We start from the raw sequence: 57,671 nt of genomic DNA on the forward strand, positions 1-57,671 counted from the left end.
CCCCACAGCAGGGCCCCCGCCGCCCAGGGGAGGAGCACCGCGCCGGAGCCCAGCACGGGCAGCAGGTCCACCAAAGCGGTGAAGAGGGCCCACAGCGGCGCGCCCTTCACCCGCAGCAGCAGAAACCCCACGGTGAGGAGGGAAGCGGTGAGGAGCATCAGGGTGCCCTGGGCCTTCAGCCAGCCCCCGAAGGCGGCGCGCAGGGCTTCACCGGCCCGGTCCAGCTTCTCCTGCCAGCGGGGCGGGAGCTGTCGGCGGAAGAAGGCCTTGACCTCCGGCCGCTGGGCGCTGAAGAGCCCACCGGCCAGCAGGGCGGTGCCGGCGGAAAAGGCCAGCCCCGGCAGGTCCGAGGCCCACCGGCCCGCCGCCCGGGCGAGCTCCGCCGCCGCGGCGGTGAGCAGCTCGCCCACCCCGTCGGCAAGCCCCTCCAGAGCCTGCCGCAGGGGCTCCTGGAGGGGGACCGGCGCGCCCACCAGCAGCCGGTCTGCCAGGTCCTTCCCCAGCCCGGTCCAGCCCTGGGCCCCAGCGAGGAGGAGGGGGAGGCGCTCCAGCAGGGCCGCGCCCTCCCCGGCCAGCCACCAGAGAAACAGCCCCGCCCCGGCGCACACAAACAGGGTGAATAGAGTGAATATCACCCCGGCCGCCGTCGGGCGGGCCAGACCCAGCCGGCACAGCCCCCGCACCGGGCGCTCCAGCGCCGCGGCCAGGGCCCAGGCTGCCAGAAGGGGGGCGCACCAGGGCAAAACCCACCGCAGGAACAGCCAAAAAACAGCCGCGGCCAGAACCGGCCGCAGCACCGGATACTGGTGTGTCAGACGGAGAAATGGGCGCAAAAGGGCCTCCTTTCCGCCGCTTCTGTAAAAAGCGACAAAATTAAGCGGATTTCTACCCGGTTTCTTGTGTGGACTTTGAATGTTTTCTCAGTTGCATTCAACGCTTTCTTGTGCTAAAATGTAAGCCACACCATTACAAATGCCTTTGGCACAAGGACATCATGGGAGGGGAGAACCACATGCCCAGAACACCGAATTATTTTATCGTGGATGCCTCCGCGCTGCCGGAGGTTTTCCTCAAGGTGGCGGAGGCCAAGCGGATGTTGGAGACCGGCGAGGCGGACACCGTGAACATGGCCACCCGGAAGGTGGGGATCAGCCGCAGCGCATTTTATAAATATAAGGATGCGGTGCGGCCCTTCAACGACATGCTCCACGGGCGCATCGTCACATTCCAGATCCTGCTGAAGGACGAGCCGGGCGTGCTCTCGGCGGTCCTCAATATCTTTGCCCAGAGCGGCGGGAATATTCTGACCATCAATCAGGGCATCCCGGTCAATGGCTGTGCGGCCGTGACCATCGGGGCCGAGACCTCCAGCCTCCAGCTCTCGCTGGAGGACCTGCTGGGCCGGGCGCTGGAGGTGCCCGGCGTGGTCCGGTGCGAGATCCTGGCGGGCTAGGGGCCCGCGGAAGAGAAGGAGGAAACGAGACATGATCAACGTGGCAATCATGGGTTTCGGCGTTGTGGGCTCCGGCGTGGCCGAGGTCCTCACCGGTAACGCCGGCCAGATCGACCGCAAGGCGGAGGAGAGCATCCGCCTGAAATATATCCTGGACGTGCGGGACTTCCCCGACAGCCTCTTCGCGGACAAGTTCGTCCACGACTTTGCTGTCATCGAGAACGACCCGGACGTGGATATCGTGGTGGAGACCATCGGCGGCGTCCGCGCGGCCAAGGACTTCACCGAGCGGGCCCTGAAGGCGGGCAAGAGCGTGGTCACCTCCAACAAGGAGCTGGTGGCCACCCACGGCTACGACCTGCTGCGCCTGGCCGAGGAGCACGGCGTGAGCTATCTCTTCGAGGCCAGCGTGGGCGGCGGTATCCCCATCATCCGCCCGCTGAACCAGTGCCTGGCGGCCAACGAGATCGAGGAGATTGTGGGCATCCTCAACGGCACCACCAACTATATCCTCACCCGCATGATCCGCTCCGGCCTGTCCTTTGAGGCGGCGCTGAAGGAGGCCCAGCAGAACGGCTATGCCGAGCAGGACCCCACCGCCGACATCGAGGGCCACGACGCCTGCCGGAAGATCTGCATTCTGTCCTCTCTGGCCTTCGGCCAGCACGTCTACCCCGACCAGGTGCCCACCGAGGGCATCACCAAGGTGACCCTGGCCGACGTGGCGTACGCCGAGTCCTGCGGCCACAAGATCAAGCTCCTGGGCCGGTGCATCCGCCGGGAGGACGGCAAGCTCTGCGTCTACGTGGCGCCCCACCTGGTGGACAGTGAAAACCCCCTGGCCGGCGTGGAGGACGTGTTCAACGCCATCACCGTCAAGGGCAACGCTGTGGGCGACGTGATGTTCTACGGCCGCGGCGCGGGCAAGCTGCCCACCGCCTCCGCCGTGGTGGCCGATGTGGTGGACGCCGCCAAGCACCGCCGGGGCCGCAAGTACCTCCACTGGGGTCCGGGCAGCGCCGAGCTGGTGGTGCCGCCCACCGAGCTGGAGAGCGCCTGGTACGTCCGGGTGCAGGCGGGCTCCGACGCGGTCCGCGCCGCCTTTGGCGAGGTGACCCTGCTGGCCCGCCCCGGCGCGCCGGAGGGGGAGAACGCCTTCCTCACCGCCCCCATGACCGAGGGCGCGGTGCGGGAGAAGCTCACCGCTCTGGGCGGAAGCGCCTCGCTGCTGCGGGTGCTGTGAGGACGGCGCCGGGCGCGGCGACATAGGATAACAGGACGGAGCGGTGGGGACCCCCCGCCGCTCCGCTACTCTTGAAGTTTTAGGGGGTACAACGCTCTATGGGACTTATCGTACAGAAATTCGGCGGATCATCGGTGGCCAACGCCGACAAGATCCGCAATGTGGCCCGCATCATCACCGAGACCTACCGCCGGGGCCATAATGTGGTGGCGGTGCTCTCCGCCCAGGGTGACACCACCGACGACCTGATCGCCAAGGCCGCCGAGATCAACCCCAGGGCCTCCAAGCGGGAGATGGATATGCTCCTCTCCACCGGCGAGCAGATCTCCTGCTCCCTGTGCGCCATGGCCATCGAGGCCATGGGCTATCCGGTGGTGTCCCTCACCGGATGGCAGGCGGGCATCCGCACCAATTCTACGTACTCCAACGCCCGGGTCAAGCGCATCCTGCCCGAGCGGGTGCTGGCCGAGCTGGATAAGCGCAGCATCGTGATCGTCACCGGCTTCCAGGGCATCAACAAGTATGACGACATCACCACCCTGGGCCGGGGCGGCTCCGATACCTCCGCCGTGGCGCTGGCCGCCGCGCTCCAGGCCGACCTGTGCCAGATCTACACTGACGTGGACGGCGTGTACACCGCCGATCCCCGCCACGTCACCGGGGCGCAGAAGCTGGACGAGATCACCTATGACGAGATGCTGGAGCTGGCCAGCCTGGGCGCCCAGGTCCTCCACAACCGCTCGGTGGAGATGGCCAAGCGGTACAGCGTCAATCTGGAAGTGCTCTCCAGCTTCTCCGGCCAGCCCGGCACCAAAGTCAAGGAGGTTACAAAGAACATGGAAAAGGTATACATCAGCGGCGTGGCCAAGGACAGCGACATCGCCCGTGTGGCCGTGATCGGCCTGCCCGACGAGCCGGGCATCGCCTTCAAGGTGTTCTCCGCCCTGGGCAAGGAAAAGATCAACGTGGACATCATCCTCCAGTCCATCGGCCGCCACGGCACCAAGGACATCAGCTTCACCGTGAAGCACGAGGACATGGACCGGGCCAAGGAGCTCCTGGAGGAGCGGAAGGAGGCCTTCCGCTTCGACCACATCGACGTGGTGGACACGGTGGCCAAGGTGTCCATTGTGGGTGCGGGCATGGTCAACAACTCGGGCGTTGCCTCCCGGATGTTCGAGGCTCTGTACGGCGCGGGCATCAACATCAACATGATCTCCACCTCCGAGATCAAGATCTCGGTTCTGGTGGCCAAGAAGGACGCCGACCGGGCGGTCCAGGCCATCCACGACCGCTTCTTCAACCAGTACGGCAACAACGGCAACTGATGCCTTGTGTTCTGCGGGACCTCTTGCAAAAGGGGTCCCGCATTTTTTGTCGCATAAGGCCTGTCCGGGGTGTCTAATGGGCAGAACAGGAAGAAGGAGGAATGTGACATGGACGGTTCGGTGGACGCCCCGCGGCTGCTGGAGGCGTATGGAGATACCCTGCTGCGGCTGTGCTATCTGTACCTGGGGGACCGGGATCAGGCGGAGGACGCGGTGCAGGAGACCTTTCTCCGGGCGCTGCGGGCCTGGCCCCGGTTCCGGGGGGAGAGCAGCGAGGAGACGTGGCTCACCCGCATCGCCATCAATGTCTGTAAGAACGAGCTGCGCAGCCCCTGGCGGCGCAGGAGAGCCCCGGCGGAGCATCTGGACACCCTGGCGGTGGAGGCCCCCGAGGCGGCGGACGACACCTTGGTGCGGGCGGTGGGGCATCTGCCGCCCAAATATCGGGAGGTGATCGTGCTCTATTACTACCGGGAGTGGAGCGCCGCCCAGATCGCCCAGCGCCTGGGCCTGCCGGTGTCCACGGTGACGGTACGTCTGAGCCGGGCGCGCAAGATGCTTTACGAGCGATTGGAGGGTTGGTACTATGGAAGAGCTTGATCTGAAACGGCAGTTGGAGCGGGAGCTGGAGCCGGTCCGCCTGAGCGCGGCGCGCCGGGCGGCCATTCTGGAGGCGGTGGAGCGCCAACCGGCCCGGCGCACGTGGAGGGGCCCGGCGCGGGTCCTGCTGGCGGCGGCGCTGGCCTGTGGGCTTCTGGGCACGGCGGCACTGGCGCTGTCGCCCACTCTGCGGGAGCGGGTGAACGCCCTGCTGGGGGAGTTTGCCCCGTACAGCCAGGAGGTGGAGGGGGTCTCCGCCGTGGATCAGGGCGTGGAGCTCCGGGCGGTGCGGAGCCTGTCGGACGGCAATCAGGTCTGGGTCTATCTGGAGGCCCGGGACCTGGAGGAGGCGCGTTTGGGCCCCTTTACCGAGCTGGAGGAGGACCTGGGCGTGCTGTACGGCAATCTGGACGGAGCGGGCTGGACCGACGGGGAGGGATTCACTAATACCTGCCTGGGGTACGACGAGGAGAGCGGAGTGGCTCTCTTCCGACTTCAGTTCACCGGCCTGGGCGCGCCCGCGCCCGATGATACCTTCACCCTGGCGGTGGACCGCATCAGCCCGGAGGTGCGCCGGGGCAGCGCGCCGCTGGCACAGCCCACGGGGGAGACGCTGGAGAGCCAGGTGCTGCCGTCCGGGGAGACGGTCCTGGTGCCGGAGCAGAACCTCCAGTCCTGTTCGGAGACCGATCTCTTTACCCTCTCGTCCTACGGCTTCGGCTCGGACGGCGTGCTGCACGTCCAGCTGCGGCTGGACGGGAAGGAGCTGGACCAGGAGCGGAGCACCTTCCACGTCCAGGTGTCCAGCCGCCGCTATCAGGCCACCGGCGCGGAGGAGGATTACCGGACCGAGGCCCGCTACAACCGCTCCGGGGAGAACGCCCGGGTGTATTTCTGGCAAAACGGCGTACTGTACTGCGACATCTCCACAGGAGTGACCCCGGCGGACCTGGCGGACGCCGTGGTGGAGAAGGTATATGGGACCCGCTTCCGGGGGGAGACCCTGGAGGGGGACTGGACGCTGGAGATCCCGCTGGAGGACGTGCCGGTGCGGACCGTCCAGATGGATGAGGGGTAGACCCTGACCCTCTCCGCCCTGGGCTGCACGGCAGAGAGCCAGGACCGGGCGAGCGCCGCAGCGTGGAACGGGGCGCTGACGGTCTATCTGCAAGACGGCACGGTGCAGCGGGTGGAAGCGCCTGACGGGCACGCCTATCCTCAGGGAGCGGCGGCCGTAGTCCGCTGGAGCTTTGACGAGCCCATCGACCCGAAAGCAGTGACGGCCGTGGCCTTTGGGGAATGGTACATTCCCATCGGAGCGGAAGAGCCGCTCGCATAAAGCGGGAAAACCGGGACAACCTAACCTCAAATCAACGAGGGAGGCAGCGCCATGGAACCGGACAAACAGAATCAGGAGCAGAACCAAAACGACGAGCGGCAGCAGACCATTGAGGACCTGGGGTCCACGGTCATCCGCACCAAGCGGGGGACCATCCACACCCTCACCATCGTGGGGCAGATCGAGGGGCACCAGGTCCTGGACGCCTCCACCAAGACCACCAAGTACGAGCATGTGCTCCCCCTGCTGGCGGCGGTGGAGGAGAGCGACGACGTGGACGGGCTCCTGGTGCTCCTCAACACGGTGGGGGGCGACATCGAGGCGGGGCTGGCCATCGCCGAGCTCATCTCCGGCATGAAAAAGCCCACGGTGTCCCTGGTGCTGGGAGGCGGGCACTCCATCGGGGTGCCCCTGGCGGTGTCGGCCCGGGAGTCCTTCATCGCCCCCTCGGCGGCCATGACCATCCACCCGGTGCGCCTCAACGGCACCATCATCGGGGTATCCCAGACCTTCCACTATTTTTCCCGCATCCAGGAGCGGATTTTGCAGTTCGTCACCCACAATAGTCATGTAAAGGCGAATACCTTTACAAAGCTCATGCTTCAGACCGGGGAGCTGGCCGCCGACGTGGGCAGCGTCATCTACGGCGAGGAGGCGGTGTCCATCGGCCTCATCGACCACATCGGCGGCCTCTCCGACGCCCTGGCGGCCCTCCACCGGGCCATCGACCGGACAAAAGCGGGGAATTGACCCCTGGACTGGAAAGTTTTGTTTACAAGCGGCTCGATTTATTGTATAATAAGCTGTAACTGCGCACTGGCGCGGTACGGGAATTCTGAAACTTGTTTAGGAGTGTTGTACAATGAGCCGTATGGTCGGAACCGTTTCCCGGGGCATCCGGGCTCCCATCATCCGCAGCGGCGATGATCTGGCGCAGATCGTGCCCGAGTCCGTGCTGGCTGCCGCGGCCGACGACGGGTTTGCCGTCCGCGACCGGGACGTCATCGCCATGACCGAGGCCATCGTGGCCCGGGCCCAGGGCAACTACGCCTCGGTGGACGACATCGCCGCCGACGTGAAGGCCAAGCTGGGCGGCGGCACCGTGGGTGTGGTGTTCCCCATCCTGAGCCGCAACCGCTTTTCCATCTGCCTGCGGGGCATCGCCAAGGGCGCCAAGAAGATCGTCCTGCAGCTGAGCTATCCCTCCGACGAGGTGGGCAACCACCTCATTGACCCCGACGTGATGGATGAGAAGGGCATCGACCCCTACCGGGACGTGCTGACCCTGGAGCAGTTCCGGGCCCTGTTCGGCTATCCCAAGCACCCCTTCACCGGCATGGACTACGTGGCCTATTATACCCAGCTCATCGAGGAGTGCGGCGCCGAGGCGGAGATCATCTTCGCCAACGACCCCCGCGCCGTGCTGGAGCACACCAAGGACGTGCTGGCCTGTGACATCCACACCCGCAAGCGCACCAAGCGTCTCCTGAAGGCCGCCGGCGGCGAGCGGGTCTTTGGCATGGACGAGATCCTCAACGCCCCCGTGAACGGCAGCGGCTACAATGAGCAGTACGGCCTCCTGGGCTCCAACAAGTCCACCGAGGACACCGTGAAGCTCTTCCCCCGGGACTGCCAGGGTCTGGTGGAGGCCATCCAGAAGACCATGCTGGAGAAGACCGGCAAGCACGTGGAGGTCATGGTCTACGGCGACGGCGCTTTCAAGGACCCCGTGGGCAAGATCTGGGAGCTGGCCGACCCGGTGGTCTCCCCGGCCTACACCCCCGGCCTGGAGGGCACCCCCAACGAACTGAAGCTGAAGTATCTGGCCGACAACGACTTCGCCCACCTGAGCGGCGAGGCGCTGCGCAGCGCCATCAAGGCGGAGATCGAGAAGAAGGATGGAGACCTGGTGGGGAAGATGGTGTCGGAGGGCACCACCCCCCGGCGGCTCACCGACCTCATCGGCTCTCTGTGCGACCTGACCTCCGGCTCGGGGGACAAGGGCACCCCCATCGTCTACATCCAGGGCTATTTCGACAACTACACCACTGAATAAAAGAAAAGCGCGTCGCAGCTGCGGCGCGCTTTTGCTATCCCTTTTGCTGGATGAACTGGAGGAATTGCTGGATACGGGGGTTCTGGGGGCGATCGATGATCTCCTCCGGGGTGCCGTCGCCGGCCACCTGCCCGCCATCCAGGAAGAGGATGCGGGAGGCCACCTGCCGGGCAAAGTGGATCTCGTGGGTGACGATGAGCATGGTGGACTTCCGCTCCTCCGCCAGGGCCCGGATGGTGTTCAGCACCTCCGCCACCAGTTCGGGGTCCAGGGCGGAAGTGGGCTCATCGAAGAGGAGCACGTCCGGCTCCATGGCCAGGGCCCGGGCGATACCCACCCGCTGCTGCTGGCCGCCGGAGAGCTTGGAGGGGTAGTAGTCCTTCCGGTCCAGCATCCCCACCTTGTCCAGCAGGGCCAGGGCCTGCTCCCGGGCCTGGGCCTTGTCCCGCTTCTGCACCAGGACCGGCGCGGCCATCACATTCTCCAGAGCGGTCTTGTTCTTGAACAGGTTGTAGCTCTGAAAGACCATGGCAGAGTGGGCCCGCAGGGCCTTGACCTGGGCCTTGGTGTGGTTGGCGGCGTCCACCCGGGCGTCGCCGATGGTGATGACCCCCTCGGTGGGGACGCACAGATAGTTGAGGCAGCGCAGCAGGGTGGACTTGCCGGTGCCGGAGGGGCCCAGGATGGCCACCACCTCGTGGTCGTCCACTGTGAAGCTCACATCCCGCAGCACGTCTGTGCCCCCGTCAAAGCGCTTGGTGAGATGTTCTACCGATACCATGGAAGGGACTCCTTTCGCCGTAGGATCAGACGGCTCAGCGGTTGACGGTCAGGTCGTCGCCGAACCAGGTGACGCAGTACTCGGCCACGGTGCCGTCGTCCAGCATGGACTGCAGGGCGGTGTTGATGTCCTCCAGCTTGGCGGCGGAGGCGTCGTCCTTACGCACAAAGTAGGCCACCTGGCTCTCGGTCAGCTTTTCGTCCAGAATGGACAGGTCGGTGTCGGTGGTGTTGTAGCTGTGGATGGCGATGATGTCGTTGGCGCAGGCGTCGATACGGCCCAGGACCACGTCCTGGATGACCTCGGTGAAGGCCTCATAGGTCTTGACGGTGCAGCCCAGCTCGTCCTTGCGGGCCTCCATCTCGTCCAGGGCGGCGGAGCCGGCGGCCACGCCCACGGTCTTGCCCTTCAGATCGGCCAGGGTGGTGATGCCGGAGTCGGGGAGGACGGCCACGCCCACGGGGTCGCCGGCGTAGGGGATGGAGGCGTCGTACTTCTCCAGGCGCTCGTCGTTGATGCCGAAGAAGCAGGCGGCCACGTCGGCCTTGCCGGAGTCCAGCATGCCCCAGATGGCGTCAAAGGTGGTGGACTCGATGCTCACGTCGTACTGGTCGGACAGGCGGTTGGCCAGCTCGTTCCACATGTCGGCCTCAAAGCCCTTGAGCTCGCCGGTCTCCTCATCGGTGTAGCTGTACGGATTGAAGGTGCCGCCGCCGGTGACCACCACCAGGGACTCCTTCTCACCGGTCTCGCCGGTGGACTGGGAGGTGACGGGGGCGGAGTCCTCGGGGGGATTGCTGGCGGTGGTGGAGCCACCGGAACAGGCGGTGAGCCCCAGAGCCAGGGCGGCGGTCAGGGAAAGGGCGGCGATGCGTTTGCAGTTCATTTCAGATTCTCCTTTATTCCATATAATGTATGATGTGCGGCACGGCGCCGCGGGGAAACGATCAGTAGGCCTGGGCACAGCGCTTTTCCAGCCAGCGCTGCACGATATTCATCAGATTGACGATGATCCAGTAGAGGAGCATGACCCCCACATAGACCTCGAAATTCCGGCCGGAATTTCCCGCCAGGATCTTGGCCTTGCCCATCAGGTCGGTGACGCCCACCACGAAGACCACCGAGCTCATCTTCAGGATGCTGACGAAGTCGTTGAACAGGGGCGGGATGGCGACCCGGGCGGCCTGGGGCAGGATGACGTGGAACATGGTCTGGAGGCTGGAGAAGCCCAGGGAGGAGGCGGCCTCCTTCTGGCCCTCGTCCACCGACATGAGGGCGCCGCGGATGTTCTCGGCCATGTAGGAGCCCTGGTGGAGGCTCATGATGATACAGGCGGCAGTGAGGGCGTCCATGTCCCGGATGAAAGTGCTCACCGTGGCCAGACCGAAGTAGAAGAGAAAGAGCTGAGGCATAAGAGGAGTGCTGCGGAAAATCGAGAGATAGACGCTGGTGATCTGCCGCAGTACCGGTACGCGGTAGTAGCGGATGATGGCGGTGGCCACGCCCAGCACCAGGGCAAACAGGGCGGAGATAAGGGACAGTTCAAGGGTCAGCCCGATGGTGCTGGCCAACTTGGGAAGGGCCTCCAGAAAATAGGAGACACTGAAGAGGCGCTGGATGGATTCCAGCCAGGTTTGCATGGAAAAACACTCCTTTTTTGCCAAAACACATCGATTCTGGTCTGATAAAGTCATATGAGACCTCTATCCAGTATAAAGGTAGATGTGGGAAAGTCAAATTGTGAATCTCGATAGGGACAGACGGCATTATTGATAATGTGATGGGAAACATGCAAAATCCCACCTGTTCGAGTAACATAGGCGGGATTTTGCAGGAGGCATGGCAAAAAACTTATCTTCCAGACCGGGACCGGAAGAGATACAGAACTGCCACAGCCGCCGCGGCCAGGCGCAGCCCCAGCACCGCCCCATCGGGCAGGAGGGTGCGGTAGGGAGTGCAGCAGCCCAGGCGCACCAGAATGGCGGGCAGCAGGGCGGCGGCGCTCCAACCCAGACGGCGGGGGAGGGGGAGCCGGAGACAACCGGCGCACAGCGCACCCAGCCCCAGGGCGGCGGGCTGGAGGAGGGCCAGGAGGAAGAGGACGGGCCCCGCCCAGTGGGAATGTCTGCCCTGCCGGGCGAAGGGGGAGAGGAGGCTGCCCGCGCCGCCCCAGACCAGCGCGGCGCCCAGCCCGCCCAGAAGGGCGGCGAATACGGCGGCGAGGGGCCCCAGGCACTCCCGGGCGGCCAGCCACAGCAGCGGCGGCAGGTGGGGCAGCAGGGGCATGGGGAAGACGCTCAGGGCCACCACACCGGGGAAGGCGGCCCGCCCCTTCAGCCAGCCCTCCAGCGTGAGGACGCTGCGCTGGGTGAAGAGCATCAGCAGCCCGGAGACCCGGCTGCGGAGGGGCGGCAGGAGGGCCCACGCCGCGGCCAGAAGGGCGGCCAGGCCCAGGCACACCGCATAGCGGCGCGCCAGGGCCCGGCGGAACAGAGGGGGGTTACTCAACGGGCTGCACCGCGCACCAGCGGTAGTAGGACTCGTCGTAGTTGAGGGAGTTATCAAACCCGCACATCTCCAGGACGAGCTGCATGTAGGCCGAGCGGATGCCGGCGGTGCAGTAGGTGACGATGGTGTCGTCGGGGGTGAGGCCGGCCTCGGTGAACATGGCGGTGATCTCGTCGTTAGACTTCAGATAGCCCGCGTCGTTGAAGAGGTCGGTAAAGCGGATGTGGATGGCCCCGGGCAGGTGGCCACCGGCGGCCTCGCCGTAGAGGACCTGGCCGTCGTACTCCTCATCGGCCCGGACGTCCACCACTTTGTAGTCGTCATAATTGGCGGCCAGGGCGTCGGTGTTGATGAGGTGGGTCTCATCGATGGAGGAGATGGTGACTTCCGCAGGGGTGTAGTCGGAGGCGCCCTTCTGGGTGGGGAGCCCCGCGGCGGCCAGCTGGTCATAGCCGCAGTCGGCGATCTTCACCTCCGGGAAACCGGCGGCGATGAGTTCCCAGGCGATGCGTCCGTCGTCGCCCCAGCCGTCCTTGCCGGCGGAGAAGAGGATGATCTCCTTCTCGGGCGTGATGCCGAACTGGCTCAGCGCCGCGCTGAGCTGGTCCACGGGGAGGATGGTGCCCCACATGGCGTCGCCGGACTGGCCGTCGGATACGCTGGCCAGGGCCTGCCAGATCACCGCGATGGCCCCCTCCAGGGTGCCCTTCTTGGCGGCGTCCTCGCCCCGGGTGTCTACCAGGACCACGTCGTCCGCGCCCATGCGGGACTGGATGTACTCGGCATCCACCACGTATTCGCCGCTGAAGGCGACCGCGCCTTCCAGGTTTTCGGTGGCGGCGGGCTCCTTGGAGCATCCGACCAGGACGCCCAGGCAGAGAGACAGGGTGAGGAGCAGCGCAAGGATTCGTTTCATGGTTCTCGCTTCCTTTCTTGTTTGGCGGCCGTTTTCGGGGCCGCCCTTCCTGGAAAAAGTATACGGTAGGGAAGGGGGCGGTGTCCAATCAAGAAAGCTGATAAAAACGGGCAGTTTTATCGGGAAATGTACGAAAGAGAAAACAAAAACACCCATGCCATCGGCATGGGTGTTTTTTCTCTGGTAAAATGAATTACACAGCGCGGGTGACCTTACCCGAACGGAGGCACCGGGTGCACACATACACGTGCTTGGGCGTACCGTTGACAATCGCCTTGACACGCTTCACATTGGGCTTCCAGGGACGATTGCTGCGGCGGTGAGAGTGGGAAACCTTGATCCCGAACACGACACCCTTGTCGCAAAACTCGCATTTGGCCATTCGCTTGAACCTCCTCGCTTGTTCAATATCACGCTTGTAAAAGCATCGGCTATTAGAATAGCAGAAACTTTCGAAAAATGCAAGCCTTATTTTCAAAAAAATCTGTTTTTTTCGCGGCGGTTGCCAAAGGCCTCCGGCGGGTGGTATACTAGGGGCAACTACCAACCACAGGGAGGGAGCGCCCATGTCCAACCATTACGGCGTCAAGCTGAGCAAGCTCATCGATGAGTTCGGCCTGGAAGTCCTGCGGGGGGCGAAGAACTACCAGGAGCGGGTCATCGCCACCGAGGACGTGAACCGTCCGGGCCTTCAGCTCACCGGCTTTTTTGACTATTTCGATCCCGAGCGGCTCCAGGTCATCGGCCTGGTGGAGATCACCTACCTCAGCGGCCTGAGCGAGGAGGAGCGCCGCCGCCGCTTCCAGATGCTGCTGGAGCAGGAGATCCCCGCCCTCATCATCGCCCGGGGGATGGAGCCTTTCCCCGAGTGCATGGAGCTAGCCGAGCAGTATGACCGCACCATTCTGCGCTGCAACATCCCCACCACGGAATTTATCAGCAACATCGTCACCTCGCTGCACAACCATCTGGCCCCCCGCATTACCCGGCACGGCGTGCTGGTGGAGGTCTACGGCGAGGGCGTGCTGCTGATGGGCGACTCCGGCGTGGGTAAGAGCGAGACCGCCATCGAGCTGGTCAAGCGCGGCCACCGGCTCATCGCCGACGACGCGGTGGAGATCCGCCGCCTGAACAACCGGGATCTGGTGGGCACCGCGCCCGAGCTCATCCGCCACTATATGGAGCTGCGTGGCATCGGCGTGGTGGACGTGCGGCGACTCTTCGGTATGAGCGCCGTCAAAGAGGAGTCCAACATTGACATGATCATCAACCTGGAGCCCTGGCGGGAGGACGCGGTGTACGACCGTTTGGGCGTGGAGGAGAACTTCATGAAGGTGCTGGAGGTGGACGTGCCGGTGACCACCGTGCCGGTGAAGCCCGGACGGAATCTGGCGGTCATCATCGAGGTGGCGGCCATGAACAACCGCCACAAGAAGATGGGCTACAACTCCGCGCTGGAGTTCACCAAGCAGATCGACAGCCACTTCGATCAGGCGCTGAACGGAAACGGATAACCAACGAGACGGGCCAGCGGGGCATTTGCTCCGCCGGCCTGTTTTCTGCATTTCGCACAAAAACTATTTTTCCATTTTGTAGGAAGTGTGTATTGTCCCAGCCCCTTCCGGTTGCTATAATAACAGCCATCGCGCCAAAAACGGCGTCGAAATCGGAGCGGGACAGCTTCCCGCAGAAGGAGATCGAGAAATGAAACAAAAGGTCACTCTGGCTCTGGCCACCGCGCTGCTGCTGGGCGTAACGGCGGGCTGCAACGCGGCGGAACCTCAGACTTCCGGGGCGGTCACCCCATCCCTTGCGGATGCCACACCCACCGCGGCGCAGACCGCGGGCAATTTCAGCGATGAGATGAAGATCGATTATGCCGTGGACCTCTCGCCCGAGGACGGAGCCGACTCTGTGGAGCGGGCAGGGGACCACGCCGACTCCCCCTACTTCAGCCATCCGGATTTCTACAATCTGGAGTCCACCGACACCCTCACCATGCTCACCCATTTTGAGACCATCCAGCAGACCAGCGAGTGGTCCTGCGGCGTTACCAGCGCCCTTATGGTCCTCAACTGGTACGACGCGCTGGGGGACTGGAACGAGGAGAGCCTGGCCGCCCTGCGCCACAGCCTGGACGGCACCGAGATGGAGGGCTACCCCGGAACTACGCTGAAGCAGGCCATGGATATTTTTAACGGCGTGGGCGGCTTTGACTATATTACCACCCTGGACTATGCCGACGTGTACAACGAGGTCACGCTGGACACCATCCGGGGCTGGCTGGCCGAGGGCAAGCCGGTCATGGTGGCCTGGAACGACTGGGGCGGCCACTGGCAGGTCATCATCGGCTACGACACCATGGGCACCGAGACCTATCAGGACGATGTCATCATTGTGGCCGACCCCTACGATACCACCGACCACAACCAGGACGGCTACGGCATCTATCCCGCCGAGCGGTTCTACTACAACTTCACCATGTATAACTCCTTTACCGAGGAGGAGGGCGGCAACGATATGCTCTTTATCGTGCCCACCCCCGCCGAGGGCTAAAGGACCCAAAGAGCGCCTCTCCGGCTCCGGAGGGGCGCTCCTTCGTTGTAGGAGGGTTGTCATTTTTCCCGCTTTGCGGTATACTGAATCGTTAAGTGATCGAATCGATAAGGAGAGAAGCCATGAAACAGCAGCGCAGCTATGCCAAATGCACCATTACCCCCAAGGGAGAGCGGGCCATCGTGGGGGGCCACCCCTGGGTGTACGAGGGGGAAGTGGTCTCCCTGGAGGGGGACGTGGAGAACGGGGGCCTGGTGGACGTGGTCAGCAGCAAGGGCCGCTATCTGGGCACCGGCCTTCTGAGCCAAAGCTCCAAGATCCGGGTGCGCCTTCTGTCCCGCAACGCCAACGACACCTTCGACCGCGCCTTCTGGGAGCGCCGGGTCCGCTACGCCTGGGCCTATCGGAAGAGCGTGATGGGGGAGGAGGACCTGAGCTGCTGCCGCGTCATTTTCGGGGAGGCCGACTCCTTCCCGGGCCTCACCGTGGACCGCTTCTCCGATGTGCTGGTCACTCAGACCCTGTCCCTGGGCATGGAGAAGCTGAAGCCTGTCATCTTCCCCCTCCTGCGGCAGGTGCTGGAGGAGGACGGCCAGACCATCCGGGGCATCTATGAGCGCAACGACGTGGCTCTGCGCGCCCACGAGGGTTTGGAGGAAAACAAGGGCTGGTATTCCCTGGAGGGCTGCCCGGACCCGGGCCGCCCCTTCGCGGAGATCGTGGAGAACGGCATCCGCTATGAGGTGGACGTGGAGAACGGCCAAAAGACCGGCTTCTTCCTGGACCAGAAGTACAACCGCCGGGCGGTGGCCCAGCTGGCCCGGGGCAAGCGGGTGCTGGACTGCTTCACCCACACCGGCTCCTTCGCCCTCAACGCGGCCAAGGGCGGCGCGGCCCACGTCACCGCCGTGGATGTGTCCGAGGCGGCGGTGGAGCTGGCCCGGGAGAACGCCCGCATCAACGGCTTGGACGGCGTCATGGAGTGCCAGGCGGCCAATGTGTTCGACCTGCTGCCCGCCCTGGAGGCCAAGGGCGGCCACCCCTACGACTTCATCATCCTGGACCCGCCGGCCTTTACCAAGAGCCGCCGCACCGTGGACAGCGCCGCCCGGGGCTATAAGGAGATCAACTACCGGGCCATGAAGCTGCTCCCCCGGGGTGGGTATCTGGCCACCTGCTCCTGCTCCCACTTCATGGAGACGGGCCGGTTCATGCAGATGCTCCGCTCGGCGGCCTTTGACGCCGGGGTGCAGCTGCGGCAGATCGAGGCCCGCCAGCAGGCCCCCGACCACCCCATCCTCTGGAACGTGCCGGAGACCGACTATCTGAAATTCTTCCTCTTCCAGGTGGTATAAGGAGAGATCACGATGGACTATTTTCACTTGAACGCCTCCCGGGACCAGATCGCGGGCCTGAGCAATCTGGGCCTTGCCCACCTGGGGGACGCCGTCTTTGAGGTCATGGTGCGCTCCTGGTTGTGCCTCCACGGCAAGGCCAGCGCCCGGGGCCTCCACAAGGCCACCGTGCGCTATGTGGCCGCCCCGGCCCAGGCCAAGGCGGTGGAGCGCATCCTGCCCCTCCTGAGCGAGGAGGAGGGGGACGTGTACCGCCGGGGCCGCAACACCAGCCCCCACTCGGTGCCCCAGAACGCCAGCCGCGCCGACTACCAGAGCGCCACGGGCCTGGAGGCCCTCTTCGGCTGGCTCTATCTCCAGGGCCGCACCGACCGGCTCAACGAGCTTTTTGAGAAAATCATGGAGGAATAAGCCATGCCGCTTGACGCCATCTGCCTCTCCGCCGTGGTGGAGGAGCTGCGCACCGCCGTGGAGGGCGGGCGCATCGACAAGATCTATCAGCCCGGCCGGGACGAGGTGATCTTCGCCGTCCGGGGCAACACGGGCAACGTGAAGCTGCTGCTCTCCGCCAGCCCCAGCCAGCCCCGGGCCCAGCTCACCACCCTCCCCCGGGAGAACCCGGACAAGCCCCCCATGTTCTGCATGCTCCTGCGCAAGCACCTGACCGGCGGGCGCATCCTGTCCATCACCCAGCCCCCCATGGAGCGGCTCATCGACTTCACCATCGAGACCATCGACGAGCTGGGGGACAAGACCAAGCGCCGCCTGGTGCTGGAGTGCATGGGCCGCCGGGCCAACCTCCTGCTGCTGGACGGGGAGGGGCGCATCCTGGACTGTCTCCGCCGGGTGGACGGGGACCTGGCCAGCGGCAAGCGTCAGCTCTTACCCGGGCTCTTCTACCGCCTGCCGGAGCCGCCCAGCAAGTGCAACCCGCTCACCGCCACCGAGGAGGAGCGGAGGGAGGCCCTGGCCCACAATCCCATGGACAAGCGGCCGGACCAGCTGCTGCTGGACGCCTTCACCGGCATCTCCCCCCTTATTGCCCGGGAGCTGGCCGAGCGGGCGGAGACGAGTGGGACCGAAATTAGCTGTGAAGTAGAAAACCTTGTCAGACTGGAAGAGGCGAAAACCTTCTCTCCCACGGTCCTGGTCCGGGATGACAAGGTGTTTGACTTTACCTTTATGCCCATCACCCAGTACGGGACGGAGGTCCGCTGCGAGACCCGGGAGAGCTTTTCTCAGCTCCTGGACGAGTTTTACGCCAGCCGGGACCAGGCCGAGCGCACCAAGCAGCGGGGCCAGGACCTCATCAAATCGGTGACCAACGCCCGGGACCGGGTGGCCCGGAAGCTGGGCAACCAGCGCCGGGAGCTGGAGGCCACCTACGGCCGGGAGCGGCTTCGGGAGCTGGGGGACATCCTCACCTCCAACCTCCACGCCATGGAGAAGGGCATGCGCGTGCTGCGGACAGCGGACTTCTACGACCCGGAGTACAAGGAGATCGAGATCCCCCTGGACCCCCTGAAAACGCCCCAGCAGAACGCGGCCAAATACTATAAAGATTATAACAAGGCCAAGACCGCCGAGGAGGTCCTCACCGTCCAGATCGAGAAGGGCGAGAAGGAGCTGGAGTACCTGAACAGCGTCCTGGAGGCCATTGCCCTGGCGGAAGGCGAGCGGGATCTATTGGAAATCCGGCAGGAGCTCACCGACACCGGCTACCTCCGCCGCCAAAAGACCGCCGCCAAGCGGGAGAAGCGCCTGGCGGGCAAGCCCATGGAGTTCCGTTCCACGGCAGGCTTGCGCATCTCGGTGGGAAAGAACAACACCCAGAACGACCAGCTCACCACCCGCCTGGCGGGGAAGGGGGACATCTGGCTGCACACCCAGAAGATCCACGGCTCTCACGTCATTCTCTGGACCGGCGGGGAGGCCCCCGACGCCCAGAGCCTCAGCGAGGCGGCGGCGCTGGCCGCCTGGTTCTCCCAGGGCCGGGAGGGGAAGAAGGTGCCGGTGGACTATACGCCGGTGAAGTTCGTGAAAAAGCCCGCCGGAGCCCGGCCGGGTATGGTGATCTACACCACCTACCAGACCGCCTATGTGGACCCCGACGGGGATCTGGCCCGCCGTCTGCGGGTAAAATAAGGAGGACGCCATGGAGACCTGTCACATTCTGGTGGTGGAGGACGACCCGGACATCAACCGTCTGCTCTGCACGGTGCTGGGGAACGCCGGCTATGACTGCCGCCCGGCCTACTCGGGGAGCGAGGCCCAGCTGTGGGCCCAGCAGTACCAGTACGACCTGGTGCTGCTGGACCTGATGCTCCCCGGCCTCACCGGCGAGGAGCTCATCCGGGAGCTGCGGCGCAAGCGCACCATGCCCATCCTGGTGCTCTCGGCCAAGGCGGGCCTGGCCGACCGGGTGAACGTGCTGCGGCTGGGGGCGGACGACTTCATCCCTAAGCCCTTCGACAACGACGAGGTCCTGGCCCGGGTGGAGGCCCAGCTGCGCCGGTACAAGGAGTTCGACCGGGGCGGGGTGGGAGAGCGGGTGCTCTCCCACGGGTCCCTCACCCTGGACCCGGAGAGCATGGCCGTCACGGTGGGCGGTACGCCGGTGAGCCTCACCGCCCGGGAGTTCCGCATCCTGGAGCTGCTGCTCTCCCACCCCAAGAAGGTCTTTACCCGGGAACAGCTCTACGAGCAGGTGTGGCAGGGAGAGTATATGGGGGACGACAACACGGTGAACGTCCACATCTCCAACCTCCGCGCCAAGCTGAACAAGGCGTGCAAGGGCGAGTATATCAAGACGGTCTGGGGCATCGGGTTCAAGCTGGCGGACTAGGTTTCACACTTTCTTAATCTTTGCTTTATGGGACGTTGGGGTTCGTCGGGTACAATGACCTCAGTTCCGAAAGAAAGGTGGATGCCAGTTATGGCGGACGCGATTTTGACGACCCGCGGCCTCACGAAGCGCTACGGCAGCGCGTTGGCGGCGGATCACATTGATCTCACATTGGAAGAGGGGCAGATCTACGGTCTGGTGGGCCGCAACGGCGCGGGCAAGACCACCATCATCCGCATGATCACCGCCCAGACCCTGCCCACGGAGGGGACCATCACCCTCTTCGGGGCCAGCACCCCCCGGGAGCTGGAGCGCATGCGGGAGCGGACCGGGGCCATGGTGGAGACCCCCAGCTTTTACCCCTACCTCACTGCCCGGGAGAATCTGGAGTACTACCGCATCCAGCGGGGCATCCCCGGAAAACACGCCGTGGACGAGGCGCTGGAACTGGCCGGTCTCACCGACACGGGGAAGAAGCGCTTCAAGCACTTCTCCCTGGGCATGAAGCAGCGCCTGGGCCTGGCTCTGGCGCTGATGAACCGGCCGGATTTCCTCCTGCTGGATGAGCCCATCAACGGCCTGGACCCGGAGGGCATCGTGGAGTTCCGCAACCTCCTGCTGCGTCTCAACCGGGAGCAGCACACCACCATCCTCATTTCCAGCCACATCCTCAGCGAGCTGGAAAATCTCGCCACCTGCTACGGCTTCCTGGACCACGGCGTCATGCTGGAGCAGATCAGCGCCCAGCGCCTGGAGGAGAAGTGCCGGGCCTGCCTGGAGCTCCACGTGGACGACGCGGCCCGGGCCTCTCTGGTGCTGGAGCGCCGCCTGGGCGAGGCCGACTATGAGGTGCTGAACCCCCAGACCATCCGGCTGTACAGCCGCCTGGACCAGCCCGAGTCGGTGACCCGGGCCCTGGTGGAGGAGGGCGTGGGCCTGTGCGGACTGGAGAGCCGCGGGGCCAACCTGGAGGACTACTTCCTCCGCCTGATCGGGGGTGTGCACCATGCGTAACTACCTGTCGGCTGAGTGTTTCAAGGTGTTCCACCGCAGCTATGTCTATCTCACCCTGCTGTTCTGTCTCCTGGGGGAGGGGCTCCTCCTGCTGGGCTACTGGCTTACCTGGTCCTGGGGCAACGGGACGGTGACCTTTGCCAACACCGCCTCCATGGTGACTCTTCTGCTGGCTGTGGGCATGTACGCCACCATCGTCACCGGAGACATGGTGTTCTCCGACCAGTATAAGAACAACACCCTGAAAAACGAGGTGTCCTACGGCGTGGACCGCCCGGTCATCTATCTGGGCAAGCTGACCACCGCCCTGCTGGTGGCGATTGTCGCCGCGGCCATCATGCTGGCCTTTTATCTGGGGGCCTGCTGGCTCCTGTTCCCCCACGGCGCGGCGGACGGCGGGACCTGGGCCCTGGTGGGGTACTGCCTGGCGGGGGCGCTGCCGCTGTGGATCGGCTCCCAGGCGGTGGCCATGGTGTGCTACTTCCTGGTGCGCAACTCCACCGCCGCGGCCTTTGCCGCTGTCGGTATCCTGGCGGTCGTGCCCAGCGTGCTCCAGGTGCTGGGCATCCTGATCCACCCGGTCTTTGGGGACATCCGGCAGTTTTTCCCCGCCGTCATGCTGGACGCCCTGTCCACGCAGGCCTTCAACTGGACCTATGTGGGGATGTGCTGGGCCAGCGGTCTGCTGTGGACCCTGCTGGCCACGGTGCTGGGTGTGGTCCTGTTCCGCAAGAAAGAGATCCGCTGAGAGAGAGGGGCGCTGTCCGTGCTCAACTACATCAAGGCCGAGCTGTGGAAGGCCGCCCGCCGCCGTGGGACGATGGTGTTCTACGCCGTGCTCCTTCTGCTGGCGGTGACCTTCTGCACCCAGATCAGCGGCGGCACCTTTGAGGCTTTGGCCTCCGGTGTCTGTATCGTGCTGGTGCTGGGCATGCTGATGGCGCCCATCCTGGCCCATCAGGTGGACGGCGGCGCCCCGGACACGCTGAAAAATGAGCTCTCCTTCGGCCTGAGCCGGAGCCAGGTCTACCTGGGAAAGCTGGCGGCGGTGATCGTCACGGGGCTGTTGGTGGCGGGAGCCATCCTGGTGGTGTGCGTGGGGGGCGGCTGGCTCCTCACCGACCACAGCTCGGAGGACGCCCGGGTGTGCCTGGAGATCCTGCTCTTTGCGCTCCTGGGGGCGGTGCCCCTTTGGTGCGGCATGGCGGCGCTGTGCCACATGGCGGCGCTGCTGATCCCGGGCACCGCGGTGTGGACGGCGGGCTACTATATCCTCTTTTTCTTCGGTCAGCCCATTCTGGTGCTGGTGGCCTACGCTTTTTTCCAGGGAAATACCAACAGCGTGATCATGAACCTGATCGAAGCCATCCTGATGCCCTATACGCTCCTGATGTCCGAGTACCTCAGCGGGTGGCTCACCTGGGAGTACCAGCTCTGGTGCTGGGGGATCGGCCTGGGCTGGCTGGTGTTCTCCACCGTCCTGGGGCTCCTGATTCTGGGGCGGAAGGATATCCATTAAAGAAAACGATCCCGCCACGGCGCGCCTCTCGGGGCGCGCCCTTGGCGTATTGGGAAGGAGGGAGGACCATGGCGGTCCTGTGCGTGATTCTGGCTCTGGTCTGCGGCGGCCTGGGGGTGTGGTCCTGGAGCCAGCAGCGCTCCCTGCGCCAGGCGGCGAAGCAGCTGGCCCAGCGGGGGGAGGACGGCAGCGCGGTCCGGGTGCGCCTGGCCGCCCCCAACGCCGGGGCGGAGGAGCTGCTGGCCCAGGTCAACCGCATCCTGGAGCTGCGCCAGTCCGACCGGGCGGCCAGCCAGGAGCGGGAGCGGGAGCTGAGGCGGCAGATCTCCAACATCTCCCACGACCTGCGCACCCCGCTCACCTCCATCCTGGGGTATCTGCAGCTCCTGGAGGACCCGGAGCTCCCCCCGGAGCAGCGCGCGGAGTATCTGGCGGTGGTGCGGGGGCGGGCCAAGGCCCTCCAGAGCCTCATCACCAGCTTCTATGACCTCTCCCGGCTGGAGGGGGACGAGTTCCCCCTGGAGCGGCAGAACGTGGACCTGCGCGCCCTGCTGGCCGAGCTCCTGGCCTCCTTTTATGGGGACTTCACCGATGCGGGCTTCGACGTGGCGGTGGACCTGCCCCAGCGGCTCAGCCCGGTGTGGGCCGACCCGGGCGGATGCCTGCGGGTCTTTACCAACCTTCTGCGCAACGCCCTGGACCACGGCGGCGGCACCCTGTCGGTGCGGGCCTGGGAGGAGGGGGACGCGGTGTTCACTGCCGTCTCCAACGCCGCGCCGGACCTCTCGCCCGAGGACGTGGAGCACGTGTTCGAGCGCTTCTTTACCTCCGACCGCATGCGCACCGGGCGCAACACCGGCCTGGGGCTGGCCATCGTCAAGGCCCTGGGCGAGCGGATGGACGCCCGGGTGGAGGCGGCTCTGGAGGACGGATGTTTCACCGTCACGCTCATGTGGCGGCGGGGACGGGAAAATGGAGAAAAACGCGCAGTCAATGCGTGTTAAAATCTTGACAAATCCCCGTGGAACTGCTATCTTTCATATAGTAAGACCTGTGCAGGGGAAAAAGCGTGCGAAAACGGTCACTTTTTCTGAACTGGACAGTCTGAAAACATGCGATTTCGGCCGCGCTTGGCAGCGGCCAAAACAAGCACCGGAGCGCAGGTGCGGCGCGGCCCTGGACCGCCTGTGGGGAGCAGGCGGGGCGGCGCTTTTTCCATGGCTGCGGTACGGAGGAAAGGAAAGGTCAAAAAGTATGGTTAAGATCGTGAGAAAGAAGGTACTCAACCCCAGCGTCACCCTGCTGGAGGTCGAGGCTCCGATGATCGCCAAGAAGGCGCAGGCGGGTCAGTTCATCATCCTGCGTCTGGATGAGGAGGGTGAGCGCATCCCCCTGACCATCGGCGATTTCGACCGCGAGAAGGGGACCATTACGATCATGTTCCAGAAGGTGGGCCTGACCACGGAGCTGCTGGGCGATCTGAACGAGGGCGACACCATCCGCGATTTCGTCGGCCCCCTGGGCGTGCCCACCAGCCAGGAGCTGGGTGAGGTGAAGAGCGTTCTGGTCATCGGCGGCGGCGTGGGCTGCGCCATCGCTTATCCTCAGGCCAAGCACCTCCACGCTGCCGGTGTGAAGGTGGACGTCATCGTGGGCTTCCGCTCCAAGGATATCGTCATTCTGGAGGACGAGTTCAAGCAGGCCTGTGACAACTTCTATCTGATGACCGACGACGGCAGCTACGGCGAGCAGGGCTTCGTCACCGTCAAGCTCCAGCAGCTGCTGGAGGCCGGCCACCAGTATGACGCGGTCATCGCCATCGGCCCCGTGCCCATGATGAAGTTTGTCTCCGCCACCACCAAGCCCTTCAATGTGCGCACCCTGGTGAGCCTGAACCCCATCATGATCGACGGCACCGGCATGTGCGGCTGCTGCCGCGTCACCGTGGGCGGCAAGATGAAGTTTGCCTGCGTGGACGGCCCCGACTTCGACGGCCATCAGGTGGACTTTGACGAGCTGATGAACCGTAACTCCGTGTACCGTGAGCGCGAGGCCAAGGAGAAGGAGCGCCACGAGTGCCGCATGGAGAAGCTCGCCAAGGACATGATCCACTAAGGGAGGTTGACCACAATGCCGAATATGAGCATGACCAAGAATCCGATGCCGGAGCAGGACCCCAACGTCCGTAATCATAACTTTAAGGAAGTGGCCATCGGCTACACCGCCGAGATGGCCATGGACGAGGCCAAGCGCTGCCTGGGCTGTAAGAACAAGCCCTGCGTGAAGGGCTGCCCCGTCAATATCCGCATCCCCGAGTTCATCGCCAAGGTGGCCGAGGGCGACTTCCAGGCCGCCTACGAGATCATCACCGACACCAACGCGCTGCCCTCCATCAGCGGCCGTGTCTGCCCCCAGGAGACCCAGTGCGAGTGCCACTGTGTCCGCGGCATCAAGGGTGAGCCCGTGGCCATCGGCCGTCTGGAGCGCTTCGTGGCCGACTGGTACCGTGAGAACGTCAACGCCATGCCCAAGAAGCCCGAGAGCAACGGCATCAAGGTCGCCGTCGTGGGCTCCGGCCCGGCCAGCCTGACCTGCGCCAGCGACCTGGCCAAGAAGGGCTACCAGGTCTCCATCTTCGAGGCCTTCCACACCGCCGGCGGCGTGCTGGTCTACGGCATCCCCGAGTTCCGTCTGCCCAAGGCCATCGTGCAGAACGAGGTCGACAAGCTGGCCGCTCTGGGCGCCGACGTGGAGACCGACGTGGTCGTGGGCCGTACCTACACCATCGACGAGATGTTCGAGGACGGCTACAAGGCCGTGTTCGTGGGCTCCGGCGCCGGTCTGCCCATGTTCATGGGCATCCCCGGTGAGGCTCTGGCCGGTGTGTACTCCGCCAACGAGTACCTGACCCGTATCAACCTGATGAAGGCCTACAAAGAGGGCTACGATACCCCCATCAAGGACTCCAAGGCTGTGGCCGTCGTGGGCGGCGGCAACGTAGCCATGGACGCCGCCCGCTGCGCCAAGCGCATGGGTGCCAAGGTGTACGTGGTCTACCGCCGCGACGAGGAGGCCATGCCTGCCCGCCGTGAGGAGATCCACCACGCCAAGGAAGAGGGCATCGAGTTCCTGTTCCTGAACAACCCCGTCAAGATCCTGGACGACGGCCACGGCAAGGTCCGCGCCATGGAGTGCGTGAAGATGGAGCTGGGCGAGCCCGACGCCTCCGGCCGCCGCCGTCCCAGCGAGGTCCCCGGCTCCAACTACGAGCTGGAAGTGGACACCGTCATCATGTCCCTGGGCACCAGCCCCAACCCGCTGATCCGCTCCACCACCCCCGGCCTGGACGCCAATCAGCGCGGCTGCCTGATCGCCGATGAGGAGACCATGGCCACCAGCCGTGAGGGCGTGTACGCCGGCGGCGACGCCGTCACCGGCGCTGCCACCGTCATCCTGGCCATGGGCGCCGGCAAGAAGGCCGCTGTCGCCATGGACAAGTACCTCCAGGAGAAGTACGGCAACCAGTAATTCCACAAGCGCAGGACCGCGGAGCGGACACGCCCCGCGGTCCTTTTTTGCCCCTATTTTTGCAAATGCAGAAATAACCCTTGACAGACGTCCGCCGCCCGGCTACAATGAAATCAGAAGATCTGCAAATGCAGAAGAAAGGGGGAACGGACCATGGGAAAACTGCCTCATCTGCCCGAGTCGGAGCTGGACATCATGCTGGCCGTGTGGGCCATGGAGGGGCCGGTCACCGCGCCGGCCATCCTGGACCAGCTGGAGCGGCCCCTCACCGCCAGCGCCCTGCACAGCTACCTGAAGCGCCTGGAGGAGAAGGGCTACCTCCGCTGTGAGAAGGCGGGGAAGGTGAACCAGTACCTGCCCCTGGTGACCCGGGAGGCGTACCAGCGGCAGGAGAGCCGCTCGGTGCTGGGCAAGCTCTACCAGGGCTCCCTGCGCCACTTCACCGCCGCGCTCTACGACGGCGGCAGCCTGGACCGGCAGGAGGTGGAGGAGCTGCGGGCCTATCTGGACGAGCTGGATAAGCGGGGTGACATGTGATGGAGGACCTCTTTCTCACCGTGGCGCTGGCGTCGCTGACCACCTCGGCGGTGCTGCTGCCCCTGCTGCTCCTGTCCACCCGGCTCCAGAGCCGCTACGCCGGGCGGACGCTGTACGTGGTGTGGATGGTGCTGGCTCTGCGCCTGGCCATCCCGGTGGATCTGAGCCTGCCCCAGGCGGCGGTGAAGGTGGAGGCCCCGTCCTACACGGTGTCGCTGCCCGCCCGGGAGGACCGGACTACCCCGATCCAGGTGTTCGCCCCGCTGGAGAACGGGACGGATTCCCAGCCGCTGGCGCCTGTAACGTCGCCGGATACAGCGGCGGCCGCTGTATCGCTGACCGAACTGGCGGCGGCGGTGTGGCTGGGGGGCGTTCTGTGGCTGCTGCTGGTGCGGGGGAGCGGATACCTCTTCACCCGGCGGGCGCTGCTGCGCTTCTCCCGTCCCGCGGACGGGGAGCTCGCCGCCCGGGCCGCCGCCCTGGGGGCGGAGCTGGGCCTTTCGAAGCCGGTGGCGGTGCGCCTCCATCCGGGCCTGGACTCCCCGCTGACCTTGGGCGTGTTCCGGCCGGTGGTGCTCCTGCCGGGGAGCGGCGGGGCCGAGGGCGCGCTGCGGCACGAGCTCTGCCACATCCGCCGGAGGGATCTGTGGTATAAACTCCTTCTCCTGTGGGTGACGGCCCTCCACTGGTTCAACCCCCTGGTGTGGTGGATGAGCAAGGTGGCCGGGCGGAACCTGGAGTTCTGTTGCGACGACGACGTGGTGCGGGGGCGGGACGCGGCTTTCCGCCGCCAGTATGGCGAGCTGCTGCTGACCACGGCGGAGACGGAGGAGGGCCCGGCCCTCTCCACCCGCTTCGGAGGGAGCGCCGCTCAGATGAAAGTGCGCCTTCAGAATCTCTTCACCCGCAAACGCAACAGCCGGGCCCTCATGGCGGCGGTGCTGGCCTGCGTGCTGCTGGTGGGGACCCTGGTGGCCTGCGAGAGCCGGAAAGAGCCCACCGACCCGGACGCCCTGCTGGACGCGTTGGAGGAGAGCATCACCTATGACGGACAGACCGTCTCCTTCACCCTGCCGGAGGGGGAGGCCTCCTGGGACCTCCACATCGCCGGACGGATGGTGACCGAAGGCATGGGCGGCATGAGCCTCCACTATCTGGACGGGACCGACTGGCAGCCGGGGGAGCGCTACTCCTTTGAACTGGCGGCGGAGACGGCGGGCACCCTCACCGAGCTGACCATGGAGGTCACGGCGGGGGAGGGGGAGCGGTCCATCGACCTGCTGGCCCGCCTGGCGCTGAAACCGGTCTATGTGGACCAGGATCACCATATCTCCCTCACTTTGCCGGAGAGCTGGCGGGGGCACTACTCCATCGCTGAGACCGGTGACACCGTCCGCTTTTACTCCGACGGGGAGATTCCGGCCCTCCTGATGGAGCTGTGGGTCTGCTGGACCTCGGAGATCGAGGGGGGCAGCGACTGGACCCTGCTGGGGGATAACGGCACATACTACGTCTTTGTCCACTACCCGGAGGAGGACGGTTCCCTGCTGGCCCTGGCAGAGGACGACCCGTCCCGGGTCCGCTGGGAGACCATGCGGGCGGACCTGGAGGCCATGGGCGGCGGCGAGCTGGCCTTTTTGGAGAACAGCCTGCCGGTGGGCCCGGTCTATGTGAACGAGACCTATGCCTTTTCCCTGCGCCTCCCCGTCAGCTGGGTGGACCGCTACACGGTAGTGGAGCGCGAAGAAAACCAGCAGGCCTTCCTCGACTTCTACCAGAAGGACCCGGGCAACGGGGACGGCCAGTTCTTCACCCTCTGCGTGGAGAAAACCGCCGAAAACGCCGAGCCCCCTATGGGAGGCGACGCGGTGCGGCTGGGTGAGACGGGGGAGTACACCGTCTGGCTCTGGTTCGTCACCGACGTGCGCTTCGACGTGGAGGACGAGGCCGTGGCCTATGAGTACCAGACCATGCTGCAAGACGCGGAAGAACTCCTGGGCCCCGACGCCTTCCAGGCGCTGGGGGAGGGGAGCGGCGTCTACACCAATGAGACCTACGGCTTTACGTTTACTCTGCCGGAGAGCTGGGGGACTTATGGAGCCTGGAAGGAGCTGAGCGCCGACCGCGCCCTTCTCTACTGCCCCGCCCTGGGGGAGGAGGACGGCGCCATTGCTGAACTGGGCGTGTGGACCGACCTGCCCAGCGACCTGACCGGCGCGCCCTATCTGCTGGACGGCTCCCGGGATGGCTGCTACGTCTATCTGGAATTCCGGGATTACCGCTCTGACGGAGCGGGGGAGGCCTGGGAGCAGTACCGCACCCTGTATACCGACCTGCAGGCGCTGCCCGGCACCTGGCTCCGGGAGACTTACGAACCCCTGGACCCGGAGACCGAGGCCTGGCGGACTTTGGCCAAAACCGAGCAGGCCGAGCTGGAGCGCCTGCAAGCCCTCCGGGAGCGGATGCCCGACGACCTCTCTCAGCCCCGGACCTTCACAACGGAGGAACTGATGGCGGCGGGCTGGACCTGGGACGAGGGGGAGGACGTGCCCTACACCTTCTATGAGATCCCCAACGCGCCGGCAAGCCGGGAGGAGTTTGTCACCCAGCTTTACAACCAGCTGGAGCCCAAGCTGGCGGACCAGGAGTACCAACACACCCTTCTGGGGTACAGCGCGCCCTGTGTCTTTCTGGAGGGGAAGATGTGGCACCGGGATCAATGGGGAAGCAACATCTGGCACAGCTGCGACTGGGACAGCTTCACCGTCCTGGAGGCCTCGGAGGACCATCTGGTTTACACCCTGGAGGGGTATGTGGATTATGATTTCAACCGGCGTCAGCACTGGCGCTTCACCCTCCGGCGGGACGATGTGGGCGGGGGAAATTACCTCTGGCGGTATACCGAGTATTTTGCGTAACGAACACACACCGACCGCGGGGCCGGGACTTCACCAGAGTCCCGGCCCTGAAATTTTTTCAAAAAGGGCTTGACAAACTTGAATTAATATGCAATAATATGCAAGAAATCAAGAGACGGATGAATATAAAAGATATAATATACGAATTAAGCGTACTATTTATTCATGCGCCAGCGAAGAAAGAGGGACTTTGACATGAAGAAGACGATTCAGGTATTCAGCGCCGCGCTGGCGGCCACCATGGCTTTGGGCAGCGTCAGCGCCCAGGCTTGCACCGGTGTTTATGTGGGCAAGGAGGCCAGTGCCGACGGCACCACCATCATCGCCCGCAGCGAGGACATCAGCCCTTCCGATTATCAGAAGGTCCATAAGGTGGTCGCCCACGTGGAGAACCAGCCCGGCCGGGTGCTGGAGGATATCAACGGCTTCTCCATGCCGCTGCCCGCCACCACCTACCAGTACACCATGATGAGCGACTACTCCACCGCCGGCGATGGCATCTACCCCGCCGTGTGCAGCAACGAGATGGGCGTGTCCATCACCGGCACCGTGTCCGCCTCTCCCTGCGCCCAGTGGAAGGAGGCCGACCCCTATGTGGACGAGGGCCTGCGGGAGGCCATCCTCCCCGCCGCAGTGGCCTGCTGCTCCGCCACCGCCAAGGAGGGCGTGGAGAACCTGCTGAAGATCGTGGATGAGTACGGCTCCGCCGAGGGCAACATCGTCCTCATCGCCGACCAGACCGAGGCCTGGATCGTGGAGATCTACGGCGGCCACCAGTACGCCGCCATGAAGCTGCCCGCCGACAGCGTGGCGGTGTTCGGCAACCAGTTCATGATCGGCTGCGTGGACCAGAACGACACCGAGAACTACATCTTCTCCGACGAGCTCTTCACCACCATCGACGAGCTGGGCCTGGCGGTCATGGAGGACGGGCAGTACAATCTGGCCAAGTCCATCACCGACGAGACCCGGAGCGACGGCAACAACATGCGGACCTGGATCGGCCACAAGGTCCTGGCTCCCTCCAGCGTGGGGGACTACGAGAGCGGCTACTTCTATGAGCTGTGCTACACTCCCGACGAGAAGGTGACCCTGGACGACGTCATGTCCATCTACCGCAACCGGTACGAGGGCACCGAGTACGACGCTGACGCCGAGGGCAATGAGGACATGCGGGCCATCGCCGTGTCCACCACCCCTGAGACCCACATCGTCCAGATCCATGACGACTATCCCACCCAGAACGCCGCGGTGACCTGGATCGCCCCCGGCGGCGCGGAGCACAGCGTGTTCCTGCCCGAGTTCAGCGGCATCACCGACACCGCCGACGCCTGGAAGACCGACAGCGCCATCTATATCGACAACAGCGTCTACTGGACCTTTAAGCAGATCTGCGGCCTGGCCGACACCGACCGGACCCTGTACACCCAGGGCGTGGAGGACTACTGGACCTTCCAGGAGGCCATGATGCAGGCCGAGATGGAGGAGGCGGGGGAGACCGCCAAGGCCCTCTACGGCGAGGACGAGGCCAAGGCCGACGCCTACGTCACGGACCTTGCCGAGCAGATGGTGACCGAGCAGATGGCCAACGCCGACCACCTGTACGCCGAGCTCCTCACCGTGGTGACCCACAACAACGGCCTGAGCTCCGGCAAGACCCCCACCACCTTTGAGGCCACCACCGCCCTGCGGGAGGCCGCTCAGTTCAAGGGCTACACCGTGGGCTGGGACGCCGCCAGCGGCATGGTCACCCTGACCAAGGGGAGCGACCAGATCACCCTGAAGGCCGGCAGCAGCACCGCCACCAAGAACGGCGAAGAGGTGGAGCTGTCCATCACCCCCTATGTGGTCGACGGCGTGACCTATGTGCCCATGAGCTTTGTCCAGGGCCTGTAAATAAAAGATGAAAACACGGGAGGCTCCCTTAGGAGCCTCCCGTGTTTTTTGCCCGGACACTATGCTCCCGGTTAATTGTATTTCCCGACTGAATTTGCTATGATGGACCCATCTTAGAAGAAGGAGCGTGATCCCATGTCACAGGTGGACGGCAGCATTGAAATCCGATTTGCGGGCTCCCAGGCGGCGCTGGCCAAACTGGAGCAGTTTATGGGGGAGGAACTGGCCTCCTTCCGCTCGTTCCGGGACTGTGCGGTGAGCTATGACCCGGCGGAGCATAGCCTGGATTTGGACCTGGATGTGCGGTGCGAGGACATTCTCAACTTTCTGGGGCTTGTGGTGTCCCAGCTGCCGGAGGTCGGTTTCTCCGGAGAGGCTGACCTGGACTATGTCGGGTGCGGCGAACAGTACTACGCCATCTACCAGCACGAGCCCGGCGGAGTGTTTCAAATGGGCGAAATAGACGGCTGGGAAGAGGACGAATTTTCGCTGGATCTGGGGTATGATTCGGAGGAAGAGGAGCGGGTGTCAGAGTGGCTCAACGGGCTGCCCTTCCCCGTGCGGAACGAGGCCGACTCGGACGATGGATACTACAAAGGGGACTATTGGGTCTATGAGGAGTACGAACAAGAGGTGCGCCTGCGCGCCTATGCCCCCACAGCGGAGGAACTCGGGGCTCTGGGAGAGGCGCTGAAGGCCCTTGCGGCCCAGGTCCCCTCCCTGGAGGGGGACACGGCCTACCACAATTCGGACGCCCTGATCGTAGTGGACATCCACCCCGGACAGGAGGCCCGGGTTGTCACAGTTCCCATCGAGATCATCCCCACGGGCCGAGAGGACGAGTTTGAGGATGATGACGATGACGACGACGAACTTTGGTGATGACTTTGACGACTGACCCGGAAAGCAGCAGGCGGGAGGCTCCTAAGGGAACCTCCCGCCTTGCGCGTTGACCAAGGATGGATTTTTCCCCGGAAATTTTCCCGGCAGGCCCTTTCCATTTGCCCGAAACTATGGTAAGATAAATGGTAAAATTGCGGTCGAAGGACCGGAGAACAAGCTGAGGAGTGAGCGTTCGTGAAAGTAAGCCAACTGCTGGGCAAGCGCTTTAAGGAAAAGCCTGCCGGCTGTGAGTTTGACAGCCATATCCTGATGATCCGGGGCGGCTATATCAAGCAGGTCTCCAGCGGAATCTTTTCTCTCTATCCGCCCATGCGCCGGGTGACCCGGAAGATCGAGAACATCATCCGGGAGGAGATGGACCGCATCGACGGCCAGGAGGTGCTCTTCCCGGTGGTGATGCCCGCCACCCTGTGGCAGGAGTCCGGCCGGTACAGCAGCATCGGCAATGAGATGGTCCGCTTCACCGACCGCAGCGGCGCCCCCAACGTGCTGGGCATGACCCACGAGGAAGCCTCGGTGCAGCTGACCCGGGATGCGGCCACCAGCTATCAGAACTACCCCTTCATGATCTATCAGATCCAGACCAAGTTCCGCGACGAGCCCCGCTGCCGCGGCGGTCTGATCCGGGTGCGGGAGTTCACCATGAAGGACGGCTACTCCTTCCACACCAGCCAGGAGGACCTGGAGCAGTACTATGAGCGCTGCCTGGAGGCCTATCACCGCATCTTCGCCCGGGTGGGCGTGCCCGAGGTGGTGGCGGTCAAGTCCGACTCCGGCATGATGGGCGGCAGCGTCTCCCACGAGTTCATGCTCCTCACCGGCATCGGCGAGGACACCATCGTGCTGTGCGACTCCTGCGGCTACCGGGCCAACATGGAGGCCGCCGAGTGCATCGTCACCAACGAGACCGTGGAGGAGCGCCCCCTGGAGAAGGTGGCCACCCCCGGCGTCAAGACCATCGACGACCTGTGCCAGTTCGCCAACATCACCGCCCAGCAGACCGCCAAGGCGGTGGTCTACCAGCGCAATTCCGACGACGCCTATGTGATCGCCTTCGTCCGCGGCGACCTGGAGGTCAACGAGACCAAGCTGCGCAACTACCTGGGCTTTGAGATCCACCCCGCTCTGGACATCGACCCCGAGAGCGGCATCTGCCCGGGCTCCATCGGGCCTCTGGGTCTGCCCGAGAACGTCATCGTGGTGTTTGACCGCTCTCTGGACGGGTGCAACATGCTCTACTGCGGCGCCAACGAGGACGGCTACCACTTCGGCGGCATGTCCATGAAGCGGGACCTGCCCGACGCCAAGCTGGTGGACATCGCCAAGACCCTGGAGGGCGGCATCTGCCCCGTCTGCGGCAAGCCCCACCTGCGCATCAGCCGCGGCGTGGAAGTGGGCAACATCTTCCAGCTGGGCACCAAGTACACCAAGTCCATGAACATGACCTACCTGGACGAGAACGGCGAGCGCCAGTACCCCATCATGGGCTGCTACGGCATCGGCGTGGGCCGTCTGGCCGCCTCGGTGTGCGAGGCCCATCACGATGACTACGGCCCCCTGTGGCCCATGTCCATCGCCCCCTGGCAGGTGCAGGTCTGCGCTCTGAACCCCAACAAGGGCGATGTGCAGGAGAAGGGCGACGCCCTCTACCAGCAGCTGCAGGACGCCGGTGTGGAGGTCCTGTACGACGACCGCACCGTGGGCGCCGGCTTCATGTTCTCCGACGCCGACCTGCTGGGCTGCCCCCTGCGTCTGGTGGTGAGCCCCAAGACCTGCGGCCGCGGCGTGGTGGAGTTCACCTCCCGGGACAAGACCATCAAGATGGACCTGCCCTTCGGGGAGAACAACGACTTCTCCGCCGTGGTTGCGGCGGTGAAAGAGGAGATCGCCAAGCGCATGGCGGCCCTCAACGGCTAATCAAACACCCGACGCGGGAGCGGCTTTGGACACAAGGCCGCTCCCGCTTTTTTGGAAAGGCGGTGTGACGCATGACACGTCAAGGCGGCATTCTGCTTCCCCTGACCGCGCTGCCCGGCCCCTGGGGCGTGGGCACGCTGGGGCGGGAGGCGGAGCGTTTTCTGGACTTTCTCCAGGCGGCGGGCCAGTCCTGCTGGCAGATCCTCCCCATCGGGCCCACCGGCTTCGGGGATTCGCCCTACCAGTCCTTTTCCTCCTTCGCGGGGAACCCCTACCTCATCGACCTGGACCTTCTGGCAGAGGAGGGGCTGCTGGAGCGGGGAGAATACGCCCACCTGGACTGGGGGAGCGACCCGGGACGGGTGGACTACGGCGTCCTGTACCACCTGCGGCTGCCGGTGCTGCGGCGGGCCTGCGAGCGGCTTCTGAGCGAGCCGCCGGAGGATTATCCCGAGTTCTGCCGGGAAAATTCCTTCTGGCTGGAGGACTATGCCCTTTTCATGGCCCTCAAGGGGGCCTTCGGCGGCGGCTCCTGGCAGGCGTGGCCGGAGGAGCTGCGCCGCCGGGAAGCGGACACCCTGGAGGTCTGGCGGGCGTCGCTGGCCGGGGAGTGCGCCTTCTGGCGGGCGGTGCAGTACCTCTTTTTCCGCCAGTGGCGGGCCTTCCGCGCCAAGGCGAAGGAGCGGGGAATCTCCCTGATGGGGGACCTGCCCATCTATGTGGCGGAGGACAGCGCTGACGTGTGGGCCGCGCCGGAGCAGTTCCAGCTGGACGAAGATCTCCATCCCACTGAGGTGGCGGGGGTGCCTCCCGACGCCTTCACCGAGCTGGGACAGCTCTGGGGCAATCCGCTCTACGACTGGGCGCGGATGGCGGGGGAGGGGTACCGCTGGTGGGTCCGCCGCCTGGGGTACCAGCTCTCGCTGTACGACATCCTGCGGTTGGACCACTTCCGGGGCTTTGAGTCCTACTTTGCCATCCCCGCCGGAGACCCGGACGCCCGCCGTGGGGTGTGGCGGAAGGGCCCGGGCGTGGAGTTTTTCCGGTGCATGGAGGACGCCCTGGGCCGCCGGGCCATCGTGGCGGAGGATCTGGGCTACCACACCGACGCGCTGCGGGCCTTTCTCACCGAGGTGGGGTACCCGGGCATGAAGGTCCTCCAGTTCGCCTTCGACAGCCGGGACACCGGCAGCGGCTACCTGCCCCACACCTACACCCAAAACTGCGTGGCCTATACCGGTACCCACGACAACGACACCGTCCTGGGCTGGCTCAACTCTGCGCCGGAGGCGGACACGGCCTACGCCCGGGCCTATCTGCGCCTCAATGAAGCGGAGGGGGAGCACTGGGGGATGCTGCGGGCCCTGTGGGGGTGCGTGGCCGACCTGGCCATCGCCCCGCTGGGGGACATCCTGGGCCTGGGCAGCGAGGGGCGCATCAACACCCCCTCCACCCTGGGCGGCAACTGGACCTGGCGGGTGCCGGAGGGGGTCCTCACCGGGGAACTGGTCCGGGCGCTGCGCCGGGAAATGGCGCTTTACGGCCGCCTTCCGGTCGATGGTTGGGATTGCCAGATGCATGAAATCGTGGTATAATATGCAGGATAAAGAGAATTGGGATCAAGAGTGAGGAGGTCTCCCGCCGGTCCGGTCCAAGCGGACGGCGGACAGCGCCCCAGGCTGCGGCGTGGGGGCTGATTTTCATGCGCGCGCCCCAAGGGCGCAGGGAGGTTTCACCATGGAATATACCATTCAAAACGGTCAATTGACCCTGACCGCCAGCAGCCACGGCGCCGAGGCCCGGTCGCTGCACGGTCTGGGCAGCGCCCCCTGGGGCTGGCTCTGGGAGGGAAAGGCTTCGGTGTGGGGCCGTTGGGCGCCCATCTGTTTCCCCTGGTGCGGCAAGCTGGATGAGGGCTGGTTCGAGGACAAGGGCAAGCGCTATTACGGCGGCCAGCACGGCTTCATCCGGGATGTGGAGCACACCCTGGTGGAGCAGGGGGAGGATGTTCTGAAATTCCGCTTCGACTGGGAGGCCGACGAGGAGCGCTGGCCCTGGTCGTTTACCTTTGAGACCTGCCACAAGCTGGAGGGAAACAGCCTGGTGACCACCTGTACCGTCACCAACCGGGACAAGCGTCCCATGCCCATCCAGCTGGGCTTCCATCCGGGCCTGCGCTGTCCCTTTGACCCGGACAAGACTCCCCAGGACTACCAGATCCGCTTCGAAAAGCCGGAAGCGCTGGACGGGACGGAGATCTTTGCCCTGGACGAGCATGTGTTTGACAACGACAGCATCTGCTTCCCCGACCTGAAGTCGGACTGGGTGCAGGTGGAAGAGAAGGGGACCGGGCGTTATTTGCGGGTGGACACCAAGGGTTTCCCCTTCGTGCTGCTGTGGAGCAAGCCGGGCATTCCGGATTTCGTCTGCATCGAGCCCTGGACCGGCTACCCCGGACCGGGCCACGAACTGATGGGGCGTCCGGGCGCCACGCTGCTGGAGAGCGGCGCCTCCTTTGCCCGTACCCAGCGCATCACTGTCGGCTGATCTCTCGTATAGGACTGCATATCGGAACGACCGAATCCCCGCTGAATTTTCTGTTCGGCGGGGATTTTCCATTTTAATTGAATAAAGCGGCAAAATAATCCATCCATGATTATTGAAATCTGGAAGAATTTGATGTATTATAGTGGTGAATGGAAAAGAAACGGATACGTTACCAGAAATGTCACCCTTCTCTGGGAAGGGGGGAGAGAGGAAGCTGACATGTCTAGAACAAACTACAGTGCCTATATGGCCATCAAGAACAAGATCATGGAGATCTTTCGTTCCGAGACTTTTGAAAAAAACAAGCTGCCCTCGGAGGCTGCGCTGGCCAACCGCCTTGGGATCAGTCTGGTGACGCTGCGGGAATCGCTGATGATGCTGGCGTTGGAGGGCTATATCACCAAGCGGCACGGCTCGGGAAACTATGTCCATCCCAGTACCCTGGACTATGAGAACCGGACGTACTGTTATACGGAATATCTGCACAAGAAGGGCTTCCATGCCGGCATCCAGCTCTTTGCACAGGAGTGGGCGCTGGCCGACGGGTTGGAGGCAAAGATGCTGGGGATCCAGGAGGGGGAGAAGCTGCTGGTGAACCGTCTGGTGTATCTGGCGGACGAGTACCCGGCCATCTACACCATCCACCGCATCCCCGCGTCCCTTCTGGTGCGGGAGGATGTGGCGCAGATGCCCTTCGCCCAGATCCACGTTCTGGTGGGGGATTTTATGGGGCGTGAGCTGGCCCATGCGCTGAACGAGTACTACGCCATGTCGGTGGAGGGGGAGCAGGCCAAGCGCCTGAACCTGCTGGAGGGGAGCCCCATCATGGGCAACCGCCAGGTGTTCTATGACATCACGGACCAGCGGGTCATGTACAGCACCAACTGCTTCCACCCCGACTACTATCAGCTCCGCACCCTGCAAAACTGGGACCTGGGGCGGTAAAAGGGGCTTGCAATCCGGTTGCATCTCACCTATAATGGGAGAAACACCGGGAGCATGGCTTCCGTAACGGGAGGAAACAGAAATGAAGGCCTATGATACCATCCATAAGGAAGAGCTGGAGGTCGACCGTCAGGGTCTGGTGGACCTGATGCTGAACAACCGCCAGGTGGACCTGATCCTTAACGAGAAAAAGACCGACGAGGACGGGTATCTCACCTGGGACGTGGAGCACTGGAGCACCGTGGACGGCCGCCGGTTCATCCGCTGCTATTCGCTGGAGGGCCGCGTGCTGCGGGACTCCACCGCCCACAACAAGTACGACCTGGACAACTCCTTCTTCCCGGAGGAGGCCAAGGAGATCCAGATCAGCTGATCGGAACCCAAAAGAGCCCCCGGACCGCGGACGCGGCCCGGGGGCTTTTTTCTGTGGCGAGAAGCAACGAGCGGCGCCGCATCTGCGGCGCCGCTCGGTTTGTCTTATGGAATCAGATGTCCTTGTGGAGGATGGGGGAGAGGGGCTTGTAGATCAGGAAGCACAGCACCACATCCACCAGGCCCTTGAACAGGGTGAAGGGGGCGTTGAAGGTGATCAGGCAGTCCAGCAGGCCGTTGGCGGAGGGGCGGATGGCCTGGTACATACCGATGATGGCGTCCAGGGGCATGCCGTAGGCCACCACGTAGGCGGGGAAGGTGATGAAGTAGTTGATGGGGATGGAGATGACGGCCATCACCACGGCGCCCACCACGGAGCCCAGGATCGCGCCCTTGCGGGACTTCATGAGCTTGTAGATGAGACCGGCGGGGACCACGAAGCTGGCGCCCAGCAGGAAGTTGCAGAGCTCACCGGCGCCGGCGGTGGAGGTGATCATCAGGTGGATCAGGTTCTTCACCAGGCAGACCACCGCACCATACACGGGACCCAGGGCGAAGGCGGCCAGGAGGGCGGGAAGCTCGGACACGTCCATCTTGACGAAGGCGGGCATCAGGGGCACCGAGAAGTCCAGGAACATCAGCACGAAGGCGATGGCGGACAGCATGGCGGTGACGGTGAGGGCCCGCACCCGGGAACGGAAGGTCCCGCGGGGGCGGACGGCGGCGGTGTTGGGCATAGACATAAAAAACACTCCTTTTTGTCAGTAACACCTGAAAGCACATGTCTTTCAGGTGTCAACACAAACAGGAGGTGTGTGTAACACATCTTCTTCCATCCAGACTTCGCACCGTTATTCGGTACGTCACTGTCGGTCCCGGAATCACACCGGGTCTGCGCGGAGCGCTCGCGGACTTTACCGCCGATCGGGATTCTCACCCTGCCCTGAAGACATCTCATTCAGTTGTCCCGAGACTATTATAGTCGAACCGGACGGAGAATGCAAGAGGAAGTTGTAAAAAACAGATGTTCGATTTCTGTTGACTTCCGTTCCGGGATATACTACAATGGTCCTGACACAGGGGAGAGGAGTGGTGGCGATGCGACGGGCGGAAACCTGCTGCTTCACCGGACACCGGCCGGAGAAGCTGCCCTGGCGCGGCGATGAGGAGGACCCCCGCTGTCTGGTGCTGAAGGGGCGGCTGGCGCGGGAGGTGGAGGAGGCCTACCGGGACGGATACCGCCATTTCATCTGCGGCATGGCCCGGGGGGCGGACCTGTATTTCTGCGAGGCCGCGCTGGAGCTGCGGGACCGGCGCAGCGGCGTGACGGTGGAGGCGGCCATCCCCTGCGAGGAGCAGGCCGCCCGCTGGAGCGACGCCGAGCGGGCGCGGTATTTTGACCTGGTGGGGCACTGCGATCTGGAGACTATGGTGCAGCACCACTACGACCGGGGCTGCATGCTCCGGCGCAACCGGTATATGGTGGACCGCTCGTCCCGGCTGCTGGCGGTGTATGACGGACTGCTGGGGGGCACCATGTACACCATCTCCTACGCCCGGAAACGAGGGCTGGAGGTGATCCTCCTGGATCTGGAGGGTGCGCGTACCTTGTTTTGAGGACGCCCGCGGGGGACCGCGGGTGTTTTTTTGTCCCGGTGGGCGGGCTGTGAGCGGGGCATAAACGGGAGCTTATCCCCATAGCATGTAGGGAAACACCGGCTCCGGGGCGGGAAGGGCCCGCACGGCCGAAGGAGGAATTTCAGTGGAAGAGCGCAAGATCTACGAGGATATCGCCCGCCGGACCGAGGGTGACATCTACATCGGCGTGGTTGGGCCGGTACGCACCGGAAAATCCACCTTTATCAAGCGGTTCATGGAGACGCTGGTGATCCCCAACATCGACAACGTCTACCGCCGGGAGCGGGCCCGGGATGAGCTGCCCCAGAGCGGGTCGGGCCGCACCGTCATGACCGCCGAGCCCAAGTTCGTCCCCGAGGAGGCGGTGGAGGTCACGCTGGAGAGCGGCGCGGCCTTTTCGGTGCGTCTCATCGACTGCGTGGGCTATCTGGTGCCGGGGGCGGTGGGGCAGACCGAGGACGACCTGCCCCGGATGGTGTCCACCCCCTGGTTTGAGAAGCCCATCCCCATGGCGGAGGCCGCCGAGATCGGCACCCGCAAGGTCATCGCCGAGCACGCCACCATCGGCATCGTGGTCACCACCGACGGCACCATCACCGACATCCCCCGGGAGGACTACCTGGAGGCGGAGGAGCGGGTCATCACCGAGCTCAAGGAGCTGGGGAAGCCCTTCCTGGTGCTCCTCAACTCGGCCGAGCCCAACTCGGCCCGGGCCCGGGCGCTGCGGGAGGAGCTGGCGGCGCGGTACGACGTGACGTGTCTGGCGGCCAACTGCCTGGAGCTGGAGGAGGAGGACGTCACCCGGATCATCCGGGGGGTCCTGGACGAGTTCCCGGTGAAGGAGCTGGACCTGTACCTCCCGCCCTGGGTGGACGCGCTGGACTGGGACCACCCCATCAAGAGCGGGCTGTATGCGGCCATCCGGGAGGGCGCGGAGGGGATGCACCGCATCCGGGACGTGGCCGGGGCGGTGGAGGCCATCGGCGCCTGTGAGAACGTCAGCAGCGCCCGCATCACCACCATCAGCCTGGGCACCGGCCTGGCGGCGGCGGAGCTGGACCTGCCTCGGGCCCTCTTTTACGATACCCTCTCCCAGCAGTCCGGCTTCTCCATCCGGGACGACGGGGACCTGCTGGAGCTGCTCACCGGCCTTGCCGGGGTGAAGCGGGAATACGACAAGGTCTCTGCCGCGCTGGAGGACGTGAAGAACACCGGCTACGGCATCGTCATCCCCAGCACCGACGAGCTGGTGCTGGAGGAGCCGGAGATCGTCCGGCAGGGGGGACGCTACGGGGTGCGCCTGAAGGCTTCGGCCCCTTCCATACATATTGTATGTATCAAACCGAAGGATAGAACTCAGAAGCGAGCAGAACGGAAGGCTGTTCCGCATCACGCTTTGCATCATACGTTAGCAGGCATCAAAAGAACCTGTGTGAGAACTTCTCACACAGGTTCTTTTTCGTCCAAAAAGGAGGGGTTAGTCTCCCAGACGGTCGTCCGAAGGAAGCGTGAAATACTCCGGCTGGCTCTGCTCCAAAATGCCCTGGCGGACACCGTAAGAGATTCCGTCCGTAATGGCTTGGCGCAGAGCGGAGCCCATCCGGGTGTAGCCCAACAGCCGCGCACTCTCCCGGATCAGGTCGTCAGCGGGCAGTCCGACCTGCTGACGCAGCACGGCGGCAGCGGCGTTGGCGATTTCCTGGACCGGGAGCTCCTTGGCGTCCCGCTTGTAGTCGGCCTCGTCGCTGGTGCGGAAGGCCGTGTAGGCTTTCGGTGACTTGTTGCGTGGCCAGTAGAAGGCTTGACCCTGTTGGGAAGTGGTCTTTAGTTTCGTCTGTGTCAGGAGAGAATGGATGTGGCCCTGGAGGCGGGAGCCGGACCGGGTCATGCCAAAACTCTGAATGACCCGCCGGATGAGCAGAGACTCGCTGATGGGGCCCTCCTGGGTCACAGTCTGCTCCAGAGTGTCCAGAATCAGACGGCGATACTGCGGCTGTAAAAACTCGTCCGCACTGAGTGTGCGGGCAGGCAGCTGCGCCATCCGATACGGCTCTGCCGCGGGGGCCTGGATATCGATCGTCTCGATGGACGGGCGCTGTTCCACAACCATCCCGGCAATTCGGACGGGAGGAGGCGCGGGCGAGCGGTGCTTTGCGGGGGCGGCGGGCGCTGTGGACGCCGCCTTTCGTTTCTCAAGATGCTCCAGCAGCCGGGCAAGTTCCTTGCCACGCTGTTCCAGCCAATCCATCGTCCAAATCCGGTGCAGGGTCCAGCCCAGCTTTTCCAGAACGGCAGGCTGTGCCAGCTCCCGATCCCGGGTGCTGCGGGCCGCGCGGTACGACTCACCATCCAGCAGGATGCCCAACAGATACTGTTCCGGGTGATTCGGGTCGAGCACACCGATCTCCAGGCGGTATTTGGAGTGTCCCACCATGCAGTGTGTCTGGTACCCTTCCTGGGCCAGGGCGCTGCAGATATCCTGGATGATTCCGCTCCCGGCGCTCGCGGCATGATAGGCCGAGTCAGCGCTCTCCGGCAACGTGCCGTTGGCCGCATAGGCCAGGAAATCCCGCAGCGCCGCCACACCCCGGGCAGAGGTGCGGGAGAGATCGATCTGCTCCGCCAGCAGCGTGGAGTAGACCACCATCTCCTGCCGGGCACGGGAGACCGCCACATTCAGACGCCGCCAGCCGCCTTCCCGGTTGAGAGGGCCAAAATTCATGGAGACACGGCCCTGGGCATCCGGTCCATAGCCGATGGAGAAGAGGATCACGTCCCGCTCGTCACCCTGGACATTCTCCAGGTTCTTGATGAACAGCGGCTCCTCCGAGTGGTAGGCCCACTGTTCCAGCACGGAATCGGAGGCACAGGCCTCGTCCAGCAGGTCGTTGATGAGGGACTGCTGGTTGACATTGAAGGTCACGACGCCAACGCTCGCTTCCGCCAGGACGGGATCATGGGCCCGGCGGGTCAGCTCGGCCACCACAGCCTCAGCCTCGGCGCGGTTCTGCCGGGTCTTGCCCCGGTCAAAGAAGCCGTCCACATGGACCAGACGCACCATGCTCTTCCGGTCGTTGACCGACGGAAAGGTGTAGAGGCGGTTTTCATAGAATTCCCGGTTGGAGAAGGCGATCAGACTTTCGTGCTGGCTGCGGTAGTGCCAGAGCAGATGGCTCTGAGGCATGTTGAGGGCCAGACAGTCGTCCAGAATGCTTTCCAGATCCTCCTGATCCAGATGTCCCTCGTCCATCGTGTTGCTGCTGAAGAAGCTGGTGGGAGGCATCTGTTTGGGGTCACCCACGATCACCGCGTGTTCGCCCCGGGCCAGAGCGCCAACCGCCTTACAGGTGGGCAGCTGGGAGGCCTCGTCAAAGACCACCAGATCGAAGGGGACATGCTTGGGGTCCAGATACTGGGCCACCGACAGAGGGCTCATCAGCATACAGGGGCACAGAAGGGGCAGCAGAGTGGGGATCTGGTCAAAGAGCTTTCGGATGCTGACGCCTCTGCCACCGCTGCGGATGGCCCGCTGCAGAATACCAACCTCCGAGTTGTTGGCGGCAGCTTTGGTAAAGTCGGGCACACGGGAGGCCAGACGGCAGAAGATCTCCGTTTGGGACAGTGCGAGGAGCTGTTTATCCAACTGCCGGAACTGGTGGATCTTCTCGTTGAACACGGCTCCTGAGAACTGGCACAGTTCCGGGTCCTCCTCCACCAGGGAGGAGATGAGGGCCATGGCAGCGGCACGCCGCCAGGCCGGCAGGGTCTGGTCGTAGGAGAGCCCGGCGCGGCAGGCACGCACCAGCGGCTCCATTCCGGCATCCATGGCTGCGGAGCAGGCCGCGTTCCAGACACACCAGTCTTTCAGATGTTCCAGATTGGCCTGGATTCCCTGGCAGGCGCTGCGCAGATCGGACAGCGACATGGAGTCCAGCATGGCCTGCTCCGGCTGGAGCAGGGGCTGCAGCTGATCCCAGCTTGTCTGCAGCGCGGCAAAGGCCTGTCGCAGGGCCTGTGCGAGCGGCACCAGCTGGGCGTTGCCGCCCAGTCGGGTGGGCGTATCGGCGTCGGAGATCTCCATCAGATCGGCACGCAGGGCCTGGGCCTGGGCCACCATGGCGCAGAGCGCGTCCGGATCTTCTTTGTTCAGGGAGGCAAAGGCGGGCTCCGCCCCACGGCAAAGTGCTTCCGCCGCACTGGACTCCGCTTGGAAATAGGCCAACTGAGCGAGGTCCTCGGCCAGAGATGCCTTGTCCACAGCCCCCTTCGCATGGGGAGTCAGCAGCTTTACGATGCGGCCTTGGGCCAGAAGGCGGGGCAGGAACCACTTGAGACCGGCCTGTGTCCAGGCGTTTTGCAGGACAGCCGGGTCCTGACTGAGAAAACTGTCCTGCCAGCGGGCGGAGAGATGCTGCGCCGCCTGCTGGGCATTGCGCTTGTGCTGGGCAAAATCCTGGAGACGCGCAAGTAAGGCATCCCAATCTTCTGCGCGGGTCCACGCGGCAGGGAGTGTGAGCCAGTCCAGCAAGACTTGGGCAAAGCGGTCCTGATTGGCCCACTGTTTGGCCTGCTGGGGAGCAGGCGTCTGGGTCGCCTCTGCCAAAGCCTGTCCGGCCTCCGCCAGACGGTCCAGATCACCCAGGAAGGCGGTCAGTACGTCGGGCAGTTGATTGCGCAGGGAAGGGGGGCATTCGGTGCGGCTCATCAGACGCAGCGGGTGGTCGGCCGGCCGGCCGATTTCCCGTCCGGCGGCAGCCAGCCGGCCGGCCAGCTGTTCCTGCGCCTCCAGACTCTCTTTGGTGGCCGACTCAGCAAAGGCGGCGGGCAATGGGGGAAGTTCCGGGGCATTTTGATTCTTCTCGTAGAAGTCGACCAGCTCAAAAACAGAGTATCCGCAGGGGCGGGTGCTGTGCAGAGCCTTGGCATACCGGTCCAGTTCCGCCCGCAGCTCGGAGGTCTGCTGCGCCTTGGCCTGCCAGGACTCCCGGGGTTTTCCGCGGACGATTTCGGTGGCCTCCTTCAGCTGGTCCAGCACATCCCGCTTTTTGGACTTGTTGGAGTGCAGCTCCAGACAGAAGGCCCCGATGCCGATGCCCTCCAGGCGGCGCTGGACCACGGAGAGGGCCGCCATTTTTTCCGCCACAAAGAGTACGGTTTTCCCGTGTCCCAGTGCGTTTGCGATCAGGGCAGTGATCGTCTGGGATTTTCCGGTGCCGGGAGGGCCGTGCAGCACAAAACTCTGCCCGTCGGCGGCCTGCTGGATGGCATAGAGCTGGGAGGCGTCTGCGGTCAGGGGGAGGAGCGTATCGCCCTCCTCCACGGGAAGGTCGGACTGCATGGACTCGGCGTCCCAGGTCAGCTTGCCCTCGATCAGGCTGCGCACCAGAGGATTTTCCTGCAAGTCGTCCACGCGGTTGCGGATATCGTTCCACATCACGAATTGGTTGAAGGAGAAGATGCCCAAAAAGGCGGTCTCCACCACATCCCAGCGGGACTGGTCCATGACGGCCCGGCGGATGACCGTGTACACGGTGCGCAGATCCACGCCCTGTTCGTCCTGCGGCAGGGGGTCCAGGCCGCTCACGGTGATGCCGAAATCCTGCTTGAGCATTTCAAGCAGGGTGATGTTCATCTGCGGCTCCTCATCCCGCAGCCGGATGACATAACCTTTATTGGCCGATTTCCGCACGATCTCGATGGGCAGTAGCACCAGCGGGGCGTAGCGCGGACGCTCGCTGTTCCGGGTCTCATACCAACGCAGCAGGCCGAGGGCCAGATAGAGGGTGTTGGCGCCGTTTTCTTCCAGAGAGCTGTGGGCGGTGCGGTAGAGTTGGGTGATGGCGCGGTTCAGCTCGGCCGGGGCCAGGGCGGAACGCAGCCGCTGATTCTCGAATTCCGAGCGCACGAGCTCCCGATAGGGCCCCAGATCGGCGAACTGTTCCGGGTCCCGGCGGTAGGCCTCTTTCTGTGCCCACTCCAGCGGTCGGGCGCTGATGCCGTATTCTTCACCGGAGGAGAGGGCATCCTCCAGCTGTCCCAGGGAGTCCGTCAGAATGGGGATGACGTTCTGAGTCAAACGGAGGTTGATGAGGGTATTGCGCAGGCCCAGGTCCAGCAGCTTCCGCTCCCACTGGGCCACCCGTCCGGCGGCAGGGGCCGGACCTTCGTGGACGGGTATGGACTCCTCGCGTGCCCGGGGAGCAGAGGTGATCTCAGACACGGTGCGTTCCTCCGACTCCACGGCCCAGCCGTCCTGCAGGCGGACCCGCTGGGGGAGCGGACGGATGCCGCTGAGCCGGGCGCGGGCGACGTCGACGATGTCGTGCACGGGATCATTCAGCTCGCCCTCCGCCACAGCGCAGGCGGCGTCGAAATCCACCGAGCGGCCGGCGACCAGGGAGGTACACTCCACGACGGCGATTTCCCCGATGCCGTCGGCCAGACGCTTGGTCAGCAGGGTGGGATCGTCCTGTACGGCTTCGGGGAAGGTTTCGTTTTCCAGCCATACGCCGGCAAAGATGTGGCCCGGCTGGAGAATGAGAAGGGGATGGAGTCCGATGGCCTCCAGACAGGAGGCGTAGAGCAGGGTCAGATCCAGACAGGTCCCCATTTTTTGTTGGATCACCGCGTCGCAGAGCCGGACGCGCTGCCCCACCGTCTCAAAGCTGGCAGGCGGGACCGAGTAGACCAGGTTCTGCTCCTGCATGGCGGCATAGACGGCCGCGGCCTGCAGGCGCACCCGGTTTGGATTTTCCCGCTGATAGGCGTCCAGAGAGGGATCGCCGGTCCACTGCTTTAAAAAATCGGCGGCCCGGGCGGTCAGCTTGGTCACCTCCGGGTGGTTTGGAGTGACAAAGGACGCGATCAACTCCGGATAATAGGCCGTACCATGCCACTCATCAAAGGCCAGCGCAGTCAGCGGAGCGCAATATTCTGCCAGCAATTTGCCGTCTTGGTGCAGCTGCAGCGTGATCTGTCCGCTGATCCGCTCGGTCAGGCCGGACAGAAACGTGCCATTGGCCTGGACAGATGGTGCATGAAGCACGAAGTCCGACTGGGCAGGCACGCATTCGATCAACTGCTGGAAGGGCAGCAGGATCTCAGGAGCGCTGCTCACCGAGAGCGAGACCCGCTCCAGTGCCTGATCGGTGTGGTTCTGAATGGTGACCTGGGACAGAATGGGGAGACGGTTTTGCTGCAGCGCATAGTTGACCACTTCGGTCAGCAGGGGTTTCAGTTGGATGGCCGGAGCGGTGAGATCTGACTCAGGCTGTGTGGCTTCCGGCGCGCTCATATGGACCTGTTGTTCGCTCATTGTGTACCCCCGGATTTTTTCTCGTAAAAATACGGATTTCTGTCCCATATTATACTTCTCACGGATAGCAAGAGCAAGTGTGAGGAAGAAAATACTGTAAACCAAAGAACAGACTGAGGAGCCGGCATTTGCCGGCTCCCCAGTCTTTTTTTGCGTATGAAAACCCGCGCGCAGAAATTCGCACCGCCCACGCGCTACAATGGGCCCACGATGAACGACGAGAGGTGGAACGGATATGAAAAAGCGAGCGGTACAGTTGCTCCTGCCCCGGGAGGAGAAGCAGCACCTGGAGGACGAGACGGTCTCCTGCCTGCGCTGTGCGGAGGACCTGACCCTGGAGGAGCTGCTGGCCGAGCTGGACGCCCAGCCCCATCTGGCTCAGCTGCGCCGGGCGCTCTCTCCGGAGCGGAAGCTCTATCTTCTCTATGGGGAGAGCGAGGAGATGTTGAAGCTGGCCTGTACCTATATCGGTACCTATCACCTCCTCCAGAGCCGGAAGGAGGACGAGGAGAATGAGGAAATGGAGCTGGATGTGAAGCGCTATCTGCCTCTGCTCCACGACCAGGCGCTGAACCGGGAAGAGGAGGATGGAACTGGCTTCTTCGGGGGCCTCCGCTACCTGGGAGAGCGGCAGCACAGCGGCCCGCCCTGGTGGGTCCGCCAGCCCAACGCCCCCCTGTGCGTTCAGCTGGGCATGGGTTTTGTGATGGCGCTGCCGGTACTGGAGCAGATGAAGGAGCAGCGTCTCATCATCGGCTGGATGCCCATGGGCCGGGACGAGGACGGCCTTTTCCAGCTCCGCTGCCGCCAGGCCATGGAGGAGGTGGGCTTTTCGCTGGGCAGCGTACCGCTCCATCTCCATACCCCGGGAGCAGACACGCCCTATAAGACCGGCGTCCTGCGTCGGGCTCTCTCCGAACAGGGGGTGGGGCTGGCCCGGGGGACCACCCCCCGGCAGGTGCTCCACCAGATCCAGAGCCACCGGGGCGACTTGGACAACGCCACCATCTTCAAAGCGGTGACCTATGCCCGCCTCCGTCGCTCCGGTCCCCGCCGCTCCGGTCTGCGCCTGGAGGACTTCGCGTTCCTGAAGCACCTGCAGCGGAGCGAGGCGGAGAGCCCGTCCGGCCTCCCCGACCTCATCGGCCAGGAGGGGGTCCGACGGCAGCTGGAGAGCGTAGTGGCCCAGATGGCCCTCCAGAAAAAGCGGGAGCTGCTGGGCCTGCCCCGGGATCCGCTGCACTACTGCATGGCCTTCCTGGGCGCGCCGGGCACGGGTAAGACCACCTGGGCCAAGTGGCTGGGGAAGCAGATGGAGCGTGCGGGCCTTTTGGAGAACACCGACATGCTCTGCATCAACGCCGTGGAGCTCAAAGGCAAGTATGTGGGCCACACCGCGCCCAAGGTGAAGGAGGCGTTTGAGGACTACGGCATCCTTCTGCTGGACGAGGCCTACTCCCTGGCTGAGGGAGAGCAGGGGGGCGACGGCTTCTCCGGCGAGGTGCTCTCCCAGCTCTGCGTGGAGTTGGAGAAGCACGGCCAGGACCGCCTGGTGATCTTCGCCGGGTACGGCGGGGACCGGTGGGACGACCCTATGGGCCGCTTTTTTGATGCCAACCCCGGTATCCGCAGCCGGGTGGGCTTTCACATCCACTTCGAGGACTTCCGGCCCGACGAGCTGGCCCGGGTCTACGGCTCCATGCTGGAGGGGATGCAGTACCGCCTCCCGCCTCAGGCCCAGGCGCTGGCGGAGGACTACTTTGCCCGGCGGGTGGGGGAGCGAGACTTTGGAAACTGCCGGGAGGCCCGGAACCTGGCTGACCGCACCAAGGTCCACATGGCCCGGCGGCTGGCCTGCGGTCCGGTGGAGGACCGGGAGACCCTGTGCCGGGTGGAGCTGGAGGACGTAGAGGGTGCCATTGCAGAGCTCTGGGAGGAGACCCGGCGGGACGCCCGCAGGACGAGCGGGGCGATCGGCTTCTGATTATGTAAGGGGCGCTCCCTCCAGCCGTGCCACAGCCTGCCGGAGTTCCTCCGCCAGTTCCTGCCGCAGCTCCGGCGGGCTGACCACGTCCACGCTGTGGATGTACTGCCGGATGAAGAGCTTGGCCCCCTCCGGAGGCACATGGAGGCTCACCGAGAACCAGCCGTCCCGCTGGTCGAAGAAGCGCACCGAGGGCCCAAAGAAGTCCAGCACCACATTGAGCAGGGCGTCCCGGCAGCGCAGCACCAGATTACGCCGCTCCCCGGCGTACATGACGGGGGAGCAGTCCCGGTAGACGGTGGGGTCGAAGGAGGCGGGGCGTTCCACCGTCTGGGTCAGGAGCTCGACTGCCAGCATCCGGTCCACCCGCAGGTTGAGGACGCCCAGCTCCCGGTGGAACCCCACCAGGTAGTAGTAGCCGTTGCTCCAGATGAGGGCGTATGGTCCCAGGTCGATGGGGTTGTGGGCCCGGGGGACCAGGACCGGTTTGAGCCGCCCGCCCTCCTGCCGGAGCCGGTATTCACCATAGGTGATGCGCACCCAGCGTCTTTTATAGATGGCCGTGTCCAGTGTCTCCAGCAGGGCAAAGTCCAGCGCACCGGCCCGGCGGAAGGTGTAGCGGTCCTCCAGGTCCAGCACGGGACGGCGGCTCATGCGGTTGAGCACCCGGAGGAACTTCCGGCTGTGCTCCAGGCTGATGTAGGGGTAGACCTGCACCATGTCGGCAAACATCTTCCACTCCGACGGAGTGAGAACATTCTCGAGATAATAGAGCATGGCCCGGTTGGGGGACTGGTCCGGATGGCGCGCCTCCCACTGGCACAGGGGTTCATAAGAGGTGACCCCTCCGGCGGTGGAGCGGAGCACGCACTCCAGCCGCCAGGGGAACTGGCGGCCCTCCCAGGGGTCCTCCCGGAACAGCCCCTCGTGGTAGAGGCGGGAGAGCAGCTCCGAGAGCGTACGGGGCGCGGGGGGCTTGGCGAGATTGCCGCAGTTCTTCAGAAGGGTGGAGAGCTCCTTCACCCCCACGGCACTCTCGGGGGAGAAGGCTTTGGCCTCGTGTTCCAGGGCCCGGAAGATCTCGTCCATGGTGTCGTATTTCTTGTGATAATCCCCCCGGCCGACGCCGTCGGAGACCTGATTTTGACGCTCTGACAAGGGACACACCTCTTTCGGTGAATTTCGACCATTGTAACATAAAAAATCCCGGCCAACAATGACGCGCGCAGAATTTGGACAGGCGCGGATGGTATCATAGGCCCTGTCAGACGGAGAGAGGAGGAACGGACATGAAGCAAGAGAAGGAGCGCCTGACGCCGGAGGAGGGGGCGGAGCGCATTCTGGACTACGCCCGGAAGAGCCTGGGCCGGGCGGCGCCGCCCCTGCTGCCGGCGCTCTATCTGCTCCGGAACAAGCCGGTGGAGGTCCCCTGCGGGATGCATACCGATGGGAAACACCTCTACTACCACCCGGCCGCGGTGGTGGCGGACTTCCGGAAAGACCGGAAGGAACCCATCCGGCAGCTGCTCCACATCACCATCCACGGCATCATGGGCCACATCGGCAAGGCCCGGGGCTACCGGGAGGAGGCCGGAGCCTTTGACCGGGCTGCCGACCGGAACGTGCAGGACGTGCTCCGTTTCGCCGGGGAGGAGCTGAATGACTATGTACCGGAGCTGTGGGACTGGCTGGGTCTGCCCTACCGGAGCCTGGAGGAGCACCTGGCGGCGGACGAGGAGGGGGGAGAGGTCCCGACCGTGGACGACCACAGCCTCTGGCGCGCGGAAGGAACGGAGGCCGACGGAGGGGAAGAGATTCCCGGAGAAGCTGCGGCGCAGTGGCAGGAGGCAGGCCGTCTGGTGCTGGAGGGCCTGCGCACCATGGGCGGTACATCCTGGGACACACTGGCGGGAGCCCTGGAGAAGGCGCTGGAGCCGGACCGGCGCAGAGGGATCTCCTACCGGGCGCTTTTGGAGGAGCTTTGCCTTCCACGGACCGCTCCGGAGGAGGACCTGCTGAGCCTGGACCCCATCCTCTACCAGGTGGGCCTGGATCTGCTGGAGGATCACCCGCTGGTGGAGCCCGGCGAGGAGTCGGAGCGGGCGGTGCGGGGGAATCTGGTGGTGGCGGTGGACACCTCCGGGTCCTGCAGCGGAGCGGTGGCCCGGCGCTTTCTGGGGGAGACCTTGCAGGTGCTGGAGAGCCTGCGGGGACGGTGGCGGGGCAAGCTGGCCCTGCTCCAGTGCGACAGCAAGATCCAGAGCGCCCGGGTCCTGGAGGACCTGGAGCTGGACCCGGAGGGGCTGGCGGAGTGCGGCATCTTCCGGGGCGGCGGCGGCACCGACTTCCATCCGGTGTTCCGCTGGGTGAAGAAATGGCGGGAGGAGACGGGGGAGGACGTGCTGGGGCTGCTGCTTTTCACCGACGGCTGGGGGGATTTTCCCCGCCGGGCCCCGGGCTACCCCGTGGTGGTTCTGCTGGATGAAGAAAAGGAGGACGGTTGGTCCGGCTTTGGCAGCGGAGGAGACTATGTGCCGAACTGGGCCAGGAAATACCGGTTAAAGGAGGATTTAGAGCTATGAGTGAGAAGTGCATCACGGTGGCGCAGGCCAAGGAGCAGCTGCGCCTGGCGGTGAAGCAGTATTTTGCCAAGGACGCCCAGGGTGTCTACCGGCTGGAGCGCCGCCGGGCCCGCCCGGTGTGCCTGATGGGCCCGGCGGGGGTGGGCAAGACCGAGCTGGTGCGGCAGGTGGCCCGGGAGGAGGACCTGGCCTTCCTGTCCTACTCCATCACCCACCACACCCGGCAGTCCCTGCTGGGGCTGCCCAGCCTGCGGGAGGAGGTGGTGGACGGGGAGCGGGTGAGCACTACCCGCTACACCGTCAGCGAGGTCATCGCCGCCATCTGGCGGGAGATGGAGCGCACCGGCAAGCGGGAGGGCATCCTCTTTCTGGACGAGTTCAACGCCGCCTCGGCCACGCTCCACCCGGTGATGCTGGAGCTGCTGCAGAACAAGACCCTGGGGACCCATGCCATCCCGGATGGCTGGATGCTGGTGGCGGCGGGCAATCCCGGGGCCTACAACCGCTCGGCGGAGGGGCTGGACGCCGTGACCGCCGACCGGCTGCGGATGCTCTGGCTGCGGGCCGATCTGAAGGACTGGCGGGCCTACATGGTGCCCCGGGGAGTCCATCCGGCGGTGCTTTCCTATCTGGAGTGCCACCCGGAGGACCTGTGCTTCTACGGCAAGGAGGAGGGCTTCGCCGCCGTGGTCACCCCCCGGGCGTGGGAGGACCTCTCCCTCCAGCTGCACTTTTATGAGGAGCAGGGGGCCAAGGTGGACCAGACCGTGGTGGGCCAGGTGCTCCAGTGCGAGCGCATCGCCCGACAGTTCATGACCTACTACCGCAAGGGGAACCAGGCGCTGCTGAACCGGACGGTGAAGCTGCTGGACCGGGGGGAGAGCCTGGAGCCGGTGTGGGCCCAGCTCCGGGAGCTCCCCGACCAGGATGCCTGGGCCCTGACGGCCCGGCTGGTGCGGGAGGTCCAGCGCCTGTGCCGGGAGGGGTGGGACCGGACCGAGGAACTGGACCAGCTCCATCCGGCGGTGAAAGAGGCTCTGGCCAGCGGGGACTGTATGGCGGAGCTGCGCCGGAGGGCGGAGGACAGTCCAGTGTATGTCCGGGACTTCATCCTGGAGTACCTGGAGCACTGCGGGGAGGACGAGGACGGCGAAGCACTGCGGCGGGCCTTCCGGGATGGGCCGCTGGCCGGGCGCAACGGCGCGGTGGACCGGGCCTGCGCCTTTCTGGAGCGGAGCGTGGCCTTCTGCAAGCAGTGCTTTTCCGGCCGGCCGCAGCTGGATTACCTCCTGGAGGGGGTCACCCGGGACCCGGTCTGTCAGAAGGTCATCAGTCTGCGGGAGACCCCCCAGTTCAACCGGGCCGGGAAGGCGTTCTACGGCAAGCAACCCAAGGTGCCCGCCCGGCGGGCAGTGTGATGGAATCAGGAGGTCGGCATGAAAGAGCGTGTGGAGATGGAGCGAGCGGTGTACTGCCCCCTTCCCACCCGGCGGATGGGCCACGGGGTCTGCCGCACGGCATTTCCGCCGGTGGGGGAGTGGGCGGCGATGCAGCGGGCCATGGCCCAGGCTCCGGCCTATCGGGCGGTGCCCCAGGCTCTCTTTGAGGGAAATAGGCCGCTGCGGGTGCTCTTCCTCTGGGAGGAGCTGTCCTGCGCCATGCAGTGCGCGGCCATGCTCAGCGCCCGCCCGTCGGTGGGACAGGAGCGCGAGGAGGACGGAGAGCTGCGGGAGCTGCTGGGCCTCCTGCAAACGGAGGTGGGGACGGAGGGGGAGCACCTGCTGTCGGTGCCGTTGAAGGCACTGGAGCCCCCGGTGCCCGGCCAGCCCCCGCGCCCGGACCTCCGGGAGGCGGTGGGACAGGGAGCCCACGTGCTGCTGTATGCCCGGCGGGGAGAGACGGTGGACGGAGAGCAGATGCTCCCCGTGCTGGCGACCCGTGAGGAGAAGGATCTCTTTCTGGCCCTCCCGGCCGGCGAGGCTCCGGCGGAGCTGGTGCAGGACCTCCAGTTCGAGTGGGGCTTTACGGTCTGTTCGCTTCCGGCTAACGATGTGGACTACCACAGTCGGGTGCTGGCGGAGCTGGCCCGGCGGGCCGGGGTGGAGCTCTCGGAGGACGTGGACCTGCCCCAGGTGATCCGGGGTCTGCGGGCCTACCGGGGGGATCACTTCCGGGAGGAGGACCTGGCCACCCTGGTGGACCTGGTCCGCCATCGGCGCTGCGGACCCTGCGGCACCGGGCAGCTCCTCCTGCAGCCCTACCGGCCGGAGGCACGCCGGGGCCTGGAAGAGCTGGACGGTCTGGGGGGCCTTACGGAGGTAAAAGAGGAGCTGCGGCGCATCCTGGCCCTGCGGGCCCACGATACCCGCCGGTCCCTTTATGGGGAGAAGGTCCCACCGGCGTGCTGCAACCTGGCCTTCTGTGGGCCGCCGGGCACCTGCAAGAGCGTGGCCGCCCGGCTGGTGGCCCGCATCCTCCAAGAGGAGGGCGGCGGCAGCGGAGCCTTTGTGGAGGCGGGGCGGGAGCAGCTGGTGGGGGCCTATCTGGGTCAGACCTCCATCCAGGTGGCCCAGCTCTTCCGCCAGGCCAAGGGGGGCGTGCTCTTCCTGGATGAGGCGGGGGCTCTGCTGGCCGATCAGGAGGGGCGGGACCCCTACGCGGTGGAGGCGGTGAACGCCCTGGTGCGCCACATGGAGCTCAACCCGGACACAGTGGTCATCTTTGCCACTTACGGCCGGGAGATGGAGCGGCTCCTGGCCTCCAATCCCGGTCTGGCCAGCCGGGTGTCCCGGGTCATCCACTTCAAACCCTATGGGGAGGAGGAACTCTGCGACATCCTGGCCTATCTGGCTGCCCGGCGGGGCTATCGCCTGCCGGAGACCTACCGGCAGACCTGTGCGCCCTTTTTCCGGGAGCTGCGCCGCCAGTGCGGGGAACAGTTCGGAAACGGGCGGGAGGCCCGCCGCCTCCTGGAGGCAGCGGTGGAGGAGCTGGCCCTGCGCACCCTGGACATGCCGGGAGAGCCTGCCCGCGTCCTCACCCCGGGCGATCTGGAGGAGGCCCGGCGGCGCTTACTGGAGCACTCGGTCCGGCCGGAGGAGGGACGCCTGGTACGGACCATCGGATTTTAGAGAGGAGAGAACAGGGTATGGACGTGCTGACGATGGATACGGATCTGGACCTGCTCTTTGACCCGCTGATGCAGGCGGTCCATTTCGGGAACTATCCCAGGGCCTATGCCATGCTGCGTCGGGGGGAGTTCCCCCGCGGGGAGACGGCGGCCTGGGAGCTGCTGACGGCCGCTCTGGAGCGGACGCCCCGTCTCTTTGAGCGGCTGCTGGACGTGCTGGGTGAGACGGTGGATCTGGCCAGGCTCACCGGGACCCTCCACGCCCATGAGATGGCGGGCACGTGCCGGGAATTGACCCTGGAGGGCTCGCTGGGCGCGGCGGCGGCTCTGGTGGGGAGGAAGGAGCACCTGGAACGGCTGCTGGAGCGGGGGCTGGTGGCCGCCGGTCCGGAGCCGGGCAGCTTTTTGTGGGTGCAGGGCTTCGGGCAGGCGTGGGACCTGTCGCCGCTGGGGGCGGCGGTGGGCGGCGGCAGTTATAAGGAGGCCGAACTGCTGCTGGAACGGCAGGAGCGGGACCAGCAGGACTGTGAATCCCTCCGCCGCCTTACCCTGATGGGGCTCTACGCCGACCGGGAGTCATTGCCGGACGTCACCCGGCGCTGGACGGCCGAACGGGTGGCCCAGCAGCTCTACGGCGTGGAGACGCTGCCGCTGTTCCGGGACGGCGCGGAGGACGGGGGGATGGAGTCCCCGGCCAGCCAGCTGCACAACTGGGTCTCGGCCCAGATGGACGTGGCGCCGGTGGAGCAGCTGAGCCGCTGGCTGGAGCGCGGGGTGTATGGCCCGGCCGAGCTGGAGATCGGCGCCCGGGTCCTGACCGAGCGGATCGAACGGACCCGGGATCAGCACCGCAATCTCCAGGGGTGGCAGGAGGAGCGGCAGCAGGTCTATGAGCGGCTGAAGCTGCTGCTGCGTGACCGGCCGGAGCTGTGCAGCGGGGGCGTGCTGCTGCAAAAGGCCCTGCAGCTGATGCGCGGCACGCCGGAGGATCTTCTGCTGCTGCGCCGGGCGCTGGTTCTGCGGGAGGAGCCGGTGGACCTGGGCGAGGGGGAGATCCTGGACGGGCTCAAGGGCAAGCCCTCCGGTGAGCAGCGAGCGCTGCTGGCGCTGTTGAAGGAGTGCTGCGGCGTTTGGCTGGACACCGGTGTTCTTTGTAGAGAGGATCAGGCGCTTCGGATGCTTCTGCCTGCGCTGCTGGATTTTGTGGATCTGCGCGTCCGGCCTGGGGAGGACGGGGAGCTCAATCCGCTGGTCTATCACATCGTCCAGAGCGGCAGCGTGGCGCTTATGAAGCGGGCGCTGAAGCTGGGGTATCTGGAGGGAACGGCAGTGGACGAGCTGCTGGAGCCCCTGCAGGAGCAGGAGGCCGCCGCCCTCACCGGGCTGGTCCTGGCGGAACTGCCTCACCGGGATCGGAATTACTGCGTCTGAGCGCCCAAACAATTATATCGAAATGCGAAATTTTTCGCTGGAACACATTGTGCTTTTGCGCAAGAGCCGCTATAATACGAAGTGCGATTTGAGTGAATTCGACAAAAATATTACCGGAAGGGGGCGCGCCCATTGAGTTCCAATCAAACCATCGCCGATCTGGTCCAGCGGGGGCGCTACCCGGGCTTCCGTCTGGAGGAGGCGGTCTGGTACCGGCTGCTGTACTGGCGGAGCGAAGAAGCGCTGATGGCCTCCCTTGCCGCAGCGCCACACCTCTCCCAGGTGCGGCCCCTCCGCCTGCTGGAGCAGGCCCGCGGCAGCCTCCAGGTCATTCTGCTGACCGAGGACCGGTACGCCGCCCGGCAGACGGCGGTGCATCTGGCCACCCTGGCCTGCAAGAGGTGGAGCGGAGATGTGGAACCGGCGGACACCTGCGAAGGGCCGGTGCTGGCGGTGGTCACCGCCGCCGGATTGGACCGGGGACTGCCGGCTGGCCTGCCTCACCGTCCCGGCGCGCTGATGCTGGAGGCGCCGGAGGGGCGGCCGCTGACGGAGACGGACAAGCGGCGGATGGAGGAGGCCCTCTTTGACGCCCATGGGAGCGGAGCGCACTGCTTTCTCTCTCTGAAGCCGGAACAGGTGGACGAGGCCTGGGTGGAGGAGCTGCGCTTCTGCGCCGGGTATCAGGTCTGCCGGGTGGGCCGCCCGGAGCAGGAATACCTCTGCCGGGTGCTGCGGGTCCTGGGCGCGGAGCTGGGGCTGGAGCTGCGGGAGGTGGATCTGGACCGGGTGGTGGACCACCTGCGGGCCTACCGGGGCCGTGCCTTTTGCGAGGAGGATCTGGAACGGCTGCTGCTGTGGTGCGTGCAGCGCCAGAACGTGCTGACCCAGCCCCTGCGGACCGCGGACCTGCTCTTCCGGCCGGTCCGCTACCGCTGGAATCAGCAAGAAGGAGGAGAAACCGATGTGTGAGCAAGTGGACCTGGCGCGTGTCTGGCCCAAATCCTATTTCAAGCAGCTCTTTCTTCCGGACACGGCGGAAGCAGGGGCGTACCGGGAGCCGTTTGACTGGATTGACCTGAATAAGTTTTCTGCGGCACGGGACGGCATCTGGTTTACCGCCAACCAATTGGTCTGCCGTCCGGGCGAGGTGGAGCTGACGGTGGCCTGGATGCCCATGCGGGGGCCGGTGCTTGGCAGCGAGGATATGCAGTTTGAGCCCTGCCTGCTGACCTATGAGCCGGGCCAGCGGGTGGTCCCGTTCACAATGGGGGGTGTTCCGCTTCTGTGGGACCTGGAGGACCAGTTCATCCGCAGTGGGCCGGACCCCGGACCGGGAGTGGAGCGGGAAGTTTTTCCCTGGCTGTATGTGGTGGACCAGCAGATGCTCCGGGTGCGGCGGGACTACGCCGAGGCCAACCTGTCCCAGGCCTGTCTGGACTACGCCTTCCGGGCCACCGAGGCGGGCTACGACTGGTATATGGGGGATGGATCGTGGAGCCCGCTGGTCTATGAGTGCTTCGAGGCCCTCTGGCCCGTGTGGAACCGGAAGGAGAAGCGGAAGGTCCGTCTGGCTCTGGAACAGGGCGCGGAGATGGAGATCCTGGAAGAGAACGTGGAGGAGGAAAAAGCGCTGCTGGACTTTCAGGACCTGGGCTGCAGCGCCACTCTGGACGCCTACGAGCTGACGGCATATCTGGAGCGGTGTGCCGGGCACTATCTCAAGTCCAGCGGCCTGTCCTGGAGGGAGATGGAGCGCGACCTGATCGGACGGGAGTTGATCCTGAAAGAGCGGGAGAAGCAGTTTTATGAACAGCAGACGAGACTGGAAGAGAGTCAAGTTTAAATGAGGAGGAACATTCAAATGGAAACTTGTCGTGTGTGCGGCGCGTCCCTGCGGGAGGGGGCGCAGTTCTGCTCTTCGTGCGGGACGGCAGTGCAGGCAGCTCTCTTTTGCCGCCAGTGCGGGACAGAGCTGATGGCGGGGGACAAATTCTGCTTTGCCTGCGGCACACCGGTGCAGGCGGCCGCGCCGGAGAAGCGCCGTCCGGGCCGTCCCCGGAAGGACGCCAGCGCCAGCCCCAAGGCGGAGGCACCCCGGAAGAAAACCATCTACCCCGATGTGCGTGGCCTGTATAGCCGGGACCGGGTCTGCTCGGTCAGCGACCGGGCGGTGGTGTTCGCGGACAATATGGGGACCCTCTTCCGGGTGGACCGGGACATGAACGCCCTGTGCCGGGAGGACCTCCATCCGGTGGCGGCGGCCCAGACCGAGGAGCATGTCCTGGTGCTGCGGGAGGACGAGGATGCGGAGAAGGCGGTGCTCTGCACCCTGGACGACCGGCTTCAGACCGTGTCAGAGCAGCCTCTTTTGGAGATCCCCATGGAGGCGGGCTATGAATCCGGATATTCCTACGCGCTCAACGGGCGCTGGGCGGTGGTCATGAGCGATACAGAAGTGGAGGACGAAGAGCTTGGACGAACCGTGGATCAGGACCTTGTTCTACGCTGTGCC

Annotated in this window: 47 protein-coding genes, 1 pseudogene and 1 riboswitch (1 of these 49 running past the window's edge); of the genes and pseudogenes, 38 read left to right on the forward strand and 10 right to left on the reverse strand. The window is 64.8% G+C overall.

Annotated elements, in window-relative coordinates; translation table 11 throughout:
• Positions 1-833: AI-2E family transporter (locus tag B5G43_RS03130; RefSeq protein WP_087259019.1), on the reverse strand; the 833-nt coding region annotated here is incomplete at its 3' end.
• 179 nt (positions 834-1,012) lie between these two features.
• On the opposite strand from B5G43_RS03130, the gene B5G43_RS03135 reads away from it, so the two are divergent.
• From B5G43_RS03135 to B5G43_RS03165, 7 genes are all read left to right on the forward strand, one after another.
• Positions 1,013-1,453, forward strand: coding sequence for an ACT domain-containing protein (locus tag B5G43_RS03135; RefSeq protein WP_087259020.1), 441 nt, complete (start codon positions 1,013-1,015; stop codon positions 1,451-1,453).
• Positions 1,454-1,484: 31 nt separating this feature from the next.
• On the forward strand, positions 1,485-2,696 hold the full coding sequence (locus B5G43_RS03140; RefSeq protein WP_087259021.1) for a homoserine dehydrogenase: 1,212 nt from the start codon (positions 1,485-1,487) through the stop codon (positions 2,694-2,696).
• Between the two features lie 98 nt (positions 2,697-2,794).
• Positions 2,795-4,024: an aspartate kinase gene (locus B5G43_RS03145; protein ID WP_087259022.1), complete on the forward strand. Its 1,230-nt coding sequence runs from the start codon at positions 2,795-2,797 to the stop codon at positions 4,022-4,024.
• A gap of 108 nt (positions 4,025-4,132) precedes the next feature.
• A complete protein-coding gene (locus tag B5G43_RS03150) occupies positions 4,133-4,624 on the forward strand; it encodes a sigma-70 family RNA polymerase sigma factor (RefSeq protein WP_087259023.1) in 492 nt (163 codons plus the stop codon).
• Positions 4,611-5,702, forward strand: a complete 1,092-nt coding sequence (locus tag B5G43_RS03155) for a hypothetical protein (protein ID WP_087259024.1) — start codon at positions 4,611-4,613, stop codon at positions 5,700-5,702. Before B5G43_RS03150 ends, B5G43_RS03155 begins: the two co-directional genes overlap by 14 nt.
• 312 nt (positions 5,703-6,014) lie before the next feature.
• Positions 6,015-6,713, forward strand: coding sequence for an ATP-dependent Clp protease proteolytic subunit (locus B5G43_RS03160; RefSeq protein ID WP_087259025.1), 699 nt, complete (start codon positions 6,015-6,017; stop codon positions 6,711-6,713).
• 112 nt (positions 6,714-6,825) lie between these two features.
• Positions 6,826-8,019 (forward strand): coenzyme F420-0:L-glutamate ligase, encoded by a 1,194-nt coding sequence (locus tag B5G43_RS03165; RefSeq protein WP_087259026.1) that lies wholly within the window; start codon positions 6,826-6,828, stop codon positions 8,017-8,019.
• A 34-nt stretch (positions 8,020-8,053) separates the two neighbouring features.
• Here the strand turns inward: B5G43_RS03165 and B5G43_RS03170 are convergent, their stop codons facing one another.
• From B5G43_RS03170 to rpmB, 6 genes are all read right to left on the reverse strand, one after another.
• A complete protein-coding gene (locus B5G43_RS03170; RefSeq protein WP_087259027.1) occupies positions 8,054-8,800 on the reverse strand; it encodes an amino acid ABC transporter ATP-binding protein in 747 nt (248 codons plus the stop codon).
• Between the two features lie 34 nt (positions 8,801-8,834).
• Positions 8,835-9,686, reverse strand: coding sequence for a transporter substrate-binding domain-containing protein (locus tag B5G43_RS03175; RefSeq protein ID WP_087259028.1), 852 nt, complete (start codon positions 9,684-9,686; stop codon positions 8,835-8,837).
• A gap of 61 nt (positions 9,687-9,747) precedes the next feature.
• Positions 9,748-10,440, reverse strand: coding sequence for an amino acid ABC transporter permease (locus B5G43_RS03180; RefSeq protein WP_087259029.1), 693 nt, complete (start codon positions 10,438-10,440; stop codon positions 9,748-9,750).
• A gap of 211 nt (positions 10,441-10,651) precedes the next feature.
• On the reverse strand, positions 10,652-11,308 hold the full coding sequence (locus B5G43_RS03185; protein ID WP_087259030.1) for a hypothetical protein: 657 nt from the start codon (positions 11,306-11,308) through the stop codon (positions 10,652-10,654).
• Complete coding sequence (locus tag B5G43_RS03190; RefSeq protein WP_087259031.1) at positions 11,301-12,224, reverse strand: rhodanese-like domain-containing protein; 924 nt, start codon at positions 12,222-12,224, stop codon at positions 11,301-11,303. The genes B5G43_RS03185 and B5G43_RS03190 overlap by 8 nt, the downstream gene beginning before the upstream one ends.
• A gap of 193 nt (positions 12,225-12,417) precedes the next feature.
• The gene (gene rpmB, locus B5G43_RS03195) at positions 12,418-12,606 is read right to left on the reverse strand and encodes a 50S ribosomal protein L28 (RefSeq protein WP_087259032.1); all 189 of its coding nucleotides are present in this window, start codon (positions 12,604-12,606) and stop codon (positions 12,418-12,420) included.
• A gap of 184 nt (positions 12,607-12,790) precedes the next feature.
• Here rpmB and hprK point away from each other — a divergent pair, with 184 nt between their 5' ends.
• The 21 genes from hprK (at position 12,791) to B5G43_RS03300 (ending at position 37,077) form a co-directional block, all read left to right on the forward strand.
• Entirely contained in the window at positions 12,791-13,738 is a 948-nt protein-coding gene (hprK, locus tag B5G43_RS03200) for an HPr(Ser) kinase/phosphatase (RefSeq protein ID WP_087259033.1), read from the forward strand.
• A 190-nt stretch (positions 13,739-13,928) separates the two neighbouring features.
• Positions 13,929-14,780, forward strand: a complete 852-nt coding sequence (locus B5G43_RS03205) for a papain-like cysteine protease family protein (RefSeq protein ID WP_087259034.1) — start codon at positions 13,929-13,931, stop codon at positions 14,778-14,780.
• A 122-nt stretch (positions 14,781-14,902) separates the two neighbouring features.
• A complete protein-coding gene (locus tag B5G43_RS03210; RefSeq protein WP_087259035.1) occupies positions 14,903-16,135 on the forward strand; it encodes a class I SAM-dependent rRNA methyltransferase in 1,233 nt (410 codons plus the stop codon).
• 12 nt (positions 16,136-16,147) lie between these two features.
• Entirely contained in the window at positions 16,148-16,546 is a 399-nt protein-coding gene (locus tag B5G43_RS03215) for a ribonuclease III domain-containing protein (protein WP_087259036.1), read from the forward strand.
• Positions 16,547-16,549: 3 nt separating this feature from the next.
• Positions 16,550-18,280 carry an NFACT RNA binding domain-containing protein gene (locus B5G43_RS03220; RefSeq protein WP_087259037.1) on the forward strand — a complete coding sequence of 577 codons (1,731 nt, stop codon included), beginning with the start codon at positions 16,550-16,552 and terminating at the stop codon, positions 18,278-18,280.
• A 10-nt stretch (positions 18,281-18,290) separates the two neighbouring features.
• Entirely contained in the window at positions 18,291-18,980 is a 690-nt protein-coding gene (locus B5G43_RS03225) for a response regulator transcription factor (RefSeq protein ID WP_087259038.1), read from the forward strand.
• Positions 18,981-19,070: 90 nt separating this feature from the next.
• Complete coding sequence (locus B5G43_RS03230) at positions 19,071-19,994, forward strand: ABC transporter ATP-binding protein (RefSeq protein WP_087259039.1); 924 nt, start codon at positions 19,071-19,073, stop codon at positions 19,992-19,994.
• Positions 19,987-20,742 carry an ABC transporter permease gene (locus B5G43_RS03235; RefSeq protein WP_087259040.1) on the forward strand — a complete coding sequence of 252 codons (756 nt, stop codon included), beginning with the start codon at positions 19,987-19,989 and terminating at the stop codon, positions 20,740-20,742. Before B5G43_RS03230 ends, B5G43_RS03235 begins: the two co-directional genes overlap by 8 nt.
• An 18-nt stretch (positions 20,743-20,760) precedes the next feature.
• Positions 20,761-21,513, forward strand: a complete 753-nt coding sequence (locus B5G43_RS03240) for a hypothetical protein (protein WP_087259041.1) — start codon at positions 20,761-20,763, stop codon at positions 21,511-21,513.
• A 68-nt stretch (positions 21,514-21,581) separates the two neighbouring features.
• Positions 21,582-22,517: a HAMP domain-containing sensor histidine kinase gene (locus tag B5G43_RS03245; RefSeq protein ID WP_087259042.1), complete on the forward strand. Its 936-nt coding sequence runs from the start codon at positions 21,582-21,584 to the stop codon at positions 22,515-22,517.
• Positions 22,518-22,767: 250 nt separating this feature from the next.
• Positions 22,768-23,628: a sulfide/dihydroorotate dehydrogenase-like FAD/NAD-binding protein gene (locus B5G43_RS03250; RefSeq protein ID WP_087259043.1), complete on the forward strand. Its 861-nt coding sequence runs from the start codon at positions 22,768-22,770 to the stop codon at positions 23,626-23,628.
• 15 nt (positions 23,629-23,643) lie between these two features.
• Positions 23,644-25,041, forward strand: coding sequence for an NADPH-dependent glutamate synthase (gene gltA / locus B5G43_RS03255; RefSeq protein WP_087259044.1), 1,398 nt, complete (start codon positions 23,644-23,646; stop codon positions 25,039-25,041).
• Positions 25,042-25,194: 153 nt separating this feature from the next.
• Positions 25,195-25,578, forward strand: coding sequence for a BlaI/MecI/CopY family transcriptional regulator (locus B5G43_RS03260; RefSeq protein ID WP_087259045.1), 384 nt, complete (start codon positions 25,195-25,197; stop codon positions 25,576-25,578).
• Positions 25,578-28,496, forward strand: a complete 2,919-nt coding sequence (locus B5G43_RS03265) for a M56 family metallopeptidase (RefSeq protein WP_143382830.1) — start codon at positions 25,578-25,580, stop codon at positions 28,494-28,496. Before B5G43_RS03260 ends, B5G43_RS03265 begins: the two co-directional genes overlap by 1 nt.
• 195 nt (positions 28,497-28,691) lie before the next feature.
• On the forward strand, positions 28,692-30,392 hold the full coding sequence (locus B5G43_RS03270; RefSeq protein WP_087259047.1) for a C69 family dipeptidase: 1,701 nt from the start codon (positions 28,692-28,694) through the stop codon (positions 30,390-30,392).
• A gap of 135 nt (positions 30,393-30,527) precedes the next feature.
• The gene (locus B5G43_RS03275) at positions 30,528-31,274 is read left to right on the forward strand and encodes a hypothetical protein (protein ID WP_087259048.1); all 747 of its coding nucleotides are present in this window, start codon (positions 30,528-30,530) and stop codon (positions 31,272-31,274) included.
• 195 nt (positions 31,275-31,469) lie between these two features.
• Entirely contained in the window at positions 31,470-33,212 is a 1,743-nt protein-coding gene (locus B5G43_RS03280; RefSeq protein ID WP_087259049.1) for a proline--tRNA ligase, read from the forward strand.
• Positions 33,213-33,283: 71 nt separating this feature from the next.
• Positions 33,284-34,807 carry a 4-alpha-glucanotransferase gene (gene malQ, locus B5G43_RS03285; protein ID WP_087259050.1) on the forward strand — a complete coding sequence of 508 codons (1,524 nt, stop codon included), beginning with the start codon at positions 33,284-33,286 and terminating at the stop codon, positions 34,805-34,807.
• Positions 34,808-34,949: 142 nt separating this feature from the next.
• Positions 34,950-35,759: a hypothetical protein gene (locus tag B5G43_RS03290; RefSeq protein ID WP_087259051.1), complete on the forward strand. Its 810-nt coding sequence runs from the start codon at positions 34,950-34,952 to the stop codon at positions 35,757-35,759.
• A gap of 219 nt (positions 35,760-35,978) precedes the next feature.
• The gene (locus tag B5G43_RS03295; RefSeq protein ID WP_158097345.1) at positions 35,979-36,704 is read left to right on the forward strand and encodes a GntR family transcriptional regulator; all 726 of its coding nucleotides are present in this window, start codon (positions 35,979-35,981) and stop codon (positions 36,702-36,704) included.
• A gap of 82 nt (positions 36,705-36,786) precedes the next feature.
• The gene (locus B5G43_RS03300; protein ID WP_087259053.1) at positions 36,787-37,077 is read left to right on the forward strand and encodes a hypothetical protein; all 291 of its coding nucleotides are present in this window, start codon (positions 36,787-36,789) and stop codon (positions 37,075-37,077) included.
• Between the two features lie 112 nt (positions 37,078-37,189).
• On the opposite strand, the gene B5G43_RS03305 is transcribed toward B5G43_RS03300, so the two are convergent.
• Complete coding sequence (locus B5G43_RS03305; protein WP_087259209.1) at positions 37,190-37,813, reverse strand: ECF transporter S component; 624 nt, start codon at positions 37,811-37,813, stop codon at positions 37,190-37,192.
• 83 nt (positions 37,814-37,896) lie between these two features.
• A riboswitch (FMN riboswitch) is annotated at positions 37,897-38,031 on the reverse strand.
• A 143-nt stretch (positions 38,032-38,174) separates the two neighbouring features.
• On the opposite strand from B5G43_RS03305, the gene B5G43_RS03310 reads away from it, so the two are divergent.
• Positions 38,175-38,693: an SLOG family protein gene (locus B5G43_RS03310; protein ID WP_087259054.1), complete on the forward strand. Its 519-nt coding sequence runs from the start codon at positions 38,175-38,177 to the stop codon at positions 38,691-38,693.
• Positions 38,694-38,838: 145 nt separating this feature from the next.
• Positions 38,839-40,491: a stage IV sporulation protein A gene (gene spoIVA / locus B5G43_RS03315; protein ID WP_242960437.1), complete on the forward strand. Its 1,653-nt coding sequence runs from the start codon at positions 38,839-38,841 to the stop codon at positions 40,489-40,491.
• A 96-nt stretch (positions 40,492-40,587) separates the two neighbouring features.
• Here the strand turns inward: spoIVA and B5G43_RS03320 are convergent.
• Positions 40,588-46,077, reverse strand: a pseudogene (locus B5G43_RS03320) (DUF3320 domain-containing protein); the annotation flags it as partial.
• A 187-nt stretch (positions 46,078-46,264) separates the two neighbouring features.
• On the opposite strand from B5G43_RS03320, the gene B5G43_RS03325 reads away from it, so the two are divergent.
• On the forward strand, positions 46,265-48,013 hold the full coding sequence (locus B5G43_RS03325) for an AAA family ATPase (RefSeq protein WP_087259056.1): 1,749 nt from the start codon (positions 46,265-46,267) through the stop codon (positions 48,011-48,013).
• On the opposite strand, the gene B5G43_RS03330 is transcribed toward B5G43_RS03325, so the two are convergent.
• The gene (locus tag B5G43_RS03330) at positions 48,014-49,171 is read right to left on the reverse strand and encodes a WYL domain-containing protein (protein ID WP_087259057.1); all 1,158 of its coding nucleotides are present in this window, start codon (positions 49,169-49,171) and stop codon (positions 48,014-48,016) included.
• Positions 49,172-49,302: 131 nt separating this feature from the next.
• On the opposite strand from B5G43_RS03330, the gene B5G43_RS03335 reads away from it, so the two are divergent.
• The 7 genes from B5G43_RS03335 to B5G43_RS03365 all read left to right on the forward strand — a co-directional run.
• Positions 49,303-50,595: a VWA-like domain-containing protein gene (locus tag B5G43_RS03335; protein WP_087259058.1), complete on the forward strand. Its 1,293-nt coding sequence runs from the start codon at positions 49,303-49,305 to the stop codon at positions 50,593-50,595.
• Positions 50,592-52,013, forward strand: coding sequence for a MoxR family ATPase (locus B5G43_RS03340; RefSeq protein WP_087259059.1), 1,422 nt, complete (start codon positions 50,592-50,594; stop codon positions 52,011-52,013). Before B5G43_RS03335 ends, B5G43_RS03340 begins: the two co-directional genes overlap by 4 nt.
• An 18-nt stretch (positions 52,014-52,031) precedes the next feature.
• Complete coding sequence (locus B5G43_RS03345) at positions 52,032-53,726, forward strand: AAA family ATPase (protein WP_087259060.1); 1,695 nt, start codon at positions 52,032-52,034, stop codon at positions 53,724-53,726.
• A gap of 17 nt (positions 53,727-53,743) precedes the next feature.
• The gene (locus B5G43_RS17945) at positions 53,744-55,156 is read left to right on the forward strand and encodes a hypothetical protein (RefSeq protein ID WP_087259061.1); all 1,413 of its coding nucleotides are present in this window, start codon (positions 53,744-53,746) and stop codon (positions 55,154-55,156) included.
• A 132-nt stretch (positions 55,157-55,288) separates the two neighbouring features.
• Positions 55,289-56,128, forward strand: a complete 840-nt coding sequence (locus tag B5G43_RS17000) for a hypothetical protein (RefSeq protein WP_140397577.1) — start codon at positions 55,289-55,291, stop codon at positions 56,126-56,128.
• A complete protein-coding gene (locus B5G43_RS03360; protein WP_140397578.1) occupies positions 56,121-57,002 on the forward strand; it encodes a hypothetical protein in 882 nt (293 codons plus the stop codon). The genes B5G43_RS17000 and B5G43_RS03360 overlap by 8 nt, the downstream gene beginning before the upstream one ends.
• Positions 57,003-57,020: 18 nt before the next feature.
• A protein-coding gene (locus tag B5G43_RS03365) for a zinc ribbon domain-containing protein (RefSeq protein WP_158097347.1) crosses the window boundary here: on the forward strand, positions 57,021-57,671 show its 5' end (the start). It continues 711 nt past the right edge of the window; 651 of the gene's 1,362 nt are visible here — the first part of the coding sequence; it begins with the start codon at positions 57,021-57,023; its stop codon lies off the right edge, out of view.

The sequence above is a fragment of the Flavonifractor sp. An92 genome (genome assembly GCF_002159175.1).
Lineage (GTDB): Bacteria > Bacillota > Clostridia > Oscillospirales > Oscillospiraceae > Pseudoflavonifractor_A.

What these genes read in the sequence shown, in the direction of transcription:
- B5G43_RS03210 (WP_087259035.1), top strand. Translation starts at nt 14,903, where the DNA reads ATGAAACAGCAGCGCAGCTATGCCAAATGCACCATTACCCCCAAGGGA.
- B5G43_RS03205 (WP_087259034.1), top strand. Translation starts at nt 13,929, where the DNA reads ATGAAACAAAAGGTCACTCTGGCTCTGGCCACCGCGCTGCTGCTGGGC.
- B5G43_RS03160 (WP_087259025.1), top strand. Translation starts at nt 6,015, where the DNA reads ATGGAACCGGACAAACAGAATCAGGAGCAGAACCAAAACGACGAGCGG.
- B5G43_RS03135 (WP_087259020.1), top strand. Translation starts at nt 1,013, where the DNA reads ATGCCCAGAACACCGAATTATTTTATCGTGGATGCCTCCGCGCTGCCG.
- B5G43_RS03165 (WP_087259026.1), top strand. Translation starts at nt 6,826, where the DNA reads ATGAGCCGTATGGTCGGAACCGTTTCCCGGGGCATCCGGGCTCCCATC.
- B5G43_RS03250 (WP_087259043.1), top strand. Translation starts at nt 22,768, where the DNA reads ATGGTTAAGATCGTGAGAAAGAAGGTACTCAACCCCAGCGTCACCCTG.
- B5G43_RS03300 (WP_087259053.1), top strand. Translation starts at nt 36,787, where the DNA reads ATGAAGGCCTATGATACCATCCATAAGGAAGAGCTGGAGGTCGACCGT.
- B5G43_RS03140 (WP_087259021.1), top strand. Translation starts at nt 1,485, where the DNA reads ATGATCAACGTGGCAATCATGGGTTTCGGCGTTGTGGGCTCCGGCGTG.
- B5G43_RS03345 (WP_087259060.1), top strand. Translation starts at nt 52,032, where the DNA reads ATGAAAGAGCGTGTGGAGATGGAGCGAGCGGTGTACTGCCCCCTTCCC.
- B5G43_RS03145 (WP_087259022.1), top strand. Translation starts at nt 2,795, where the DNA reads ATGGGACTTATCGTACAGAAATTCGGCGGATCATCGGTGGCCAACGCC.
- B5G43_RS03170 (WP_087259027.1), bottom strand. Translation starts at nt 8,800, where the DNA reads ATGGTATCGGTAGAACATCTCACCAAGCGCTTTGACGGGGGCACAGAC.
- rpmB (WP_087259032.1), bottom strand. Translation starts at nt 12,606, where the DNA reads ATGGCCAAATGCGAGTTTTGCGACAAGGGTGTCGTGTTCGGGATCAAG.
- B5G43_RS03305 (WP_087259209.1), bottom strand. Translation starts at nt 37,813, where the DNA reads ATGCCCAACACCGCCGCCGTCCGCCCCCGCGGGACCTTCCGTTCCCGG.
- B5G43_RS03235 (WP_087259040.1), top strand. Translation starts at nt 19,987, where the DNA reads ATGCGTAACTACCTGTCGGCTGAGTGTTTCAAGGTGTTCCACCGCAGC.
- B5G43_RS03225 (WP_087259038.1), top strand. Translation starts at nt 18,291, where the DNA reads ATGGAGACCTGTCACATTCTGGTGGTGGAGGACGACCCGGACATCAAC.
- B5G43_RS03220 (WP_087259037.1), top strand. Translation starts at nt 16,550, where the DNA reads ATGCCGCTTGACGCCATCTGCCTCTCCGCCGTGGTGGAGGAGCTGCGC.
- B5G43_RS03265 (WP_143382830.1), top strand. Translation starts at nt 25,578, where the DNA reads ATGGAGGACCTCTTTCTCACCGTGGCGCTGGCGTCGCTGACCACCTCG.
- gltA (WP_087259044.1), top strand. Translation starts at nt 23,644, where the DNA reads ATGCCGAATATGAGCATGACCAAGAATCCGATGCCGGAGCAGGACCCC.
- B5G43_RS03360 (WP_140397578.1), top strand. Translation starts at nt 56,121, where the DNA reads ATGTGTGAGCAAGTGGACCTGGCGCGTGTCTGGCCCAAATCCTATTTC.
- B5G43_RS03155 (WP_087259024.1), top strand. Translation starts at nt 4,611, where the DNA reads ATGGAAGAGCTTGATCTGAAACGGCAGTTGGAGCGGGAGCTGGAGCCG.
- B5G43_RS03275 (WP_087259048.1), top strand. Translation starts at nt 30,528, where the DNA reads ATGTCACAGGTGGACGGCAGCATTGAAATCCGATTTGCGGGCTCCCAG.
- B5G43_RS03290 (WP_087259051.1), top strand. Translation starts at nt 34,950, where the DNA reads ATGGAATATACCATTCAAAACGGTCAATTGACCCTGACCGCCAGCAGC.
- B5G43_RS03180 (WP_087259029.1), bottom strand. Translation starts at nt 10,440, where the DNA reads ATGCAAACCTGGCTGGAATCCATCCAGCGCCTCTTCAGTGTCTCCTAT.
- B5G43_RS17945 (WP_087259061.1), top strand. Translation starts at nt 53,744, where the DNA reads ATGGACGTGCTGACGATGGATACGGATCTGGACCTGCTCTTTGACCCG.
- hprK (WP_087259033.1), top strand. Translation starts at nt 12,791, where the DNA reads ATGTCCAACCATTACGGCGTCAAGCTGAGCAAGCTCATCGATGAGTTC.
- B5G43_RS03260 (WP_087259045.1), top strand. Translation starts at nt 25,195, where the DNA reads ATGGGAAAACTGCCTCATCTGCCCGAGTCGGAGCTGGACATCATGCTG.
- B5G43_RS03340 (WP_087259059.1), top strand. Translation starts at nt 50,592, where the DNA reads ATGAGTGAGAAGTGCATCACGGTGGCGCAGGCCAAGGAGCAGCTGCGC.
- B5G43_RS03215 (WP_087259036.1), top strand. Translation starts at nt 16,148, where the DNA reads ATGGACTATTTTCACTTGAACGCCTCCCGGGACCAGATCGCGGGCCTG.
- B5G43_RS03150 (WP_087259023.1), top strand. Translation starts at nt 4,133, where the DNA reads ATGGACGGTTCGGTGGACGCCCCGCGGCTGCTGGAGGCGTATGGAGAT.
- B5G43_RS03190 (WP_087259031.1), bottom strand. Translation starts at nt 12,224, where the DNA reads ATGAAACGAATCCTTGCGCTGCTCCTCACCCTGTCTCTCTGCCTGGGC.
- B5G43_RS03325 (WP_087259056.1), top strand. Translation starts at nt 46,265, where the DNA reads ATGAAAAAGCGAGCGGTACAGTTGCTCCTGCCCCGGGAGGAGAAGCAG.
- B5G43_RS03295 (WP_158097345.1), top strand. Translation starts at nt 35,979, where the DNA reads ATGTCTAGAACAAACTACAGTGCCTATATGGCCATCAAGAACAAGATC.
- B5G43_RS03335 (WP_087259058.1), top strand. Translation starts at nt 49,303, where the DNA reads ATGAAGCAAGAGAAGGAGCGCCTGACGCCGGAGGAGGGGGCGGAGCGC.
- B5G43_RS03270 (WP_087259047.1), top strand. Translation starts at nt 28,692, where the DNA reads ATGAAGAAGACGATTCAGGTATTCAGCGCCGCGCTGGCGGCCACCATG.
- B5G43_RS03175 (WP_087259028.1), bottom strand. Translation starts at nt 9,686, where the DNA reads ATGAACTGCAAACGCATCGCCGCCCTTTCCCTGACCGCCGCCCTGGCT.
- malQ (WP_087259050.1), top strand. Translation starts at nt 33,284, where the DNA reads ATGACACGTCAAGGCGGCATTCTGCTTCCCCTGACCGCGCTGCCCGGC.
- B5G43_RS03230 (WP_087259039.1), top strand. Translation starts at nt 19,071, where the DNA reads ATGGCGGACGCGATTTTGACGACCCGCGGCCTCACGAAGCGCTACGGC.
- B5G43_RS03245 (WP_087259042.1), top strand. Translation starts at nt 21,582, where the DNA reads ATGGCGGTCCTGTGCGTGATTCTGGCTCTGGTCTGCGGCGGCCTGGGG.
- B5G43_RS03310 (WP_087259054.1), top strand. Translation starts at nt 38,175, where the DNA reads ATGCGACGGGCGGAAACCTGCTGCTTCACCGGACACCGGCCGGAGAAG.